Genomic DNA, 56305 nt, shown 5'->3' with positions numbered 1-56305 from the left:
GTATTTCCGCGGTTATAAGCCGGTTCCTGCGGCTGATGTGGCGTTGGCCTACGCCAAGAGTGTCGAAGGCCTACAAACCGGCCAGACTTTTCATGTGGGCTAACCCCCCTTGTGATGAAGGATCAGTCTGAGTAACGTGGCGGCACTTGTCTGGAGACCCAATGATGCGTGCCGCTCGTTCCTTGTTATTTGTCGCCCTTCTTCCACTGTTCGCCGGCTGCCAGTTGCTCGAAGCCCCGCGCCAGAGCGTGTCCCATGCCGGGCAAACGCGTATGCAAGGCGAACTGACGGCAGCGGATGGCAAGCTGGTGTTCCAGCCGTGCCAGGAACAGCGCCGCTACATCGTCAATGACGCTGGCGGCACCAGCGTCCTGCAACAAGCCGCCACCTTGGCGGATGATAGCGGCAAGGTGTTCGCCGACTTGCGCGGTCGCATCGTTTCCAGCGCGTCGGCCGGTACCGAGAGTCAGTTGGACGTCGAGCAACTGTATCGCCTGGAACCTTCGGCGACCGCTTGCGACAACGCTGACTTCAAGCGCGTGATTCTGCGTGCAGCGGGCCACAGCCCAGAATGGGCCCTCACGGCCAGCGGCAAAGGCCTGGTGCTGGACCGCGCAGGCCAGCCCCCACTGGCGGTGCCTTACGTCGAGGAGCAACTGGGCGACGGCCGTTTCAACCTCGGCACCGAAGCCAACGGCCAGAAAGTCGAGCTCTGGGTCACGCCAGCGCGCTGTGTCGACAGCGCCACCGGCAGCGTGCAACACATGAGTGCGGAGTTGCGGGTCAACGGCCAGGTCCAGCGCGGTTGCGCCTATTTCGGCGGCGCGCGCGACGACTGATCCGACGGGAAGCTGTTTAAACCTCACCGAAAGCGGGTTTGCAGCTTATAATCGCCGGTTTGAAATACGCCCTGGCGCAGTAGTGCGTCCCGCGAACCGGATCCTGCCATGTTACGAATCACCGAACTCAAGCTGCCGATCGACCATCCTGAAGAAGACCTGCGTCCCGCCATCGTGCAACGCCTGGGCATCGCCAGCGATGACCTGCTCGACTTCACCTTGTTCAAGCGCAGCTACGACGCACGCAAGAAATCCTCCGAGCTGTGCTTCATCTACACCATCGACCTGACGGTGCGTGATGAAGCCAGCGTGCTGCGCAAATTTGCCGATGATCGTAACGTCAACGAAGCACCGGACATCAGCTACAAGGTGGTTGGCCACGCACCAGCCGACCTTGGCGAACGGCCGATCGTGGTCGGCTTTGGCCCGTGCGGCATCTTCGCCGCCATGCTGCTGGCGCAGATGGGCTTCAAGCCGATCATCCTCGAGCGCGGCCCGGAAGTACGCCAGCGCACCAAGGACACCTGGGGCCTGTGGCGCAAAAGCGTGCTCAACCCCGAATCCAACGTGCAATTTGGCGAGGGCGGCGCGGGGACATTCTCCGACGGCAAGCTCTACAGCCAGATCAAGGACCCGAAATTCCTCGGGCGCAAGGTCCTGCACGAGTTCGTCAAGGCCGGCGCGCCCGAAGAAATCCTCTACGTCAGCAAGCCACACATTGGTACGTTCCGCCTGACAGGCGTCGTGGAAAACATGCGTGAGCAGATTCGCGCCCTGGGCGGCGAAGTGCGCTTCGGACAGCGGGTCACCGATGTGCTGATCGAGGACGGCCAACTGGTCGGCGTCGAGCTGGCCAGCGGTGAACAGATCCACTCCAAACACGTGATTCTCGCCTTGGGCCACAGCGCCCGGGACACCTTCCGCATGCTCCACAGCCGTGGCGTGTACATGGAAGCCAAGCCGTTCTCGGTGGGTTTCCGTATCGAACACCCGCAATCGTTGATCGACAGCGCGCGCCTGGGCAAATACGCCGGGCACCCGAAACTCGGCGCCGCGGACTACAAGCTGGTGCACCACGCCAAGAATGGCCGTTCGGTATACAGCTTCTGCATGTGCCCGGGCGGCACCGTGGTGGCAGCCACCTCCGAGCCGAATCGGGTCGTGACCAACGGCATGAGCCAGTACTCGCGCAACGAGCGCAACGCCAACTCCGGCATCGTCGTGGGTATCACCCCGGAAGTGGATTACCCGGGTGGTCCGTTGGCAGGGATCGAGTTGCAGGAGCGCCTGGAATCCCACGCCTTCGTGCTCGGCGGCAGCAACTACGAAGCCCCTGCGCAACTGGTGGGCGACTTCATTGCCGGCAAACCGTCCACGGCGCTGGGCAGCGTCGAACCGTCCTACAAACCGGGGGTTGCCTTGGGCGACCTGGCCCTGGCCCTGCCGGAGTTCGCCATCGAAGCCATTCGTGAAGCGTTGCCAGCGTTCGAAAAGCAGATCCGTGGCTACTCGCTGCATGACGCCGTGCTGACCGGGATCGAGACCCGCACGTCGTCGCCGCTGCGCATTACCCGCAACGAAACGCTGCAGAGCCTGAATGTGAAGGGTTTGTTCCCGGCGGGCGAAGGTGCCGGTTATGCGGGCGGGATCCTCTCGGCGGGCGTCGATGGAATCCGGATTGCCGAGGCGGTGGCGCGGGACATGCTCGGCCTCGAGGCCTGACACCGGACCTGTGGGAGCGAGCTTGCTCGCGATGGCGGCCCGGCATTCAACACACTTGTTGACTGATCCACCGCTATCGCGAGCAAGCTCGCTCCCACAAGAGGCCTCAGTGATTCAAATATTGGCCCGCAACACACTCTCCGGCAGCGCTTCGCCTCGCTCCACACATGCCGCCACGGCGCTGATCAACGCGTCCAATTCATACCCTTGCTCCTTGAGCCACGCCGGATCGTAATAAGTCGTGGCGTAACGCTCCCCGCCATCACACAAGATCGCCACGATCGAGCCCGATTCGCTGGCGTCCACCATGCATTTTGCGGCAATCAGCGCGCCGATCAGGTTGGTGCCGCTGGAACCTCCGACCCGTCGTCCCAGGCGTTGGGCCAGGTACTGCATGGCCGCGAGGGACAAGGCGTCCGGCACCTTGACCATCGCATCGATGACTTTGGGCAGGAATGACGCTTCGACCCGTGGCCGGCCGATGCCTTCGATCCGCGAACCGCAATCCAGGCGCAGACTGGCATCGCCACTGCGGTAGTAGTCAAAGAACACCGAACGCTCGGCATCGGCACACAGCACCCGGGTGCAATGCTGGCGGTAGCGTACGTAGCGTCCCAGGGTGGCAGTCGTACCGCCGGTGCCGGGACTGGAAATCAGCCAAGTCGGCTCTGGATGCTGCTCGAAGCGCATCTGCTGAAAGATCGACTCGGCAATGTTGTTATTGGCTCGCCAGTCCGTGGCGCGCTCGGCGTAGGTGAATTGGTCGATGAAATGCCCGTCATGCTCACGGGCCAGGCGCTCGGACTCGGCGTAAATCTGCGTAGGATCATCGACCAAATGGCTCTGGCCGCCATAAAAAGCGATCTGTGCAATTTTTTCCCGCGAAGTGCTCGCAGGCATCACCGCGATGAATGGCAGGCCCAGCAATCTCGCGAAGTAAGCCTCGGAGATCGCCGTCGATCCGCTGGACGCCTCGATCACCGGCGCACCGGGCTTGAGCCAGCCGTTGCACAACGCGTAGAGAAACAGGGATCGGGCCAGTCGATGCTTGAGGCTGCCGGTGGGATGACTCGACTCATCCTTGAAATACAGCTCGATGCCCGGTAATCCAGGCAACGGCAGCGGGATCAGGTGCGTATCGGCGCTGCGCTGGAAATCGGCCTCGATGATGCGAATGGCTTCGCGCGCCCACTGGCGGTGGTCGTTCATGGTGTGTGTTCTCATTGGCTCGGTACGACACAGGCAGACCGAGGGCCGTGGGGCACGATCTGGTTCGGAAATACGAGACGCAAGCTTAGGAAAAAACCGACATCGCGCACAGGTACAGCTAAGGTCCAATATGGCACGGAACTGCCTGACCACCTGGGACGGTGCTTTGTAACGATATATAACAAAAAAGAATATAACTTTTGTTTTAGCAACCAACCGTACGGGTTAGGGTGTGCCATCTTTTTGAAATTGATGAATGGAGAGCAACCTTGGCTCTACGTAATTCTTTGTCACGGTTTTTCCAACTCGAAGCGGCCAGTGGCCTGTTGCTGATCGCCGCCGCTGTGCTGGCCCTGGTCATCAACAATTCGCCATTATCCTGGCTTTATGCCGGCTTGCTGGACACGCCCGTGGTTGCCCAAGTCGGTGCGCTGAAAATCGCCAAGCCCCTTCTGCTGTGGATCAACGACGGTTTGATGGCGTTGTTCTTCCTGCTGATTGGCCTGGAGGTCAAGCGCGAGGTACTCGATGGGCAACTGTCGAAGCCTTCGCAAATCGTCTTGCCGGGCGCAGCGGCGATCGGTGGCATGCTGGTGCCCGCACTGATCTATTGGTTCCTGAACCGCGACAATCCCGCCGCTCTTGCCGGCTGGGCCATTCCGACGGCCACCGATATTGCCTTCGCCCTGGGCGTGCTGGCATTGCTCGGCAAACGGGTGCCCGTATCGCTCAAGCTGTTCCTGATGACCCTGGCGATCATCGATGACCTGGGCGCCATTATCATTATCGCGATCTTCTATTCGGGTGCCTTGTCGACCTTGTCGCTGGGACTGGCGGCCGCGTGCATAGCCGGCCTGGTGGCGATGAACCGGATGGGCGTGGTCAAGCTCGGCCCCTATATGGTGGTCGGGCTGATTCTTTGGGTCTGCGTGCTCAAGAGCGGCGTCCACGCCACGCTGGCGGGTGTGACCCTGGCGTTCTGTATTCCGTTGCGCACGAAGAACGCCGAAACCTCTCCGTTGTTGACGCTGGAGCATGCCCTGCATCCCTGGGTGGCCTACGGCATCCTGCCGTTGTTTGCCTTCGCCAACGCCGGTCTGTCGCTGAGTGGCGTCACGGTGGAGAGCTTCACTCACCATGTGCCGATGGGCATTGCGATCGGTCTGTTGCTTGGCAAGACCGTCGGCGTGTTCGGCCTGACCTGGCTGGCCGTCAAGATCGGCATCGCCAGCCTGCCCAGCGGCGCGAACTGGGGCCAGGTGCTGGGGGTGGCGATACTTTGCGGGATCGGCTTTACGATGAGTCTGTTCGTGGGTTCCCTGGCGTTTGAGCCGGGTGTGAGTGAGTACGCGGGCATGGATCGGATGGGGATTCTTACCGGGTCGATCCTGGCGGCGTTGATTGGGTATGGGGTTACGGCTATGGCCAGTCGCAGGCCCCCTGTGACGGCTTCGTGATGGTGTACATATCCGTCTCTGCAGTCACGGCCGCTTAGGGTTCCGCCCTTACGGCGGCTCACTTTTGGAAGAGCGCCAAAAGTAAGCAAAAACGCTCTGCCCCACCACTCGGCACCTCGCCTAGGCTCGGTGTGCCCTCACTCCGGCATTGCTCCGTGGGCCCGCCGCGATGGGCCATCCATGGCCCTGCGCGGCTATCCCGGCATCCATGCCGGGATGCCCACTGCGCAATGCCTGCGTTCGGCCAGCGTGGTTTAACGGGGCATCAAGATCAAGATCAAAAGCAGAGCAACAGCAACAGCAACAGCCGGGCATCAGCCAGATATGTGTAGCTGAGCGACCGCTATCGCGAGCAAGCTCGCTCCCACATTGGATCTTCAGCAGCCACCCGATGCACATACGCCGCAGAACCCTGTGGGAGCGAGTCTGCTCGCGAAGAGGCCAGTGCATCCACATCATCATCGACTGTGACAACGCCTTCGCGAGCAGGCTCGCTCCCACAGGGGAAACGCGGTCCCCACCAAGAACCAGGTCGGCCCGAAGGCCGCCTCGGGATGGACGTAGATTTCGGCGCCCCGTTAACCACGATGGCCGGAGCGAAGCACCGAGTGGTGGGGCAAAAGCGTTTGGGTTACTTTTGACTGGGCCGGCTTCCGGGCTTCTCAAAAGTGACCCGCTGTAAGAGCGGAACCTTAAGTAGGCGTAACCAAAGAAACGGATATGGCCACTGCTCTATAGATACCGGCTCCTACGAAACAAACCAACTTAGTGCGATACGCGACTCGTGCCACCCACGGTGGAAATCCGCACCCGCTCACCTACGCGGAACACTTCATTCTCCTGAACCTGCTGCACATAGGCACGCATGCTGCCGTCATCTTCACGAACGGTAATTTCAACACCCTGCGTACGGGTCAAACCTTCTTCAGTGGCGGAGCCGATCAGGCCGCCGGCCACTGCACCGATGACGGCGGCGACGATGCTGCCGCGGCCACCACCGATGGCGCTGCCACCTACGCCGCCGACCACCGCACCGGCAGCTCCGCCGATCGGGGTCTTGGTGCCTTCGATCTTGACCGGGCGCAGGGATTCGATGGTCCCCATACGAATCGTCTGGACGCGACGCGCTTCGTCACGGGAATAGGAGTCACCGGTCAGGCTCGACTGACAGCCAGTGAGCAACATCGCCATCGTGGAAAAGGAAGCAACCAGCAAAACAGACTTACGCATAGCATCAACTCCAAAAGACAGGGATCCATTAAACTCCCCGGCTTGACGCCTGTCACGGCTTCACCGGGAAAATCTGCTTTCATTCAGGTGGGATACAGGCGCACCCGAAAAAATTCATCACACAGTAGCGCCAATTTCAAAAGTCTGCGTCACCGACCCAGGATTTTTCATGGATTACTTCATCATTATCGCGACCACCTTGGCCGGCCTGTACTTCCACTGGTGGCTGTACGTACGCATCAAACGTTGGGCGGACCGTGACCTGGCGTTGTCACTGGCGGGGCAGGACGAGCAGAAGAAAAGCTACATGTTGGAACAATTGGCTCGCGCCGGTGAACAACGAATCAAGCGGCGGGACCTGCCGCAATGGCTCCAGGCCGCCGCGGCAGGTTATCCGGATGTCACGGCGCCAGGCGCTCACGAATCCAGTCCGCCCCTTGAAGACGGTAGTTGAGACGGTCGTGAAGGCGGCTCGGGCGGCCCTGCCAGAACTCGATACGCTCGGGCAGCAGGCGATAACCGCCCCAATGCTCGGGGCAATGGGGTTGGTTGTCGCTGAAGCGCTGCTCGGTGGCCTTGAGCAGGTCCTCAAGCTCGCCGCGTCCGGCGATTACCCGGCTCTGGGGTGAAGCCCAGGCACCGAGGCGACTGCCCAGCGGCCGAACCTGGTAGTACGCGTCCGATTCCTGCGCAGAGACTTTCACAACCTTGCCTTCGATGCGCACCTGGCGCTCCAGGGTCGGCCAGAAAAACGTCATGGCTGCGAATGGATTCGCGGCGATCTGTTGCCCTTTGGCGCTGTCGTAGTTGGTGAAGAATGTGAAGCCCTGGGCATCCAGTCCCTTGAGCAGCAGGATCCGACAGTGGGGACGACCGTCCGCATCCACGGTCGCCAGGGTCATGGCGTTGGCCTCCACCGGGGCCTGTTCGGTTTTCACCGCGTCGGCGAACCATTGGTGGAAAAGCGCGAACGGCTCGCCCGGGGCTTGAGCCTCGGTCAAGCCATCGCGGGTGTAGTCACGACGCATATCAGCCAGCACTTGGGTCATGGCGCGTTCCTTGTGATCAGCCAATCACTGTTTTGGGGTGTCGGCGGCAGCGACTTTTTTCGCATCGGTCGCAGCCTTGGCCGGCTCTGGTTTCTTCGCCGGGGTGGCCTTCTTGGCCGGGCTTTTCTTCGCAGGTGTCTTCGCAGGAGCCTTCTTGGCCGCAGCTTTCTTGGTGACCGGGGCTGCGGCTTTTTTCGGCGCAACGGCTGGGGCCGGGGTCGCCGGCTTCACATCCTGGGCTGCGACCATCGTCACCGGTGCAGGGGCCGGCATGTTGTATTTGCTCAGCAAGGCAACCATGGTATTTGCCGGGGTGACCAACAGCTCCACACGACGGTTCAAGGCTCGACCTTCAACACTGTCGTTGGCCGCACGTGGCGCCACCGAGCCCATGCCGCGCAGCATCAGCCGATCGCGCTGCAGTCCGCTGAGGCGGAAAATCGCAGCGACGGACTGGGCACGTTCCTGGCTGAGCTTCAGATTGGCTGGCGCCGCGCCGGACGTATCAGCGTGGCCGAGGATCAGCACGGCGGTTTTCGGATCAGCTTCAAGTACCTTGGCGACACGGGTGAACGGGCCGAGTGTCACCGGTAGCAGCATGGCCGGACGGTCAGGGTTGAACGAGCCGTCCACGGGCGCCGTGACCACCAGCACGTTATCGCGACGCTCCAGCTCAAGCTTGCTGTCCTTGATGGCGGTGCGCAGCTTCGGCTCATAGTCGTCGAGCCAGGCCTGGGTGACTTTAGGGTCAGGCATCGGCACCGCCTTGGCGGTTTCCTGATCCTTGCCGCCGAATGGCCACCACCATTTACCGTTGCTCTCGGCTTCGGCTTTCGCCTGAGGTGCAACAGCGGCGGGTTTCACAGGAGTCTCCGGGGCCGGATCCTTGCTCGCAACCTTGTCGGACGACCCGAAAGGCCACCAGCCGCTGCCGCCCTCGGCATCATTTTGTGGATTTTGTGCGCAACCGGTAATAGCGAAGCACAGCGCCAGAGCGAGGGTTTTGTTCGATGACATTGGATAATCCACAAAATGATCTAAATGAAAAAACAAAGGCCATGTTCCGGCCGCATAAACAGACGCTTGGAAACCGAAAGGAACACGAGGTTCCTGTATCCACTCACTTCAGTGGCGCTTTATAGACAAGTGGCAAGCACCTTCGCAAGGTTCTGCGCACGGGGATCCATCAAGACATAGGGCCCGAGTGTATTGGTCACGAAACCGAACGCGACGTCATGTTCCGGGTCGGCAAAACCGAGGGAGCCTCCCGCCCCAGGGTGACCAAACGCTCGCGGGCCCAGGCCAAAGGTCGCGTTTGGCACATCCGGTTGATCGAGCATGCAGCCCAGGCCGAAGCGGGTCTGGGTCAATAAAGTCTTGTCCTCGCCGAAGCTGTGCTGGCGGGTCAGCTCGTCGAGCATTTCACCTTCCAGCAGGCTGCCGTCGAGCAGGCCGGCGTAGAATCCCGCGAGACTGCGGGCGTTGCCATGGCCATTCGCTGCCGGTTGCTGCATGCGGCGCCATTCGGGCTTGTTGGTGCTGGTCATGATCGATGGCGGGTTGGTGAAGGCCCGGGTGGTCATCGCCGTGGGCTCGCGCATCGTCACTTGCAACAGGCGCTGGGCCGCTGCGTCGCCGACGTTGCCTTTGCCCCGGGCGATATGCGCCACGCGATGAAACTCTTCGTCGGCCAGGCCAACGTGAAAATCCAGGCCCAAGGGTTTGGCGACCCGCGCCACGATGGACTCCCCCGGGCCACGCCCATCGGCCCTGCGCAGCAGTTCGCCGACCAACCAGCCGTAGGTGATCGCGGCGTAACCGTGGCCTTCGCCGGGCGTCCACCAAGGTGCTTCAGCGGCCAGGGCATCGACCATGACCTGCCAGTTATAAAGTGCCTCCGGGGCCAGCAGTTCTCTCAGCGCCGGTAGACCTGCCTGGTGGCAGAGCAACTGGCGCAGGGTGACGGACTGCTTGCCGGCCGCGGCGAATTCAGGCCAATAGCGCGCGACCGGGGCATCCAGCTGCAACTTGCCCTCGGCCACCAACTGCAGGGCCGTGACGGCGGTGAATGTCTTGGTGCAGGAGAACAGGTTGGCGATGGTGTCGCTGTGCCAGGCTTCACTGCCATCCTTGTCGGCGGTGCCGGCCCAGATGTCGATAACGGTGCGGCCACCCACCTGGATGCACAACGCAGCGCCACGTTCCTGGGGATCGTCGAACAGCGCGGCGAATGCTTCACGCACCGACTCGAACTGAAGCTCGTAATGACCTTGAATTTGCACCCGCAACTCCGTTGAAACAAAGACTTTTTCAGGTGGCTGGCATTGTTTCAGCCATTGGTGTTTTTGTGAACCTTCCCGAGACGGCTGGTTGTGGCAACGGGATTCAGGAAATCTCCCGCCGAAACGGCGGCAGCGCATTGAGGATTGCCTTGCCGTAGCGTTGGGTCACCAGCCTGCGGTCAAGCAAGGTGATGGTGCCGCGGTCTTCCTCGGTACGCAGCAGGCGACCGCAGGCCTGGACCAGTTTCAGCGAAGCGTCCGGCACGGAAATTTCCATGAACGGATTGCCGCCCCGGGCTTCGATCCATTCGGCCAATGCGGCTTCCACCGGGTCGTCCGGGACCGAGAAAGGAATCTTGGCGATCACCACGTGTTCGCAGTAGGCGCCGGGCAAATCCACCCCTTCGGCGAAGCTGGCCAGGCCAAACAGTACGCTGGAATCGCCGCCATCGACCCGCGCCTTGTGCTTGTTCAAGGTTTCCTGCTTCGACAGGTTGCCCTGGATGAACACTTGCTTGCGCCAATCACGGTCAAGCCCATCGAAGACGTCCTGCATCTGCTTGCGCGAGGAAAACAGCACCAGGGTGCCTCGCGATCCCTCCACCAACTCTGGCAGGTCGCGAATGATCGCGGCCGTATGGGCGGCGGCGTCCCGTGGATCGGCCTTGAGGTCAGGTACCCGCAACACACCGGCATCGGCATGATGGAATGGACTCGGGACCACAGCGGTCACGGCTTTTTTCGGCAGCCCGGCGCGCATGCGGAAGCGGTCGAACGTGCCCAGGGCAGTCAGCGTAGCGGATGTCACCAGCGCGCCGTAGGCCACGTTCCACAGGTTGCGACGCAGCATCTCCGCCGCCAGGATCGGGCTGGCATTGACCTCGATGTCGAACAGCGAACCGCTTTCGGCCAGGGTCAGCCAACGCGCCATCGGCGGATTGTCTTCCGGGTCTTCCGTGGTGAAAGCCGTCCACAGTTCCCAGTTGCCCTGCGAGCGGGACAGCAGGCTGCCAAACAGCGGGTACCACTCCTCGGCCTGGTTGCTGGCGATCCCGATGTTGACCTCGCCATCCATGCCCTCCTTGAGCAGGTCGGTCAGGCGGGTGAACAGGTCGGTCAAGCGGGCAAAGCCTTTCTTGAGTTCGATGCCCATTTCACGCATATGCTCGGGGATCACCCCGCCGACAAACCGATGCCGTGGCCGCTCGCGGCCCTCGACGTCTTCGCCGGGCTTGAAGTCCGCAACCTGTTCACAGGCAGTGAACATGAACTGCTGGTTCGTCTTGATCTCCCGCGCCAGCTCCGGCACCTGCTCGATGAACTTGCCCAGGTCACCCGGCAACGGATGCTGGGCCAGCAGTTTGGTGAGGTTCTTGGCGGTGGTTTCCAGCCAGTCGGCGGTGGAACGCAGCCGGGTGTAATGGGCGAAATGCCCGATCGCCTTGTCCGGCAGGTGATGGCCTTCGTCGAACACGTAGATCGTGTCGCGCGGGTCCGGCAGCACCGCACCGCCGCCAAGGGCCAGGTCGGCCAGGACCATGTCGTGGTTGGTGACGATGACGTCGACCTTGCCCATGCCTTCGCGGGCCTTGTAGAAGGCGCACTGGCCGAAGTTCGGGCAATGGCGGTTGGTGCACTGGCTATGGTCGGTGGTCAGGCGGGACCAGTCGGCATCTTCCAGGGCCGTAGACCAACTGTCGCGGTCGCCGTCCCATTTATTGCCGGCGAGTTTCTCGATCATGCTGGTGAACAGCTTCTGGCTGGCTTCATCAACTTCGATCTTGAAGCCTTCTTCTTCGAACAACTGGGCCGTGGCGGTCTGCGCATGGCCTTCCTGGAGCAACATGTCGAGCTTGGACAGGCACATGTATCGGCCGCGGCCCTTGGCCAGGGCGAAGCTGAAGTTCAGCCCGCTGTTGCGCATCAGGTCAGGCAGGTCCTTGTAGACGATCTGCTCCTGCAGGGCGACAGTGGCCGTGGCGATGACCAGGCGCTTGCCGGCAGCCTTGGCGGTAGGAATGGCCGCCAGGCTGTAGGCCACGGTCTTGCCAGTACCGGTGCCGGCCTCCACCGCCACGACGGCCGGTTCGCCACTGCGCCGGCCTTCGTCGTCGGTGTCGATGTCACCCAGGACTTTTGCCACTTCGGCAATCATCAGGCGCTGGCCATATCGCGGTTTGAGGCTCTTGGCTTCGAGAAAACGCGAATAGGCGCCCTGGATCGTGGTTTTGAGTTCGGTGCTGATCATGAATGGTCGGGCGCAAAAAACGCTGGATAAATTTTCAGTGGTTCGGATCGGCGGCTATCATACCCCGCTAATGAATCCTGCGCAGAACGGAGTGACCCAATGACACCCTTTGCCCTTGTCTACACCCTGCATTTACTGGCGGCCCTGGTCTGGGTCGGCGGCATGTTTTTCGCCTGGATGGTCCTGCGTCCCGCCGCAATCACGGCGCTTGAAGGCCCTGCCCGGCTGAAATTGTGGGTAGAAGTGTTTCAGCGTTTTTTTGTCTGGGTCTGGATCGCCGTGGTGCTGCTGCCGATCAGCGGCGTGGGCCTGATCCACATGCGCTTCGCCGGTTTCGAAACCGCGCCACGTTATGTCCAGGTGATGATGGGCTTGTACGTGGTGATGACGGCGCTGTTCATTCGTATCCAGGGCTTGCAACTGCCCGCATTGCGTAACGCGGTGACGGCGCAGGACTGGCCAACGGGTGCGGCGGTACTGGGGAAGATTCGGCGATTGGTGGGGATCAATTTGTTGATTGGCTTGCTGGTGGTGGCGATTGGCGCGGCGCGGCCAATGTTCTGAAAATCACATATAGCCCTGTGGGAGCGAGCTTGCTCGCGATGACGGTGTATCAGGGGATACTTCATCGACTTAAACAACGCTATCGCGAGCAAGCTCGCTCCCACAGGTCTTTCACAGGTCTGAATCAGGATGTTTCTTTAGAACCGCTGCACCGTCACCGCGCCTTCCGCTCCGGCAGGCCCAGGCTGGCCATCGGCGCCAGGACGGCCGCTCTTGCCGCCGTCGGCGGTATAGACCAGGCAACCCTTGGCCTTGCCGCCTGCGCCGGGTTTGCCACCGTGACCGGCCGGGCCACCGGCGCCACCGTCCACCGTCACCTTGATTTGCTCGTCCGGGTAGGCCCGGGGCAACTCAAGTCGAACCAGCGCGCCGGCCGCGCCCGGCTGGCCATCACCGCCATTGCTGCCGTCGGCACCGCGGCCAGCCGACCCCCAGGTGCACCCTGGCGCCTGTCCGTTGGCGCCGTCCAGGCCCACGTAACCTGGCGCCCCCGTTCCACCCCGCGCGTCCACCGACAGCAGGGGCGCGTTCAACGCATTGAAGCGCAAATTGAGATTGCGCCCCGGCCGCGCCGCCTTCGTATAGGTGCCCGGCGCGCCGCGAGCCGCGATCTGGCTTCCCTCGGCCAATTCGGCCTGGGCCACTTTCAATTCCAACGCCTGTTGCGCCGGCACGATCGCAATCCGCGCCTCGCGCCCCAGGTGCAATTGTCCGACGGACAGTTCCGTAACGTTCGAGGGCACGAGCAACGTGCCGAAATCAGCGACGTCCAAGCGCTCCAGCGTCAGCGAACTGGTGGTGTTGGGCAGGCGCACCAATGAGTTGCTTTCGACCTGGACCACTTGAGCGCTCGCCATTGGGCACACAAATGCTGCAAGCAGACACAATTTACGCATGGGAAGCCTCTGGCGCGGTCGGAAGGGTTTGCAGGTGGAAGATGCCGAACATCAACACTCGGAGGCGATCACGACCAGGGGCGGGACGGCCACGAAAGCTGGCCCTGAACCACAGCAGTTCAAGCACATGGAGAACCAGTAAAAACGCACCGGCGAAATTGACCAACAGATGCAGCGGATGGACGAATGGCATGATCAGGTTAACCAGCACCACCAGCCAGAACAGCAGCGTCAGTAAACGCCCCAGCCCCCAAAACACCTTCATATGGCCCTCCGACGGACATTATTGTTTGGCGCACATTAACGGCTTGCGCGCTGGATAAGCCAGAGGGCGAGACAAATTTAATCCTGGCGTCGACCGGCGTCCGCCGAGTCGCTCGCATCACGACTCGGCGGTGCTGTGTCAACGCAATCCATGGACTCAACGCTGAATATGCAACTCCACGCGACGGTTCTGGGCGCGCCCTTCCTCGGTCTCGTTGTCGGCCACCGGTTCGCTTTCGCCCTTGCCCTCGCTGGTGAGTTTTTCCGGAGCCAGGCCCTGGGTCAGCAAATATTCCACGACGCTGCTGGCCCGACGCTCGGACAGCCCTTCGTTATAGGCATCGGTACCGACGCTGTCGGTATGGCCGACCACGCGGATGCTGGCGACATTGGCATGGCTCAGCTTGCCCATCAGCCCATCGAGCTGACTTCGCGCTGCCGCCGTGAGATCGGATCTATCAAAATCAAACAGCACCTTGCCTGCGTCATTAAGGGTAATGACTTCACTGGCCGGCGCTTGCGGTTCGACCGGTGGGGCGCTGGCCGGATATTGCGGCAGCGGGCAACCATGGTGTTCGACAGGCGTGTCGGCCGGTGTATCGGGACAGCGGTCGCGGCGATCGAATACACCGTCGCCGTCTTCATCGCCATCCTGGGCGTAACAGATCAAGCCGCCGCCGAGCAGACCCAACGCCGCGCCGCCAGCGGCCCAGCCGCTGCTTTCGATGGCGCCCAGCCCGCCGCCGACCAGCCCACCGATCAAACTGCAGATCGGCCAGGTGCGCTGGTTGAGAGGTGCGCTGCCGTCGCTGTGAGTGGCGCAACCGGACAACAGACCGCTGGCCAGCAGTACCGGTAAGGCAACCCTGATGAGAACCTTCATGATGAATGCTCCTGTGTCACCGGCCCATACCGGTCACACAGGAGTAAAGACCCGCATCCGCGACTGTACAAGCCGCGGATGACAAGGGTTTCAGCGGTTTATCTTGATTTCGGTACGGCGGTTCATCGCGCGTCCATCGGCGGTTTTGTTATCCGCGACCGGCTGGCTTTCCCCGGCGCCCGCCACGGAGACGAAACTGGCGCGAGGCACACCGCTGTCGACCAGGTATTGAACCACTGAATTGGCCCGTTTTTCCGACAGCTTCTGGTTGTAGGCATCGCTGCCAACGCTGTCGGTGTGGCCAGTCACGCGCAGTTGCGCGGTGGAGCTTTCCTGCTTCAACCGGGTCGCGATGGTGCTGAGCACGTCCTTGTCGGCCGGCGTCAGCGTGGCCTTGTTGAATTCGAAGTGCACATCGCGAACCACGATGGTTTCTTCCTTGACCACCACAGGCTCCTCGGCCATTGGCGCCGGAGCGGGCGGTGGGCAGCCGTCGGCATCGACTTGCACGCCCTTCGGCGTGCCTGGGCACTTGTCGCGGCTGTCCGGGACACCATCGCCGTCCTCGTCGCCGTCGCCATGCACCCAGCAATAAGCCGCCGCCATGCCGCCTACGTACAAAGCGCCGCCGCCAGCCCACGAAGTGCTTTCTATGGCGCCTAATCCCGCACCAATTGCCCCCCCGACGGCCGCACAGGTCGGCCAGTCGGTTTTCTGCAAACCTGCGCAACCAGTCAACACACTGGTTAGCAGCACCAGGGGTAACGCTGTCCGAACTATGCTCATCGGGTTTTCTCCTTGAAGGATCGGCTTTTGCGCCGATTCAGGGGAGTAAAGACCCGACTGCCGATCTGCGCCAGCAACCGGCCATATCCGGTTTGGGTCCGTGTTTGCGGCGCTTCGATGAGTTTTAATGACAACCGCTCTAGGCCGTGATCCCAGCGCACGCTATCGTGGCGGTTCTGATTGAGGAACTTCGATGACCGTAGCCATCTCTTCGCGCACGCCCCAGCAAGCACTGGCCTCCGTGCTTGACCGTTACGCCCCGCAAAGGCTGTTGTTGATCGGCGCCAGCAGTTTTCCTGCCCTGGAGGCGTTCCAGCAGGCCCATCCCACAACCGAAGTGGTCCACGCCGGCCCCGGCGCATTGCCGCAGCGGACGTGGCGGCGCAGCGTTTTGACCTGGCCTTGGCGCTCGATTGTCTGGAGCATTTGCCCAAGCGCGACGGTCTGAACCTGCTGGGCGGCATTCGCAATCTCAACGCCAGCCGGATCGCGGTGCTGGCAGATCTCAACGCCTGTGGCTGGCAAGAGACGGATTTTTTTTCCCTGGCCCTGCAGGCCAGCGAGCGCTTTCAGCGCGAGGACCAGGTGCTGACCCTGTTCACCTACGATCTGCTTGAATACAAACAGGTGCCCGACTGGCTCAACTCACGCTTCTGGGCCAACCCTGAAAATTTTGGAAAATACTGGTGGTAGCTGTGGATACAAGCCTGCACACAACCATTTGCCCCTGCGGCAGCGGCAACGCGCTGGACGCCTGCTGTGGCCATTACCACGACGGTCATCCGGCGCCTTGTGCCGAAGCCTTGATGCGCTCGCGCTACAGCGCCTATGTGTTGGGCCTGGTGGATTACCTTGTCGGCACCACGCTCCCGGCCCAGCAGGATGGCCTCGATCGCCAAGCTATCGGCGAATGGAGTGCCAGCAGCACCTGGCTGGGGCTGGAAGTGGAAAGCAGCGAGGTGTTCGGTGGTCAACCGGAACATGCCTTCGTCACGTTTACCGCTCGCTGGCACGACAGCCAGGGCGAGCACAGCCATCGGGAGCAGTCTTCGTTCGTGCAGAACGGCGGGCGATGGTACTTCATCGACCCCACCGTGCCGGTCAAGACTGGCCGCAACGACAGTTGCCCGTGCGGCAGCGGGCATAAATTCAAGAAGTGCTGCGCCGGCTATTTCAATCGCTGATTTCGGAAACGTCCGACGCTCGTCCTCGGGTCAGGAGGACTAGACTGGGGATAAACCCGAGGTACGGACATGACCCAGACATCACGCTTGCTCCGCATCACTTGCCTGCTGTTGTTGGTCGGGCTCGGCGGTTGCGCGTCCTGGCGAGGTGAGGAGGCGCCTGAACCGCAAGTGCATCTGGTCAAGGTCGAGGTGGTGCGGGCACGACTGTTGGAGCAGAAGTTCATGCTGCACTTTCGCGTCGACAATCCCGGCGACAGCGACCTCACCGTGCGCGGCCTGACTTATCGGATCCACCTGGGCGATCTCTTGCTGACCGAAGGAGAGCATGAGCATTGGTTCACCGTGACTCCGCGGCACAGCGCCTATTTCAAGGTGCCGATCCGTACCAACCTGTGGCCGCAAGTCCGGGAAGTGGTGAAATTGTTGGAAAAACCACGACAACAGATCCCCTATCGCCTGGAGGGGGAGCTGGAAACCGGTTTATTCATCGCCGACTACGTGCACCTGGAGCGCAATGGCGTGATAATCGCCGCCGATTTTATTGCGGAGTAACCCCGATGACCCAACAACCCCACGTCCACGGCCCTGATTGCAATCACGATCACGACCATGACCACCATCACGACCATGGCCACGTCCACGGCCCGAACTGCGGCCACGCCCACCAGGAACCCGTGCGCAACGCCCTGAAGGACGTCGGCCGCAACGACCCTTGCCCATGTGGCAATGGCAAGAAATTCAAGAAGTGCCACGGGGCTTGATGCTCCGAACTGAAGATTTTTAGTCTGTCAGACCGCCATCGCGAGCAAGCTCGCTCCCACAGGGATTTGTGAACGTCACAGAACCAGTGGGAGCGAGCTTGCTCGCGATGAGGCCGGAACATCCAATACCCGCGTTTCAGCCCGCCCGCAAGATCCGCTCCACACTTACCACCGTCGCGTATTCCCCGTGCAGATTCGCCAATGACATTGCGTGCACCTCGGCAGCCGAACGGGCAATGCCAAAGTAATCGGCCTTGTCGAAAGTGAAACAGGCATCTTCGGCCACCCAGGTGTCGAATCCCAGATTGCCCGCCGTGCGAGCGGTGGACTCCACCGAGTTGTTCGTCGCCACGCCAACGATCACTAACTGTCCGATTCCGGCACCGCGCAAATCTGCCTCCAGGGTCGTGCCGCAAAAGGAATCCGGCACTTGCTTCTGAATCAATCGCTCCCCAGCTATCGGCTCGAACCGCTCCTGGACCTCCACGCCAGATTGCCCAGGCCAGAAAACCGAATCCTCGGAGCGGGAAAGGTGATGGACGTGGACGACTGGCCGCGCCGAATCTCGCCAGCGGGCAAGCAATTCCAACATACGCAACTCCGCTTCGGGATTGTTGCGAGGGCCGAGCTTGGGGTGGAGGATGCCTTTTTGTTGGTCAATGAGGACAAGCGCTGCGTTTTCTCTTAGCTCCATGCCGGTTTTCTCATGCTCAATCGTTGGGTTTTCCAACACTTGAACATCACCTTTTCATACAAGCAAGTCATCAATCGTCCCGTGAAGTCACAGGCCATTCCGGGCTTTCATCGCCAAATCAACAAATAACCCCACCACCGGCTTGCGCGCCCTCCTCCTGCTCACTAACGTAGCGCCTTTATTGTGCCACCCCCTCCCGCAGGAGCTTTGCCATGGCCTCGCCAGCCTCGATTTCCTTCATCCCCAAGCTCGGCGTTGCCGCAGCAGTGGCCAGCGTGCTCGGCTTGAGCGGTTGCCAGGCCTGGAATACCCAGGACACTGTCCCGCCCACCACCGGCGTACAACCGCTCAAGGGGCTGGCGCAAAATGTCTCGGTTCGGCGCAACGCCACGGGCATGCCGCTGATCGAGAGCAACAGCTTCCACGACGCCCTGTTCGCCCTCGGCTATGTCCATGCCAGCGACCGGATCACGCAAATGGCCACCCTGCGCCTGCTTGCCCAGGGCCGATTGGCGGAAATGTCCGGTGCCGAACGGTTGGATATCGACCGCTACATGCGTGCGGTGAACCTGAAGAAAAGTGCCGACGAGCTGTACAAGGCATCATCGCCACGCATCAAGCGTTTCTTTGAAGTCTATGCGCGGGGCGTCAACGCCTACCTGTTCCGCTATCGCGACAAGCTGCCCTCGGACCTGGCTGCCACTGGCTACAAGCCTGAATACTGGAAACCGGAAGACTCGGCGCTGCTGTTCTGCCTGCTGAATTTCAGCCAATCGGCCAACTTGCCGGAAGAAATCTCGACCTTGGTGCTGGCCCAGGGCGTGACCAACGACAAACTGGCCTGGCTGAGCCCGTCCTACCCGGATGAACCCTTGCCGCAGGCGGAAGGCGAGAAGCTTCAAGGTGTCCGGCTCAACGGCCAGGTTCCAGGCCTGGCTGAAATCAGCAAGGCTGGCGCCCAGTTGGCCGATCTGAATCTGATGGGCTCAGCGTTTTCAAGCAACTGGGCCATCGCCCCACAACACAGTCGCAATGGCAAAAGCCTGTTGGCCGGTGACAGTCATGGTCCGCTGGGCGTGCCGTCGCTCTGGAGCCCGGTGCAGATCCGCGCGCCCAAGTATCAGGCGGCCGGGCTATCCATAGCAGGTATTCCGCTCATCCTGGCGGGTTTCAACGGTAACGTGGCGTGGAGCATGAGCAGCGTTCTTGGTGACAACCAGGATCTGTTCCTGGAAAAAATCCGACGCCAAGGTAACGGCCTGTCCTACGAAGTCAATGGCAAATGGCAGCCGGTAGCCGTGCGCAACGAAACCTATTTCATCAAGGGCCAACGGTCTATTCGCGAAGCCGTCTATGAAACCCGCCACGGGTCCCTGCTCAACAGTGCCCAGGGTCCGGCCATGGCCAACGGCCTGGGGCTGGCCTTGCAACTGCCGAGTTTCACCGACGACAAGACCCTGGACGCGCTCTTTGATCTGTCGCGCTCGAAAAACGTCGAGAAAGCCTCGGATGCCAGCCGGGAAATCCGCGCGTTGGCGGTGAACATGGTGTTTGCCGACGCGCGCAACATTGGCTGGCAAGTCACCGGCCGTTATCCGAACCGTCGCGAAGGCGAGGGCCTGCTGCCGTCGCCGGGCTGGGACGGGCGCTATGATTGGGACGGCTATGCCGACCCGATGCTGCACCCGTACGACCAGGATCCAGCCCAGGGGTGGCTTGGCACCGCCAACCAGCGCGTCATCCCTCACGGCTACGGCATGCAGTTGTCCAATTCCTGGGCGACGCCGGAGCGTGGCGAGCGCCTCGCCGAACTGGCCGGTGCGGGCAAGCACGACGTTCGCAGCCTGAGCGCCATGCAATATGACCAGACCACGACCTTCGCGGCCAAACTCAAGAAAACCTTCGAAGCCCCGGGCATGGCCCAGCCGCTGAAACAGGCGATCGAAGCCCTGCCGGTGGCGGACCGGGCCAAGGCTCGCGAGGCCTATACCCGGCTGATGGCGTTCGACGGCAGGCTCAGTCCGGTTTCCACCGACGCGGCGATCTATGAGCTGTTCCTGCAAGAAAGCATGAAGCAGGTTTTCCTCGACGAATTGGGTCCGGAAAGCAGCCCGGCGTGGAAAGCGCTGGTTGCCAACGGCCAGTTGTCCTACTCGGCGCAGGCCGATCATCTGCTCGGTCGCGAGGACAGCCCATTCTGGGACGACGTCCGCACGCCGCAGAAAGAAGACAAGGCGGCGATCCTGGCCCGTAGCCTCGCGGCGGCCATCAGCATCGGCGACAGCCAGTTGGGCAGCGATCACACCGCCTGGCAGTGGGGCAAACTGCATCGTTATGAGTGGACAAATGCCAGCGGCCAGGTCGTACGGGGGCCGCTGGCGGCGGGTGGTGACGCCACCACGCTCAACACTGCCGCGTTCGCCTGGGGCCAGGACTTCAACACGACCGTGGCGCCGGCCACGCGTTTTCTCGTTGACTTCAGCCAACCCGAGCCATTGACGCTCCAGGGCGGCGCAGGCCAGTCGGGCAACCCGGCCAGCCCGAGCTACCTGAACGGTGTTGATCCGTGGATTAAGGGGCAATACCAGAGCGTGCCGTTGCAACCGCAGAACTTCGACCGGGCGTATGGCAAGACACGGTTGACGTTGGTGCCCGGTAAATAGATTTCCCATTGTGGCGAGGGGATTTATCCCCGTTGGGCTGCGGAGCAGCCCTAAAGCCAGACCATTCGGTGTATCAAAAATGGGCTGGGTGTCTCGAGGTCTGCTTCGCAGCCCAACGGGGATGAATCCCCTCGCCACAGTTGCCCATGCTGTCGCTTGATCCCCACCGAAACCCAATCGAACTTCTCCCCCCGCCCCCACCTCTACCAGACAAGCCCATCGCCCCGGTAACCGCATGGATCTTGTCATTGCCCGCCCCGAAGGCCTGTATTGTCCGCCGGGAGATTTCTACATCGATCCCTGGCGCCCAGTGGAACGTTCGGTCATTACCCACGCCCACGGTGACCATGCGCGCGGCGGCAACCAGCACTACCTGGCAGCGGCACCCGGCGAAGGCATCCTGCGCTCCCGACTGGGCCAGGACATCAATCTGCAAATCCTGCCCTACGGCGAGCGCCTGCAACATCACGGCGTCACCTTGAGCTTTCACCCTGCAGGCCATGTGCTGGGCTCAGCCCAGGTGCGGCTGGAGTATCAAGGCGAAGTGTGGGTGGCGTCCGGCGACTACAAGGTCGAGCCCGACGGCACCTGTGCGCCGTTCGAACCAGTGAAATGTCATACGTTCATTACCGAATCCACCTTCGGCCTGCCGATCTATCGCTGGCAACCCCAGGCACAGGTCTTCGATGAGATCAACCAGTGGTGGCGCGAAAACATTGCCGCTGGCCGGGCCAGCGTGTTGCTCTGCTATTCCTTCGGCAAGGCCCAGCGAATTCTCCATGGCATCGACGCAAGCCTCGGGCCGATCCTCGCCCACGGTGCGGTGGAGCCGCTAAACCGGGTCTATCGCGAAGCCGGGGTGCATTTGCCGCCAACGCTCTACGCCGAGCGACGTCAAAAAGAACGATCCGATCATGGGCCAGGCCCTGGTCATCGCCCCGCCCTCCGCCGGCGGCAGCACCTGGATGCGTCGGTTCGGCGATTACAGCGATGCGTTTGCCAGCGGCTGGATGCGCTTGCGCGGTACGCGTCGGCGCCGTGGCGTGGACCGGGGCTTCGTATTGTCCGACCACGCCGACTGGCCAGGCCTGCTCTGGGCGATTGAACAGACCGGTGCGGAGCGGGTCATGGTGACCCATGGGTCGGTTGCCGTGCTGGTGCGCCACCTGCGCGAGCAAGGCCTCGACGCCCAAGGCTTCACCACGGAGTACGGCGACGATGAAGAAGACGCCGCCTCGGCGGTCGGCACAGGTGAGGAGGCTTCATGAAAGCCTTTGCCGAGCTGTACGCCGAACTGGACGCCACCACTTCCAGCAACGCCAAGCTGGCCGCCATGCAGAATTATTTCGCCAAGGCGCCAGCCGAGGACGCCGCCTGGGCGGTGTATTTCCTGTCCGGCGGCCGGCCACGGCAATTGGTGCCAGTGAAAATCCTTCGGGAGGTGGCGGTCCAGGTGTCCGGCTTGTCGTTGTGGCTGTTCGAGGAAAGTTACCAGGCCGTGGGCGACCTGGCCGAAACCATCTCGCTGGTGTTGCCGGAGTCGCCCCACAGTTCCGACGAAGGCCTGGCGCGGTGGATCGAAGAAAAGCTGCTGCCGTTACGCGGCGAGTCGCCTGAAGTACTGGCCGAACGACTGCCGGTGCTATGGTCGCAGCTCGACCGACCAAGCCTGATGCTGTGCATCAAACTCATCACCGGCAGTTTCCGCGTCGGCGTGTCCAAGCTGTTGGTGACCCGGGCGCTCGCCGCCATGGCCGGCCTGGACAGCAAACGGGTGGCTCAGCGGCTGGTGGGCTACACCGATTTGTCCCATCGACCGACAGCGGCCAGCTATCTCAAGCTGATCGCTATCGAATCCGCTGACGAACATGCCCAGCGCGGCGGCCAGCCTTATCCGTTCTTCCTGGCCCATGCGTTGTCTGCGCCAGTGGATCAATTCGACTCACTGCTGGGGCCGGCCAGTGATTGGCAGGTGGAATGGAAATGGGACGGGATCCGCGCCCAGGTGATCAAGCGCGACGGACATTTGTGGGTGTGGTCGCGAGGCGAGGACTTGGTGACTGAACGCTTTCCGGAATTGCATCCCCTGGCCCAGGCGTTGCCCGACGGTACGGTGATCGATGGCGAAATCGTGGTCTGGAAAGCCCCGCAATCAGTCACCGAGGACGCCTTCGACCCGGAGGCGCCGCTACAACCGGCGGTGCAGCCCTTCGCCTTGTTGCAGCAACGTATCGGTCGCAAGACCCTGGGCAAGAAAATCCTTGAAGACGCCCCCGTGGTGGTGATGGCCTACGACCTGCTGGAATGGCAAGGCGAGGACTGGCGCAGCCGGCCCCAGGCCGAGCGCCGCGAGCAGTTGGAAACCCTGGTCGCCCGCTGCCACAGCCCGGTGTTGTTGCCGTCGCCCGTCGTGACCGGCCGGGACTGGCTCGACCTCGCCCACCAGCGCGAAGCCTCCCGTAGCCTGGGCGTCGAAGGCATGATGCTCAAGGCCCGTAACGCCCTGTATGGGGTGGGCCGGACCAAAGACATGGGGGTGTGGTGGAAGTGGAAAATCGACCCGTTCAGCGTCGATGCGGTATTGATCTATGCCCAACGCGGCCATGGCCGACGCGCCAGCCTGTACAGCGACTACACCTTCGCCGTGTGGGACAACCCGCCGGGCAGTCGTGAGCGCACCCTGGTGCCGTTCGCCAAGGCCTATTCAGGGCTGACCGATGCGGAAATGCGCCAGGTCGACAGCATCGTGCGCAAGACCACGGTAGAAAAATTCGGCCCGGTGAGCAGCGTCACGCCGACCCTGGTGTTCGAATTGGGCTTCGAAGGCATCGCCTTGTCCAAGCGCCACAAGAGCGGGATCGCGGTGCGCTTTCCACGGATGTTGCGTTGGCGCCAGGATAAAACCGTCGAAGAGGCCGACACCCTGGCAACACTTCAGGACCTGCTGAAATAACACCGCTCCCTTTGTGGCGAGGGAGCTTGCTCCCGCTGGGCCGGGCTGGCGCTCCAGCGCGAAGCGGCCCTCTGGTTCTGTATGCCACACCGCGTGGGGAGGCTGCGCCTCCAGCGGGAGCAAGCTCCCTCGCCACAAAAGCGCAGAGCCAACGAACAGCACGCTCCATCCCGGTGCGCTTTTTGATGTACGCTCCCCCTCGCGCACCATCGCGTTCCGTCACCCGCCGCCAGTGCTTTTAAAACACTTGTTCGGCACTATGGTTCGGAAATTGCTACCTTTATGCCGTCATACCGTTCAGACCTTCACCGGTAACAATCCAACGCGCCACAAGCGCTCAAATTGGTTTTAGGGACTCGATAATGAAAAAAGCACTGCTGACCCTTTCTGCACTGGCATTGTGCATGGCTGCTGGCGCTGCCTCGGCCAAGGAATACAAGGAACTGCGTTTTGGTGTCGACCCGTCCTACGCCCCGTTCGAATCCAAGGCCGCCGACGGCAGCCTGGTCGGTTTCGACATCGACCTGGGCAACGCGATCTGCGAAGAACTGAAGGTCAAATGCAAATGGGTCGAAAGCGATTTCGACGGCATGATCCCGGGCCTCAAGGCCAATAAATTCGACGGCGTGATCTCGTCCATGACGGTGACCCCAGCCCGCGAAAAAGCCATCGACTTCTCCAGCGAGCTGTTCTCCGGCCCAACGGCTTATGTATTCAAGAAAGGTTCGGGCCTGAGCGAAGATGTTGCCTCGCTCAAGGGCAAGACCGTCGGCTACGAGCAAGGCACCATCCAGGAAGCCTACGCCAAGGCCGTGCTGGACAAGGCCGGCGTCAAGACCCAGGCCTACCAGAACCAGGACCAGGTCTACGCCGACCTGACCTCCGGCCGCCTCGACGCCGCGATCCAGGACATGCTCCAGGCCGAACTGGGCTTCCTGAAATCGCCAAAAGGCGAAGGCTATGAAGTCAGCAAGCCGGTGGACAGCGAACTGCTGCCATCCAAGACCGCTATCGGTATCAAGAAAGGTAACAAAGAGCTGAAGGCACTTTTGGATAAAGGTATCAAAGCGTTACACGACGACGGCAAGTACGCCGAAATCCAGAAAAAACACTTTGGCGATCTGAATCTGTACAGCGGCAAATAATGTGCGGTGCCCACCCGGTTTCGGGTGGGCACTTTTTTTCTGCCAAAGGCACCTTCCATGTTCGAACAACTCCTACAAAATCTGGGGCTCTCGGCCTTCAGCCTGCAGGGCTTCGGCCCGCTGCTGATGCAAGGCACCTGGATGACGATCAAGCTCTCTGCCCTGTCGTTGCTGTTAAGCGTCTTGCTCGGCCTGCTGGGCGCCAGCGCCAAGTTGTCCAGCGTCAAGCTGCTGCGTATTCCAGCCCAGCTCTACACCACGCTGATTCGCGGCGTACCCGACCTGGTGCTGATGCTGCTGATCTTCTACAGCCTGCAAACCTGGCTGACTTCTTTTACTGATTTCATGGAATGGGAATACATCGAGATCAACCCATTCGGCGCTGGGGTCATCACCCTGGGCTTCATTTATGGCGCGTACTTCACCGAAACCTTTCGCGGCGCGATCCTCGCGGTGCCTCGCGGGCAGGTCGAAGCGGCCACGGCTTATGGCCTCAAGCGTGGCCAGCGTTTCCGCTACGTGGTGTTCCCGCAAATGATGCGCTTTGCCCTGCCGGGCATCGGCAACAATTGGATGGTGATGCTCAAGGCCACCGCACTGGTGTCGATCATCGGCCTGGCCGACCTGGTCAAGGCGGCACAGGACGCGGGCAAGAGCACCTACCAGCTGTTCTACTTCCTGGTGCTGGCAGCGTTGATCTACCTGCTGATCACCAGCGCATCCAATGTCATCCTGCGCTGGCTCGAACGCCGCTACGCCGCCGGAGCCCGGGAGGCCGTGCGATGATCGAACTCCTGCAGGAATACTGGCGACCGTTCCTCTACAGCGACGGCGTCCACATCACGGGCCTGGCGATGACCCTGTGGCTGCTCAGCGCTTCGTTGCTGATCGGCTTCGTGGTGTCGATCCCGCTGTCCATCGCCCGGGTTTCATCCAAGTTCTACGTCCGCTGGCCCGTGCAGTTCTATACCTACCTGTTCCGTGGCACGCCGCTCTACATCCAACTGCTGATCTGCTACACCGGCATCTACAGCATCGAGGCGGTACGCGCCCAACCCGTGCTCGACAGTTTCTTTCGCGACGCGATGAACTGCACGATCCTGGCCTTCGCCTTGAACACTTGCGCGTACACCACGGAGATTTTTGCCGGGGCAATCCGCAGCATGAACCATGGCGAGGTCGAAGCGGCCAAGGCTTACGGCTTGACCGGCTGGAAGCTCTACGCCTACGTGATCATGCCGTCGGCCCTGCGTCGTTCACTGCCGTATTACAGCAACGAAGTGATTCTGATGCTGCACTCGACGACCGTGGCGTTCACCGCTACCGTTCCCGATGTGCTGAAGGTCGCGCGGGATGCCAACTCGGCCACGTTCCTGACATTTCAATCGTTCGGGATCGCCGCGCTGATCTACCTGACCGTCACGTTTGCACTGGTGGGCCTCTTCCGTCTCGCCGAACGCCGCTGGCTGGCCTTTCTCGGCCCAACCCACTAAGGCTTCCGTTCCAGGACATACACGTAAATGCGCCACCAGATCCATGACCTGCTGGCCCCGCTGCCGGGGACCGCACGCAAGATCCACAGCTTCCACTTCGGCCCGGAAAAAGCCGAGGGCAAAATCTATATCCAGTCGTCCCTGCACGCCGATGAGTTGCCCGGCATGCTCGTGGCCTGGCACCTCAAGCAGCGCCTGGCCGAACTTGAAAAATCCGGCCATCTGCGACACGAAATTGTGCTGGTGCCGGTCGCCAACCCCATCGGCCTTGAACAGGTCTTGATGGACGTGCCCCTGGGCCGCTACGAACTGGAGAGTGGGCAGAATTTCAATCGCCGCTTCGTCGACCTGAGCGAAGAGATCGGTAACGAAATCGAAGAGCTGCTCACCGACGATCCGCAGCACAACCTGTTGCTCATCCGCACCAGCCTGCGTGATGCCCTGAGTCGGCAGACCGCCGGCACTCAACTGCAATCCCAGCGCCTGGTCCTGCAACGACTGGCCTGCGACGCCGACATGGTGCTCGACTTGCATTGCGACTTCGAAGCCGTGGCCCATCTCTACACCACGCCCGAAGCCTGGCCCCAGGTCGAGCCGCTGGCACGCTACATCGGTGCCGAGGCCAGCCTGTTGGCCACCGACTCGGGCGGCCAATCCTTCGATGAGTGTTTCACACTGCTCTGGTGGCAACTCAAGGAGCGTTTTGGAGAACGATTCGAAATCCCCCTGGGAAGCTTTTCGGTCACCGTCGAATTGCGCGGCCAGGGTGACGTCAACCATGGCCTGGCGAGCCTCGACTGCCAGGCCTTGATCGAATACCTGATCCGCTTCGGCGCCATCGACGGCGAACCGGTGCCGTTGCCCGACCTGCCCTACCCAGCCACGCCGTTGGCCGCCGTCGAACCGGTGGCGACGCCGGTCGGCGGCCTGCTGGTGTACAGCGCCCTGCCCGGCGAGTACATGGAGGCCGGGCAACTGATCGCCGAGATCATCGACCCGGTCAACGACACCGTCACCCCCGTCCATTGCCGTAATGCCGGGCTGCTATACGCCCGCTCGCTGCGTCGCATGGCCACTGCCGGCATGGTCATCGCCCATGTCGCCGGGACCGAAGCCTACCGCAGTGGTTACCTACTTTCGCCTTGAGGATGCCTGCTCCATGTACAAACTGACCATTGAAGGCCTGCACAAGAGCTACGGCCAGCATGAGGTGCTCAAAGGGGTTTCGCTCAAGGCCAGGACCGGCGACGTGATCAGCCTGATCGGCGCCAGCGGCTCGGGCAAAAGTACCTTCCTGCGTTGCATCAATTTCCTCGAACAACCCAACGACGGCGCCATGAGCCTGGACGGCCAGTCGATCCAGATGATCAAGGATCACCACGGCATGCGCGTGGCCGACGCCGACGAGTTGCAGCGCATCCGCACGCGCCTGGCTATGGTGTTCCAGCACTTCAACCTGTGGAGCCACATGACGGTGCTGGAAAACATCACCATGGCGCCGCGCCGGGTACTCGGTGTCAGCAAGCAGGAAGCCGACGACCGCGCCCGCCGCTACCTCGACAAGGTCGGCCTGCCGGCCCGCGTTGCCGAGCAATACCCGGCGTTCCTCTCCGGCGGCCAGCAACAGCGCGTCGCGATTGCCCGCGCATTGGCGATGGAGCCGGAAGTCATGCTGTTCGACGAGCCGACGTCGGCCCTGGACCCGGAACTGGTGGGCGAAGTGTTGAAGGTCATCCAGGGCCTGGCCGAAGAAGGCCGGACCATGATCATGGTGACCCACGAAATGAGCTTCGCTCGCAAGGTGTCCAACCAGGTACTGTTCCTGCACCAGGGCCTGGTGGAAGAAGAAGGCGCGCCGGAAGACGTGCTGGGCAATCCCATCAGCGAACGGCTCAAGCAGTTCCTGAGCGGCAACCTGAAATAACAGACTGCTTTTGTGGCGGGGGAGCTTGCTCCCGCTGGGCTGCTAAGCGGCCCCCTGGCCTTGGCTGACACGCTGCTGGGGAGGCTGCGCCTCCAGCGGGAGCAAGCTCCCTCGCCACAACAGCGCGCCCGCCACAACCAAGTCATAAAACCTTTCACCCGCCGCCGTGGTCTCTGAAGAAGGACTTTCAGGGCATGCACGGCACCCATGGCGACATCCAGCAACTTCGCGAAACATTGGTTCGACGCCCGGGGCTGGAAGCCGTTCGCTTTTCAAAAACACGTGTGGGCCGCCGTCAAGCGCGGCGAGTCGGGGCTGCTGCATGCCAGCACCGGCGCCGGCAAGACCTACGCCGTCTGGTTTGCCGCCCTCAATCGTTTCGCGCGCTCAGTGCCGCCGCCGGATAAGCCGCGCAAACGCAAACCGCCGGCCGAGCCGTTGACGGTCTTGTGGATCACGCCCATGCGGGCCTTGGCCGCCGACACCGCCAAAGCCCTCGAAGCGCCGCTCACGCCGTTGCAAATCCCATGGAGCGTCGGCCTGCGCACTGGCGACACCAGCGCCAGCGAGCGCGCCCGCCAAGGCCGGCGCCTGCCCACTGCGCTGATCACCACACCGGAAAGCCTGACGCTGATGCTGGCCCGTGCCGATGCGCAAACCGCCGTCTCGACCCTGCGCATGGTCGTGGTGGATGAATGGCACGAACTGCTCGGCAACAAGCGTGGCGTCCAGTTGCAATTGGCGTTGGCGCGCCTGCGACGCTGGCATCCCGGGCTGATTGTGTGGGGCGTATCCGCGACCTTGGGTAATCAGGCACACGCCGAGCAAGTCCTTATCCCGCAAGGCAACGGGGTCAGCGTGCAGGGCGCCAACGGCAAAGCCCTACAGGTCGATACGCTGTTGCCACCGACCCTCGAGCGCTTTCCATGGGCCGGGCACATCGGCTTGAAAATGCTGCCTCAGGTTGTCGCCGAAATTGACGCCAGCGGCAGTTGCCTGGTCTTCACCAACACCCGCGCGCAATCGGAAATCTGGTACCAGGCCATTCTCGATGCGCGACCGGATTGGGCCGGGCTGATTGCGCTGCACCACAGCTCGTTGTCCCGTGATACCCGCGACTGGGTGGAGCGAGCGTTGAAGGACGGCCAGCTCAAGGCCGTCGTGTGCACGTCCAGCCTGGACCTCGGCGTGGATTTCCTTCCCGTCGAACGCGTGATGCAGATCGGCTCGGCCAAAGGCGTTGCGCGACTGATGCAACGCGCCGGGCGCTCCGGCCATGCGCCGGGACGGACCTCGCGGATAACCCTGGTGCCCACCCATAGCCTGGAGCTCGTCGAGGCTGCCGCTGCCCAGGACGCCGCGGCACAGCGACGCATCGAACCGCGGGAATCGCCCGACAAACCCTTGGATGTCCTGGTCCAGCACCTGGTCAGCATGGCCCTGGGCGGCGGTTTCACTCCCGATGAGCTGTTCGACGAGGTCCGTAGCGCCTGGGCCTACCGCAACCTGAACCTGGCTGAATGGGCCTGGGCCCTGGCGTTCGTTCGTCACGGCGGGTTGTCGCTGACGGCCTACCCCGACTACCGACGGGTCGAACCGGACGAACACGGCATCTGGCGCGTCCCCGACGCCCGCCTGGCCAGGCGTCATCGCATGAGCATCGGCACCATCGTCAGCGACGCCAGCCTGCAACTGAAGTTCTGGAGCAAGGGCGGTGGCGGCAAGACCCTGGGCAGCGTGGAAGAAGGTTTCATCGCACGCCTGCGGCCCGGCGATGGTTTCCTGTTTGCCGGCCGGCTGCTAGAGCTGGTCCGGGTGGAGGACATGACCGCCTACGTGCGGCGCAGCCAGGCGAAGAAAGCCGCCGTACCGCGCTGGAACGGTGGGCGCATGCCGCTTTCCAGCGAGCTCGCCGCAGCTGTCGTGGCGCGCCTGAGCGAAGCCGCCGCCGGTCATTTCGACGGCCCGGAAATGCAAGCGGCGCAGCCCATGTTGAGCACGCAACTGCGCTGGTCCGGTTTGCCCACGCAAGGCACGTTTCTGGCCGAAACCCTCAAATCCCGGGAAGGTTGGCACTTGTTCCTGTATCCATTCGCCGGACGCCAGGTTCACCTGGGACTCGCCAGCTTGCTGGCCTGGCGCGTCAGCCAACGGCAACCGGTGACGTTTTCCATTGCGGTCAACGACTACGGCCTGGAATTGCTCAGCGCCACCGAGCTGGATTGGTCGGCACACCTGAACCCGACGCTGTTGCGCACCGACCACTTGCTGGACGACGTCCTTGCCAGCCTGAACGGCCGGCGAACTGGCCTTGCGCCGCTTCCGAGAGATCGCCCGGATCGCCGGGCTGGTGTTCGCCGGCTATCCCGGCGCGCCGAAGAGCACTCGGCAAGTCCAGGCGTCCAGCGGCTTGTTCTTCCAGGTGTTCAAGCAATACGACGCCGACAACCTGCTGCTGGCCCAGGCCGGCGAGGAAGTCCTGCGCGAAGAACTGGATATACGCCGATTGGAGCAGACCTTGGAACGCCTCGATACCTTGAAGCTCGACCTGCATGTCATCAAGCGCCCGACCCCGCTGGGTTTCCCATTGCTGGTGGAGCGGTTCCGCGAAAGCATGAGTTCGGAAAAGCTCGCCGACCGCATTCGCCGAATGGTCAGCGAACTGGAAAGAACCGCCGATCGGGGGACCGCCTGATGGCCGCGCCCTATCCCGTCAACCTCGCCGGGGAAGAGCTCTGGCTGCTCCCGCAAAAAGCCCTGTACTGGCCCGCCCAGGAAACGTTGATGGTGGCGGATGTACATTTCGGCAAAGCCGCTGCGTACCGCAGCCTCGGCCAGCCGGTTCCCCATGGCACGACAGCGAGCAACATCGCGGCGCTCGATGCATTGCTGGCGAGCCTGCCCTGCCGACTGCTGATTTTCCTTGGGGATTTTCTCCATGGGCCCGGCTCCCATGCACCGGGAACCTTAAGGGCCTTGGCGGACTGGCGTGCGCGACACCCGTCCCTGGCCATGACGCTCATACGCGGCAATCACGACAAGCGTCGTCGGCGACCCGCCGCCGGGCCTGAATATCCGCGTCGTCCCCGAGCCGCTGCTGCTGGGTCCTTTCGCCGTGCAACACGAACCGCACCCGCATTCGAGCCGGCACGTTCTGGCCGGCCACGTGCACCCGGTCTACCATCTCAGTGGCAAAGGTCGGCAGCGGCTGCGCCTGCCGTGCTTTCGCCTCGGCAGCGACATCAGCCTGCTGCCGGCCTTTGGCGCGTTCACGGGAGGCTATCGGGTCGAGCAAGGGAACGATTGCAAGATCTTTGTCATCGGCGACAACGAAATATGGCCCGTCAGTTGAAGCATTTGCGCTTCATCTGACGGGCCATATTCGGATCAGGCTACGGGAGCAGGAGGTGGCTCGTCCGGAAGCGTCGGCTCACCGGGTTCGGTGGGTTCCGTGGGGTTGGGATCAGGATCGGGGTCACCGGGAATCCCACCCGCCGCTTCGACAGGATGGGCCAGCAGTGACCAAGCCAGGACGCCGATCTGATTGGGCTCAAGCCTTGCCAGTTCGGCACTGATTCGCGGATCGATCTTCATAGAGCTACTCCTGAGCGAAGGCCCATTGGGGCTGACGCAAAAAAACGGGCAGTACACTTCATAGAGTGCCTGCCCGCTCAGGAATTCCAACAGCTCGTCAGAATCAGGTACGCGGCAGTGTCACGCCGCGCTGGCCCTGGTATTTACCACCCCGATCCTTGTAGGACACTTCGCACTCCTCGTCGGATTCGAGGAACAGCATCTGCGCCACACCCTCGTTGGCATAGATCTTCGCCGGCAGGGTGGTGGTGTTGGAGAACTCCAGCGTCACATGGCCTTCCCACTCAGGTTCCAACGGCGTCACGTTGACGATGATGCCACAGCGGGCATAGGTGCTTTTGCCCAGGCAGATAGTCAATACGTTGCGCGGGATGCGGAAGTACTCGACGGTGCGAGCCAGGGCGAAGGAGTTCGGCGGAATGATGCAAACGTCGCTCTTGATGTCGACGAAGCTCTTCTCGTCGAAATTCTTCGGGTCGACGGTGGCGGAGTTGATGTTGGTGAACACCTTGAATTCATCGGCGCAGCGTACGTCGTAGCCGTAGCTGGAAACGCCGAAGGAAATCAGCCGGTCGGCGCCTTCGCCACGCATCTGGCGCTCGACGAAAGGCTCGATCATGCCGTGCTCTTGCGCCATGCGGCGAATCCACTTGTCCGATTTGATGCTCATGGCGGGTTTCCTGAATAGCGAGGTGGAAAAAAACTGTCCGGCATCTTACCGGGGCACGGGTCGGGTTCAAAGTGCGGGACGCAAATCTCGGCGATCCACCTTGATTTCCGGCCCCCGGCGGCCATCGCGCTTGCCGTCAGTCATTAAAACCGAGAAACCTTCGCAAAGACCATTGGCACGTTCCGGAAAAAGGGTTAAGGTGGCGTCACTGTGCTGCTTGTGTCACTGAGAATCTCTACACGATATGTTGAATTTCGATCCAACCATCTACAAGAATTTTTCCTGCTCTTTGCACTCAGTCTCGGCCAGGGTTCTTCCTGAGTCGCAGTTATCTTTGTTCAAGGAGTTACACCATGTCTAATCGCCAAACCGGTACCGTTAAGTGGTTCAACGATGAAAAAGGCTTCGGCTTCATCACTCCACAATCCGGTGACGACCTGTTCGTTCACTTCAAAGCTATCCAATCCGACGGCTTCAAAAGCCTGAAAGAAGGCCAACAGGTTTCTTTCATCGCTACCCGCGGTCAGAAAGGCATGCAAGCTGAAGAAGTTCAAGTTATCTAACTTGTCCTTGCTTTAGTAAGAAGCCCCGCCCTTAAAAGCGGGGCTTTTTTGTGCCTGTCGATTTTTCAGGCACAAAAAAACTGTGGGAGCGAGCTTGCTCGCGATAGCGATCTGTCAGTCAACGTAGATGTTGCTGATCCACCGCTATCGCGAGCGAGCTCGCTCCCACATTGGTTTGTTGGTTAGCCTGGGATTACCAGGTCACGCCAAACCCAGCCGTGTAGCGCGTCTTGCTCAGGTCGCTGTCTTCAGTCCCCTCGATCACATCCTTCTCGGCCTTGAGGTTGAGCGACGCCCAGTCGGTCACTTTGTAGCGCAACCCGACTTCGGCGTCGTAGGCGTAGTCAGCAACGTCGGACAGCGGCTTGCCCACCTCGCCATTGGTGAAGAACTCAACGCGCTTGCCAATCAGGTAGCGGTTGTAATCCCACTTCATGGCGACGGAATAGAAGTTGTCCTTGCCCCCATCGCGATATTCGTAATCCGTGCGGTTGAGCAACGAACCCAGGGAGAACGCTCCCAGCTCGTCATCCCAGAATTGGTAGCCCGGACCGGTACCGACTACGCGCTGGCGGGCCAGGTCTTCGACTTTGTCGCGCTTGTAATTGAGGCGACCTTGCCAGAACCATTTGTCGGTGATAAACCGGTCGAGGGAGTATTCCAGCCGCCAATTGTCCGCCGACACCACGTCGTCCTGGAATTCGCGGTTGTACTCACCTTCAGCGGTGTGTCGCCATCTGCCGTGACGTGCCGAGGTCTTGAAGTCGATATCGTAGTCATCGGTATCGTTTTCCGCCCGCTGGTAATCCAGCGCGGCGTCGATATTGCCCTTCCAGACAAGGTCTTCGACGACCGGCTTGGGCTTGAGGATCTGCTGGATACTGGCCAGTTCGACGGTCTTGGGCGCTTCGCCGTTGGCCAGGATTACCTTGCCATCGTCGGCGGCCTGCAGCGACTTAGCCTTCTCGCCAGTGTAAGCATCCTGCTTGACCAGCAATTGCTGGTCGCTTTCCAGGGTCTTGACCTGTTTCCAGTCAATCGGGACCGCGCTAGGCGTAATCGGTCTGGATCAACAGTTTGCCGCCATCGAAAACGGTAATCTTGCCGCTGAGCTTGTCGCCGTTCTTCAACCAGACGGTATCGGCAAGCAATGGCATGGAGGCGCTCGTAACAGCTAGGCACAGCAGGGTTCTGGACAACATAAGCGATAATGGGCTCAAGTTTTCGGTGAAAAGGCGGCATTATCCCCCAGGATGACACCTCAGCAACGACTGACCCGCGTACGGGTGATGAGTTCACTTATCAACACGATCCGTAGGAATTAATCTACAGACGGACCTATTTCCAGGAACAACCCCCGTGACTGACACCCCAGCGCCTCCCGAAAATCCAGCCCAAGTCCGACGAACCACGCTCTACCTGACCCTGGCGCAGGTACCGGAAGGCAAAGTCGTCACTTATGGTCAGCTTGCCGATATGGCCGGCCTGGGCCGCGCGGCCCGCTGGGTCGGACGCACGCTCAGCCAATTGCCGAACGACACCAAGCTGCCCTGGCATCGAGTGCTGGCGGCCGGCGGTCGGATCAGCCTGCCGGCGGGCAGCGCCTCGGGGGATGAACAACGCGCACGCTTGCGCATGGAAGGGATCAGTGTCCTGAATAATCGTGTTGATATTCAGCGCCATGGCTGGCGCCCGGTAGAGCACAGCGGTTAGAGTGCGCGCTTTGTTTTCGCAATTTTTGAGGCAGACTCCAGCCCATGCCCCGTAAAACCTGGCGCGCCGCCCTCGCCGCCTATGCCAGTCCTTCGACGCTCGTGCTGTTGCTGCTTGGCTTCGCCGCCGGCTTGCCGTACATGCTGGTGTTTTCCACACTCTCGGTCTGGTTGCGCGAGGCCGGCGTGGCCCGCGAGACCATCGGTTACGCGAGCCTGATCGGCCTGGCCTATGCCTTCAAATGGGTGTGGTCGCCGTTGCTCGACCAATGGCGCCTTCCGTTGCTGGGCAAACTGGGGCGTCGGCGCTCATGGTTGGTGCTTTCCCAAGGCCTGGTGATCCTCGGCCTGGTCGGGATGAGCTTCTGCGACCCGCAAAAGCACCTGTCCTGGTTGATCGCGATTGCCGTCATAGTCGCCTTTGCCTCAGCCACCCAGGACATCGCCGTCGATGCCTATCGCCTGGAAATCGTCGAAGACACCCGCCAGGCCGCGTTGGCCGCCAGCTATATGTCTGGCTATCGGGTCGCCGCACTGCTCGCCACGGCCGGCGCGCTGTTCTTCGCCGAAGGGTTTGGCTCCACCGGGTTCAGCTACAAGCATTCGGCCTGGGCCGGAACGTACCTTCTGTTTGGCGTGCTGATGGTGCCAGCCTTGCTGACGTCACTCTTGATGCGCGAACCCCCCGTACCGCTGCGCACCCAGTTACAGGCCGGGCGCTATACCTTCGTTCACCAACTGGCCTCGGTCTTCGTGCTGATCGTGCTGCTGGTTTCGGTTCCGGCGATGTTCACCCAGCTCTACAACACTGACTTCGCCAGCGTATTGTTCGAAGGCGTCAGCCTGCTCGACCTGCTGCTCGAAGATCGCGCGTTCCTGCGGGCCATCCTCTACATCCTCCTGACCGCCCTGTGCCTGTCGTCCATGGGGCGTCGAGGCCTGGCGCCGGTACTGACGCCCGTCAACGACTTCATCCTGCGCTACCGCTGGCAGGCGCTCCTGCTGCTGGGACTGATCGCCACCTACCGGATGTCCGACACGGTCATGGGCGTCATGGCCAATGTGTTCTACATCGACCAAGGCTTTACCAAGGACCAGATCGCCAGCGTCAGCAAGATCTTCGGGCTGATCATGACACTGGTCGGCGCCGGCATGGGCGGCCTGCTGATCGTGCGTTTCGGAATCCTGCCGATCCTGTTCATCGGCGGTGTTTCCTCGGCCGCCACCAACATCCTGTTCCTGATGCTCACCGACATGGGCCCGAACCTGAAGATGCTGATTGTCACGATTTCCCTCGACAACTTCAGCTCAGGCCTGGCCACCTCGGCATTCGTCGCCTACCTGTCGAGCCTGACCAACCTGAAATTCTCGGCCACCCAATATGCCCTGCTCAGCTCGATCATGCTGCTGCTGCCACGCCTGATTGGCGGCTACTCAGGGGTGATGGTGGAGAAATTCGGCTATCACGATTTCTTCCTGATCACCGCCCTGCTCGGCGTGCCGACCTTGCTCCTGATCGCCTTGCATTGGTACCAGGAAAATAGTCGCCAAGGCCCGACGCCAGAATCGGAGTCGGAGCCGGAATCAACGCCAACCCGGCCCGCCCAAGAGTCGTAGGAAAGCTCAGCAGGCGCCGAAGAAACCGGCGCCTGGATCCGGCAACAGGCCACGCGCCTGTACGCCAGGGCATCTCGCCCGTACAATGCTGCGTCACTTCTCGTCATCAGCAACCGACAACGGCCAACCATGCGCACCAGTCAATTTTTGCTCGCCACACAGAAAGAAACGCCTTCCGACGCCGTCGTGATCAGCCATCAGCTGATGCTGCGTGCCGGCATGATCCGCAAACTCGCCTCCGGCCTGTACACCTGGCTGCCGATGGGCCTGCGGGTGATGCGCAAGGTCGAAGCCATCGTTCGCGAAGAGATGGACGCCGCCGGCTCCCTGGAAGTGTTGATGCCGAGCACCCAACCGGCCGAGCTGTGGCAGGAGTCGGGGCGCTGGGAGGAATACGGCCCCGAGCTGCTGCGCATCAAGGACCGTCATGGTCGCGACTTCTGTGCAGGCCCGACCCACGAAGAAGTGATCACCGACCTGATGCGCAACGAGTTGAGCAGCTACAAGCAGCTGCCGATCAACCTGTACCAGATCCAGACCAAGTTCCGTGACGAGATCCGTCCGCGTTTCGGCCTGATGCGCGGTCGCGAGTTCATCATGAAGGACTCCTACTCGTTCCATGCCGACCTGGCGTCGTTGCAGGTCACTTACGACCGCATGCACCAGGCGTATTGCAACGTGTTCACTCGCCTGGGCCTGAAGTTCCGTCCTGTAGAAGCCGACAACGGCTCCATCGGCGGTGCCGGCTCGCATGAATTCCATGTCCTGGCCGAATCCGGCGAAGACGACATTGTCTTCAGCAACGGCTCCGATTACGCCGCAAACATCGAGAAAGCCGAAGCCGTGCCACGGGAAACATCCCGCGCCGCGCCGGCCGAAGAATTGCGCCTGGTGGACACGCCGAACACCAAGACCATTGCCCAATTGGTGGAAGGCTACAACCTGCCCATCGAGCGCACCATCAAGACACTGATCGTGCGTGCGGAAGAAGAAGGCAAGCTGATTGCCCTGATCATCCGTGGCGATCATGAGCTGAATGAAATCAAGGCCGCCAACCAGCCTGGCGTCGCCAGCCCGCTGGTCATGGCCACCGATGCCGAGCTGCGCGACGCCATCGGCGCTGGCGCCGGCTCCCTCGGCCCGCTGAACCTGCCGCTGCCGATCATCATCGACCGCTCCGTGGAATTGATGAGCGACTTCGCCATCGGTGCCAACATCGATGACAAGCATTATTTCGGCGTGAACTGGGAGCGCGACCTGCCGGTTCCAACCGTCGCGGACCTGCGCAACGTCGTGGCCGGCGATCCAAGCCCGGACGGCAAGGGCACCCTGGAAATCAAGCGCGGCATCGAAGTCGGTCACATCTTCCAGCTGGGCGACAAGTACAGCAAGGCGATGAAATGCGAAGTGCTGGGCGAGAACGGCAAGCCAGTCACCCTGCAGATGGGTTGCTATGGCATTGGCGTGTCCCGCGTGGTGGCCGCCGCCATCGAGCAGAACAACGACGAGAACGGGATCATCTGGAGCGACACACTCGCGCCGTTCCAGATCGCCCTGGTGCCGCTGCGTTATGAAACCGAACAGGTTCGCGAAGCCACCGACAAGCTCTACGCCGAATTGACGGCCGCCGGCTTCGAGGTGCTGCTGGACGATCGCGACAAGAAAACCAGCCCCGGCATCAAGTTCGCCGACATGGAGCTGATCGGCATCCCGCACCGGATCGTGGTCAGCGACCGAGGCCTGGCCGAAGGCAACCTGGAATACAAGAGCCGTACCGAGGCCGAGCCGCAAGCGCTGCCGGTCGCCGACGTGCTGTCCTTCCTCCAGGCCCGTATCCGCCGCTGAGACCAGATAGAGACGTCATGTTCAAGCGAAACACCTTAGGCCTCGGGGGCGCCGCACTGTGCGGCGCCCTGCTGGTCAGCGGCTGCGCCAACCAGATGTCGCAACGCAACGAGCACGAAGAACGGATCGAGCGAAAGCTGCTCGACCATAGCCTGCAGATCGATGTGGGCGAACCCAAGGTGCTCGATCTGCCGCAGCGTCGGGTACGGATCAATGAGCAGAAGACTTTCGAAGTCACCGAATTCGAAGTCACCCGCCACTACGATCGCTACACGCCCTACCAGCCTTGGCGGGAGATCTACGAGATCCCGCTGGGCGCGGTAGCGGTGGTCGCTGGCGTCGGCGCGAACGTGGTCAACGTATTCGCCTTGGGCAGCCTCCCCGACTCCGCGACCCGCGACTGGATCAGCTACGGTTTCGCCGGGCTGAACCCGTTCATGAACGTACCTTCCAACGGTCGGGCGCAACAGAACCTTGCCGGTATCGACGAAGTCCAGCGTGACAAGCGCACGGAACACTCGAGCCTGCCCTGGAGCGAGCGCCCGGTCGAAGTGAAAGCCGCTCGCCAGACGTTCGAGATGAGCACAGACCGCAATGGCGTGTTGCGCTTGAACTTGCTGGAAAGCCCCTTCGCCGAACATGACCTGAGCCAATTCGGGAAATTGCAGATCAGCGTGACCGATGCCCAGGACGAGGTGCACACCGATTCATCCCTGAGCATCAGCAGCACGCTGCGCAGCAAGTTGGTGGAGGCCCATGGGCTGATCTACGACGATTTGGAAGATGACGAAGTGAGCCAGTGGGTCCACCGGGTCAAACGCCTGTCGGAACTGGGGCTTGAAGAAGAAGCCAGCGAGCTGGAACAGAGCCTGATCGAGCTGACCCGCAACGATCCGGAGCTGCAGACCGAGTTCATGAAAGCCTTGACCAAGGATGGCGGGCGGTTGGTGGCGGATCCTGGCGCCAATTGACTCCAGTTCGGATGCTCCCCCCGTGGCGAGGGAGCTTGCTCCCGCTGGGCCGCGAAGCGACCCCCAAAAAACTGCCGAATGCGGAGCTCCAGATACACCGCACTCGCCGGTTCACGACTGCTTCGCAGCCGAGCGGGAGCAAGCTCCCTCGCCACAAGGGTCCAGAGGACCTTAATGAACAGCGTTACCCTTTGGCGAGCGCTCAACGCTCGAACAACTCCAACTGCTCAAACCCGCCCCGCAAATCCTCCAACCGTACCCCTATCCCCAATAACCTCACCGGCTTGCCGCCCCGGTTGAATGCCTGGGTCAACAGCAACTGGTAACTGCCCAAGTCCCGCCCTGCCCCGGCCTGCTCCAGGGTGGTCTGGGTAAAGTCATGGAATTTCACCTTAACAAACGGCTTGCCCGGCCGGTAACTGCTGTCGATCCGCGCCATCCGCCCACTGAGGGTCTGCATCAGCTCCGGCAGCTTGTCGAGACAGCTTTTCAAGTCGGGCAAATCGACGTCGTAAGTGTTTTCCACACTGATGGACTGTCGCCGGCTGTCGTTCTGCACCAGGCGCTCGTCGATCCCACGGGCAAGACTCCAGAGCCTCTCACCGAAACTGCCGAATTCGCGCACCAGCGCGAGCTTGTCCCATTGGCGCAAGTGCAGGCAATCAACGATACCCAGCCTGTTCAGTTTATCGGCGGTGACCTTGCCGACCCCGTGGAGCTTGCTCACTGGTAGCGCCGAGACGAAATCGTCCACCTGATCGGGGGTTATGACGAACAAGCCGTTGGGTTTCTTCCAGTCGCTGGCGATCTTGGCGAGAAACTTGTTCGGCGCGACGCCTGCGGAGACGGTGATGTGCAGTTGATTGGACACACGCCGACGAATGTCCTGGGCGATACGCGTGGCGCTGCCGCCAAAATGCGCGCTGGCGGAGACGTCCAGGTACGCCTCGTCCAGGGACAGCGGCTCGATCAGGTCAGTGTAATCGCTGAAGATTGTGTGGATTTCCTTCGACGCTTCCCGATAGGCCTCCATCCTCGGCTTGACGATGGTCAGGTCAGGGCAGAGTTTCAGGGCATGGCCGGAAGACATGGCCGAACGCACGCCGTAGGCCCGCGCTTCGTAGTTGCAAGTAGCGATCACGCCTCGCCGGTCCGCCGAACCGCCAACCGCCAGGGGCTTGCCGGCCAGCCGTGGATCATCGCGCATTTCGATAGCGGCATAGAAGCAGTCGCAGTCGACGTGGATGATTTTGCGTTGCGTCATAAAAGAAGCGGCATATGGGACCAATCGGAGCGCCAGTATCGCATTCGGACCTGTATATAGCACCAGTAGTTTGAAATATCCTGCAGCGGACCTGGAAAATGCCCAGGTAAATTTATTTCCTTAATCGCACCGAGCCCCGCAATAGAGCGCGAACCCTTGCCAGGCGTGCGTCGCAGCGCTGTCACATTACCTTTCGGAAGGCTAACCAATTGAAGCGGAACAGGTTTTTCCGGATAAGGGATTGACAGTGCGCCAATCCTCTGTAGAATGCCGCCACACAGACGCGGGATGGAGCAGTCTGGTAGCTCGTCGGGCTCATAACCCGAAGGTCGTCGGTTCAAATCCGGCTCCCGCAACCAAACATCAAGAAAGGCTACTCGAAAGAGTGGCCTTTTTTGTGGGCGCCAGTTTTATACCAACCGACAGACGTCGCCGCTAGGCGCCCTGAGTTGTAGGACAATTTCCTTTTGTTTTTCGAGCATTTAGGCGAACGACCGTTAATTTGCCCCTTTGCCTTATTAACGGTTGACACTCTGGCGTTCGCCTGTAGAATGCCGCCACACAGACGCGGGATGGAGCAGTCTGGTAGCTCGTCGGGCTCATAACCCGAAGGTCGTCGGTTCAAATCCGGCTCCCGCAACCAAATATCAAGAAAGGCTGCTCGAAAGAGTGGCCTTTTTTGTGTCTGTCGAAAAAGCCGCATTACAAATATTTTGTAATTATTTTCCGCCGCAGGGATTGGTAACTTGGCTGGATACCCCCATCCTGTCGCGCATAGCTCAAGAGGTGATTGATGCGCGCCCACTCGTCTGACCCGCAAGACCCCGTTACTGCGACACAACCGATCAAGGCCGAGCGACTGCGTTGGCTGGATCGGATCAGCCAGTACCGCCAACCTATCGGTCTCGCCGTCACGCTGCTGCTGTTTGCGATCGCGTTGATCGCCTGTCGCCACCTCCTGAGCGAGCTCGATCTTTACGCGTTGCATGACTCGATCCTCGACGTGCCGAGGCCGGCGCTGCTCGGCGCAATTGTCGCCACCGTCGCCGGCTTCGTGATTCTGCTGGGTTATGAATGGTCCGCCACCCGCTACGCGGGCGTAACGCTGCCGCCTCAAACCATGGTCCTCGGCGGTTTCACTGCGTTTGCCATTGGCAATGCCATCGGCCTCTCATTGCTGTCGGGCGGCTCGGTTCGTTATCGCTTGTATGCGCGGCATGGCCTGGGAGCAGCCGACGTCGCCCATATGACCTTGTTCGCCAGCCTGTCCCTGGGCTGCGCGCTGCCCCCCTTGGCCGCGCTGGCAACCCTGAGCAACCTGCCCGCCGCGTCTGCCGCCTTGCACCTTCCCGCCGTCTTGCTGGGTTCGATCGCCGTGGCGGTCCTGTTGCTCACCAGCGTGCTGGCCGTTGGCATCTATCGTCGTCGGTTGCCTGAGCAACCCTACCGGGACAGCCTGCTGGTCAAGGCCGGTCGCCGCACGCTGCGCCTGCCGGGCCGGCGCCTGACATTCCTGCAATTGGTCATCACGGCGCTGGATGTCGCAGCGGCCGCCACTGTGCTTTATCTGCTGTTGCCGGAAGCGCCACCGTTCGGCCCATTCCTGCTGGTGTATCTGCTCGCGCTGGCCGCCGGCGTGCTCAGCCATGTGCCGGGTGGCGTCGGGGTGTTCGAAGCGATCCTGCTGGCCGCGTTTGCCGATAAACTGGGCGCCGCGCCGCTTGCCGCCGCCCTGTTGCTGTATCGCTTGATCTACGTACTGCTGCCGATGCTGGTGGCCTGCGTGCTGCTGCTGATCAACGAGGCGCAACGGCTGTTCCAGACGCGCCAGACCCTGCGTGCGGCGTCAGGTTTTGCCGCGCCGATCCTGGCCGTACTGGTATTCCTGTCTGGCGTGGTGCTGCTGTTTTCCGGTGTCACCCCCGAGATCGACACACGCCTGGAGCACATCGGCTTCCTGATTCCCCATCGACTGGTGGACGCCTCGCACTTCGGCGCGAGCCTGGTGGGCGTGCTCTGCCTGTTGCTGGCCCAAGGCCTGCGCCGGCGCCTGTCCGCCGCCTGGATGCTGACCACGGTTTTGCTGCTGGTGGGCGCCCTGCTCTCGCTGCTCAAGGGCTTTGACTGGGAAGAAGCCACGCTGCTGACCCTGACCGCTGCCCTGCTGGCAGTGTTCCGGCGCTCTTTCTACCGTCCGAGTCGCCTGACCGAACTGCCGTTTTCGCCTTTGTTCCTTATCGCCAGCCTCTGCGTGCTGGGCGCATCGATCTGGCTGTTGCTGTTTGCCTATCAGGACGTGCCCTACAGTCACCAATTGTGGTGGCAGTTTACCCTGGATGCCGATGCCCCCCGAGGCCTGCGCTCGTTGTTGGGCGCCGCCGTCCTGCTGGTGGTGGTTTCCCTGACCTGGCTGCTGCGCACGGCGCGCCCCGTGATCCATCAGCCCACGGCGGAAGAGCTGGAGCGTGCCAAGACCATTCTCATGGCGTCCTCGCAACCGGACGGTGGCTTGGCCCTGACCGGTGACAAGGCGCTGCTGTTTCACCCTAACGACGAAGCGTTCCTGATGTACGCGCGTCGCGGCCGCAGCCTGGTGGCACTGTATGATCCGATCGGACCGACCCAGCAACGGGCGGAAATGATCTGGCAGTTCCGCGACCTTTGCGACATTCATCATGCTCGCCCGGTGTTTTATCAGGTACGTGCCGAAAACCTGCCGTACTACATGGACATCGGCCTGACCGCGATCAAGCTGGGCGAAGAAGCGCGGGTCAACCTCAAGCGTTTCGACCTCGAGGCCAAGGGCAAGGAGATGAAGGACCTGCGTTACACCTGGAACCGCGGCACCCGGGATGGCCTGTCGCTGGAGTTCCACGAGCCGGGGCAGGCGCCGATGGATGAGCTCAAGGTCATTTCCGATGCCTGGCTGACCGGCAAGAACGTACGGGAAAAGGGGTTTTCCCTGGGCCGCTTCAGCGACGACTACCTCAAGCATTTCCGCATCGCGGTGATTCGTTTCGAGGGCAAGCCAGTCGCGTTCGCCAACTTGTTGGAAACCCACAGCCATGAACTGGCCAGCCTCGACCTGATGCGCGCCCACCCCGAAGCCCCGAAACTGACCATGGAGTTCATGATGGTCGGCCTGATCCAACATTATAAGAACCATGACTACGCCCGCTTCAGCCTCGGCATGGTCCCGCTCTCGGGCCTGCAACCGCGTCGTGGCGCACCGCTGACCCAGCGCCTGGGTTCGATGGTGTTCCGCCGTGGCGAGCAGCTCTACAATTTCCAGGGACTGCGCCGCTTCAAGGACAAATTCCAGCCTGACTGGGAACCTCGTTACATGGCCGTGCCCGCCGGACTCGATCCGCTGGTCGCGCTGGCCGATACCGCCGCCCTGATTGCAGGCGGCCTGACTGGATTGGTGAAACGCTGATGACGCAACGCTTTTGGCGATACCTGGTAGCCAGCCTGCTGGTGCTGGCGGTGATTCTTGGTGGCGGCTACTGGTACTGGAACCGCCCCGCCCCGCAACCGACCCTGGAACAACTGGAGCCCGCCGACGGCGTGGCGATGACCCGGGTCATTCCTGGCACCAAGTCGCGTGCCCATGTGCTGGTGGCGGTCAATGAAGACCAGAAGCTCAGCGACACCCAACTGACGACCCTCAGCCGCAGCGGCTCGGCAGAGATCGTCCAGGTGATCTTGCCCAAGGACTGCATGTTGCAAGGCCGCGCCTTGCAGGCTGGCCTGAGACAGCTTCATGGGCCGGCCACGCTGGTCAGCGGCATCGGCCCTGGCGCCGTGCTGGCCTGGCGCTGGTTGGCGGAACAGAAGGACGACAAGGCCCAGGCCGTTTCGGTGGACCTGGCCCTGGAAAAACCCGGCTGCACGCACCTGCTGCCGAAAAGCGCCGCCCACGGTCGCTGGCTGGTGGCCTGGAACGACAACCCCGACGACACCAGTGCCGGTTTCGTGCGGGACCAGCACAACGCCGAAACCAGCATCAGCGACTACGACATCAACCTGCCGCAGGTGCTGAACAACGAGTTGCGCAAGATTCTGGTCGGTACCGAAAAGGGCAAGGGTGGCTTGAGCATCCCGGTGGTGGAAGTGCCTGCCAGCCAAACGCGGGATACCGTGACGCTGTTCCTTTCCGGTGACGGTGGCTGGCGCGACCTGGACCGCGACGTGGCCGACGAAATGGCCAAGCTCGGCTACCCGGTGGTCGGCATCGACACCCTGCGCTACTACTGGCAGCACAAGAGCCCCGAACAGAGCGCGACCGACCTGACCGAACTGATGCAGCACTACCGGCAGATCTGGGGCACGAAGCGCTTCATCCTGACCGGCTACTCCTTCGGCGCCGATGTGCTGCCAGCGATCTACAACCGCCTGCCCGCTACCGAACAACAGCGGGTCGATGCGATTATCCTGCTCGCCTTCGCCCGTACCGGCAGCTTCGAGATCGAGGTCGAGGGCTGGCTCGGCAACGCCGGCACCGAAGCCGCCACGGGCCCGGAAATGGCCAAGCTGCCCGCCGAGAAAGTGGTGTGCATCTATGGCGGCGAAGAAGCCGACGAAAGCGGCTGCACCGACAAGACGGCCGTGGGTGAGGCGATCAAATTGCCGGGCGGCCACCACTTCGATGAAAACTACCCGGCCCTGGCCAAGCGGTTGATCGATGAGATCAACAAGCGGCAGAGCAAGCCTGCCGAGCAGTAAGCGGGTGCGAGCCTGACAAAGCCCCGGCAGCCTTACGGTTGCCGGGGCTTTTTTGTGCCAGCTCGACCTGCACAACACCCTGTGGGAGCGGGCTTGCTCGCGAAGGCGGCGTGTCAGTCGACATAATCGCTAACTGGCACGCCGCCTTCGCGAGCAAGCCCGCTCCCACAGGGGTTTTGGTTTGGCATCAGCATTTGTGTCGCCTACAAAAAAGCCCCCGCCGCCGCAAGGCAACGAGGGCTTTTTTATTTGCAGAAGTTACATCTCCACTTGAGTCCCCAACTCGATCACCCGGTTCAAAGGCAGGTTGAAGAACCGCAGGTTACCGTTGGCATTCTTCAGCATGAAGGCGAACAGCGACTCGCGCCAACGCGCCATGCCTTCGAGCTTGGAGGCGATGACGGTCTCGCGGCTGAGGAAATATGTCGTGCGCATCGGACTGAAATCCAAGTCATCCAGGTGGCAGAGCTTGAGCGCCTCGGGCACGTCCGGTTCGTCGGTGAAACCGAAGTGCAGGATCACCCGGAAGAATCCATCGCCGTAGGCATCGACCTCGAAACGCCGCTGCGGCGGCACGCGTGGAATGTCTTCGTACACCACCGTCAGCAACACCACTTGCTCATGCAGCACCTGGTTGTGCAACAGGTTGTGCAGCAGCGCATGAGGCACGGCGTCCGAACGCGCGGTCAGGAATACCGCAGTGCCCTTGACCCGATGGGGGGGCTGGACGCGGATGCTGCTGATGAAGATCGGCAACGGCAACGCGCCCTCGTCGAGACGGTCCACCAGCAATTGCTTGCCGCGCTTCCAAGTGGTCATCAGCACGAACAGGGCAATCCCGGCAATGACAGGGAATGCGCCGCCCTGGATGATTTTCGGTACGTTGGCGGCGAAATACAGCCCGTCCACCACCAGGAAACCAACCAGAACCGGGACCGCCAGCAACGGCGGCCACTTCCACAACAGCAGTATCACGGCCGAAACCAGAATCGTGGTCATCAGCATCGTCCCGGTCACCGCCACGCCATAGGCCGAAGCCAGCGCACCGGACGACTCGAAACCGAGCACCAGCAACACCACGCCGACCATCAGCGACCAGTTCACCGCGCCGATATAGATCTGGCCCTGTTCGGCGCTGGAGGTGTGCTGGATGTACATGCGCGGAATGTAACCGAGTTGGATGGCCTGGCGCGTCAGCGAAAACGCGCCGGAGATCACTGCCTGGGAGGCAATCACCGTGGCCAGCGTCGACAGGCCTACCAGCGGCAGCAATGCCCAACTCGGCGCCAGCAGATAGAACGGGTTGCGCGCCGCTTCCGGATCGCCGAGCAGCAAGGCGCCCTGGCCGAAATAGTTGAGCATCAAGCCCGGCAACACCAGGAGGAACCAGGCGCGGGCAATCGGCTTGCGACCAAAGTGCCCCATGTCGGCGTAGAGCGCTTCGGCGCCGGTCAACGCCAACACCACTGCACCGAGGATCGACACGCCCATGCCCGGATGCACAACGAAGAACCGGACGGCCCAGGCCGGATTCACCGCCTGCAACACTTCCGGGTGCTGGCTGATGCCATACACACCCAGGGCGCCCAGCACCAGGAACCAAGTCACCATGATCGGGCCGAACAGGATGCCGATGCGCGCAGTGCCGTGGCGCTGGATCAGGAACAGGGCAACCAGCACCACCAAGGACAGCGGCACCACCCAATGATCGATACCGTCAAACGCCAGGCCGAGCCCTTCGATCGCCGAAAGCACCGAGATCGCCGGGGTGATCATGCTGTCGCCGTAGAACAGCGCCGCACCGATCAGGCCGCAGACCACCAGCAACATGCGCAACCGCGCCCTGCCCGCCGCCGCCCGCCGCGCCAGGGCGGTGAGCGCCATGATGCCGCCCTCGCCCTGGTTGTCTGCGCGCAGGACAAACATCATGTACTTGAGCGAAACGACCCAGAGCAGCGACCAGAAAATCAGTGAGAGAATCCCCAGCACCCCGTCGTGGTTGACCGGTACGCCGTAACCACCGGAAAACACTTCCTTCAGGGTGTACAACGGGCTCGTGCCGATGTCGCCATAAACCACCCCGACCGCCGCGACCAGCATGCTCAGCGGTTTCGCTGCCGAATGCTCGGCACCCACCGCCTGACTACTTGCATGACCCATCCAACACTCCCGATTTCCAGACCTTTCTTCTATTAGCGAAGCCGAACGCTTTGCGGCGCAGCATGCGCCGTTTTACGCTTTGTTACAGACGTTTTGTTGACTGTAGCAATAGCCAGAAGGCAAAGGCGCGAAGCATAGCGCAGCACTCGTCGCATTTCCCGGTATAAAGCTGGTCAAGTGCGTCGACCACGGATAGAATTGCGCACTTTTTGATCAGAGGCGCGTCAGGCGCCCTGTCTCGGCAAGAGACGATCCCCCTACACCGAGGTTAGACATGTCCACCACTCCTGCGCCAGCCAACCCGAAGGTTGGCTTCGTATCCCTGGGTTGCCCGAAGGCTCTGGTCGACTCCGAGCGCATCCTGACCCAGCTACGCATGGAAGGTTATGACGTCGTGTCCACCTACCAGGACGCTGACGTGGTAGTGGTCAACACCTGTGGCTTCATCGACTCGGCCAAGGCCGAATCCCTTGAAGTGATCGGCGAGGCCATCAAGGAAAACGGCAAGGTCATCGTGACCGGCTGCATGGGCGTGGAAGAAGGCAACATCCGCGACGTGCACCCGAGCGTGTTGTCGGTGACCGGGCCGCAGCAGTACGAACAAGTGGTCAATGCCGTGCACGAAGTCGTGCCGCCGCGCCAGGACCACAATCCGCTGATCGACCTGGTGCCGCCGCAAGGCATCAAGCTGACCCCGCGTCACTACGCCTACCTGAAGATTTCCGAAGGCTGCAACCACAGCTGCAGTTTCTGCATCATCCCGTCGATGCGCGGCAAGCTGGTGAGCCGTCCGGTGGGTGATGTGCTCGACGAGGCACAGCGCCTGGTCAAGGCCGGCGTCAAGGAACTGCTGGTGATTTCCCAGGACACCAGCGCCTACGGCGTCGACGTCAAGTACCGTACCGGCTTCTGGAACGGCGCGCCGGTGAAAACCCGCATGACCGAGCTGTGCGAAGCACTGAGCACACTTGGCGTCTGGGTCCGCTTGCATTACGTCTACCCGTACCCGCACGTCGATGAGCTGATCCCGCTGATGGCCGCCGGCAAGATCCTGCCGTACCTGGACATCCCGTTCCAGCACGCCAGCCCGAAGGTGCTCAAGGCCATGAAACGTCCGGCCTTCGAAGACAAGACCCTGGCGCGCATCAAGAACTGGCGCGAAATCTGCCCGGACCTGATCATCCGCTCGACCTTCATCGTCGGCTTCCCGGGCGAAACCGAAGAAGATTTCCAGTACCTGCTGGACTGGCTGACCGAAGCCCAGCTCGACCGCGTCGGCTGCTTCCAGTATTCCCCCGTCGAAGGCGCACCGGCCAATGACCTGGACCTGGACGTGGTACCGGACGACGTCAAGCAAGACCGTTGGGAGCGCTTCATGGCGCACCAGCAGGCCATCAGCTCGGCACGCCTGCAGATGCGCATCGGCCGTGAAATCGAAGTGCTGGTGGACGAAGTCGACGAACAAGGCGCCGTGGGCCGCTGCTTCTTCGACGCTCCGGAAATCGACGGCAACGTGTTCATCGACAACGGCAGCAACCTGAAGCCGGGCGACAAGGTCTGGTGCAAGGTCACCGACGCCGATGAGTATGATTTGTGGGCTGAGCAGATCGGTTGATCCGCACAAAGCGGGACCGCTGTTGTGGCGAGGGAGCTTGCTCCCGCTGGGCTACGAAGTAGCCCCATCTTTGCGATTGCTAAGCAATCGAGCGGGAGCAAGCTCCCTCGCCACGGATTGTTTGCAAGCCACTCGCCGGCTCACGAAAAAACTTGATGAAGCCCTGCTCTGTAACAAGATGCAGGGCTTTTTTACGGCTATCGTATGCAGACAGGAAACCTCCATCACAAGGAACAGGCGGACATGCGCCAGCATTCGGTCATCCACACACCGAAACCGAGCGACTACCAGGAATTGACCCGGGTCTGGGAGGCCTCGGTACGGGCCACCCATGACTTCTTGCCAGACAGTTACATCGAGCTGCTGAAAAACCTCGTGCTCACCCGCTATCTGGACGCGGTGATGCTCATCTGCACCCGCGACAATCGTCAACGCATCACCGGTTTTGCGGGGGTGGCGGCTGGCAAGATTGAAATGCTGTTCATCGACCCGGAACATCGCGGCCAGGGCCTGGGTAAACAATTGCTGCGCTACGCCATGGAAAACTTGAACGCCGACCAGTTGGACGTCAATGAACAGAACCCACAGGCCCTGGGTTTCTATCTCAAGCAAGGCTTCGAAGTCGTCGGCCGTTCGGCACGGGATGGAATGGACCAGCCCTACCCGCTGCTGCACATGCGCTACAAACAACCCGACCTGAAGGCAGGACGCGGCTAAAAACGGCATGAGGCAAATGGACCCGCGATTAACCGGCGCCACACAGGTACAATGCCCACCCTCTTTTTGTTACGGCCCCGTCATGACTGACCCGATTCGTCTCTCCAAACGCCTCATCGAACTCGTCGGCTGTTCCCGTCGGGAAGCGGAGCTGTTCATCGAGGGCGGCTGGGTCACCGTCGACGGCGAAGTGATCGACGAGCCGCAGTTCAAGGTGACCACCCAAAAGGTCGCACTCGATCCCGAGGCCAAGGCCACCGCGCCGGAGCCCGTGACGCTGCTGCTGAACGTCCCGGCGGGCATGGATGTCGACACCGCCATGGCAACCCTCGGGCCACAGACCTTGAGCGAGGAGCATCGCTTCGGCAAGCGCCCACTCAAGGGCCATTTCCTGCGCCTGACCGCCAGTGCCGACCTGCAGGCCAACGCCAGCGGGCTGCTGGTGTTCACCCAGGATTGGAAGATCTTGCGCAAGCTCACCGCCGACGCCGCCAAGATCGAGCAGGAATATGTAGTGGAAGTCGAAGGCGAGATGGTCGCCCACGGCCTCAATCGCTTGAACCACGGGCTGACCTACAAAGGCAAGGAGTTGCCGGCGGTCAAGGCCAGCTGGCAGAACGAAAACCGCCTGCGCTTCGCCATGAAGAACCCGCAACCCGGTGTCATCGCGCTGTTTTGCCAGGCGGTCGGCCTGAAGGTCGTCGCCATTCGCCGCATCCGCATCGGCGGCGTGTCCATCGGCAAGGTGCCCTTGGGCCAGTGGCGCTACCTGTCTGCCAAAGAGAAATTCTAATTTTCCGGCGCCGCATCGAACCGGGGCGCCCACTGCCGATTCATCAGGATTGCACACATGATTCACAACGACGTACTGCGCAGCGTGCGCTACATGCTCGACATCAGCGACAAGAAAGTCATCGAGATCATCAAGTTGGGCGGGCTGGAAGTGTCCCTGGCGGACCTCACCGGCTATCTCAAGAAGGACGAGGAAGAAGGCTTCGTGTTCTGCCCGGACCTGGTTATGGCGCATTTTCTCGATGGCCTGGTGATTTTCAAGCGTGGCAAGGACGAAAGCCGTCCGCCGCAACCGATCGAAGTGCCGGTAACCAACAACATCATTTTGAAAAAACTGCGCGTGGCGTTCGAGCTGAAGGAGGACGACATGCACGCCATCCTCAAGGCCGCCGAATTCCCTGTGTCCAAGCCGGAACTGAGCGCGTTGTTTCGCAAATTCGGCCACACCAACTATCGCCCGTGCGGCGACCAATTGCTGCGCAACTTTCTCAAGGGGCTGACGCTGCGCGTTCGCGGCTGATAAGAAGGGCTGCTAACGCTTGAAACTCTGCTGATGCTTGCAGAGCTGTTGTGGCGAGGGAGCTTGCTCCCGCTGGACGCGCAGCGTCCCCTCGCGATGTGTCAGACAAAACCAGGGGGCCGCTTCGCGGCCCAGCGGGAGCAAGCTCCCTCGCCACAAAAACGCTCCCGCTATAGAGAACAGTGTCAATCTTGGCCCCCGCGCTATGATGCCCATTCAATCCTGCGTCGATCCCAGCCCATGACCTACAGCGTCTCCCCCATCGGCTTCGTCCGCTCCTGCTTCAAGGAGAAATTCGCCATCCCCCGCCAACCGCAACTGGCCCCCGCCGCACGCGGCGTGCTGGAACTGGTGGCGCCGTTCGACCAGGGCGAGGCGGTGCAGGGCCTCGAACAGGTCAGCCATGTCTGGTTGCTGTTCCTGTTCCACCAGGCCCTGGAAGACAAGCCTCGGTTGAAAGTCCGCCCGCCACGCCTGGGGGGCAACAAATCCATGGGGGTTTTCGCCACCCGTGCGACTCACCGCCCCAACGGCATCGGCCAGTCGGTGGTGAAGCTGGAACGGGTCGAAGCCGGACGCCTGTGGATCTCAGGCATCGACTTGCTGGACGGCACTCCGGTGCTGGACATCAAGCCCTACGTGCCCTATGCGGACAGCATCGACTCGGCCACCAACAGCATGGCCAACGCAGCACCTGGGTTGATTCCGGTGCAATGGGCGGAAGCTGCCCTGCTTCAAGCGCGCGAGCATGCCACGCGCCTGGAAGAGCCTTTGGTGGAGCTGATTGAACAATGCCTGGCCCAAGACCCACGCCCGGCGTACCAGGTTCCTACAGCGGAACGGGAATATGGCGCTCAGTTCTGGGATCTGGATGTGCGTTGGCATTACCCGGAGGCGGGGGTAATTCGGGTGTTGGAAGTCATTCCTGCGGTTGGATAAAACCCGGAAACGAAAAAGCCCGCGCGGCCTTCATCAGGCGGCGCGGGCTTTTTTTGGGGCATCTGCTGGATCGAGTCGCTGCCATCGCGAGCAAGCTCGCTCCCACAGGTTTTTTGAACACAGGCCCCATGTGGGAGCGAGCTTGCTCGCGATGGCGGTCGGTCAGCCACCGCAAATGCCGAAGTTTATTTCTCTACAAACGCCCGCTCGATCAGGTAGTCACCCGGCTCGCGCATACGCGGCGAAACGGTCAGGCCGAAGCTGTTGAGCACTTCGCTGGTCTCGTCGAGCATGCTTGGGCTGCCGCACAGCATCGCGCGGTCGTCCTGTGGATTGATCGGCGGCAGGCCGATGTCGCGGAACAGCTTGCCGCTGCGCATCAGGTCGGTCAGGCGGCCTTCGTTCTCGAATGGCTCGCGGGTCACGGTCGGGTAGTAGATCAGCTTGTCACGCAGCGCTTCACCGAAGAACTCGTTCTGTGGCAGGTGCTCGGTGATGAACTCGCGGTAGGCGACTTCATTGACGTAACGCACGCCGTGGCACAGGATCACCTTCTCGAAACGCTCGTAGGTTTCCGGATCCTGGATGACGCTCATGAACGGCGCCAGGCCGGTGCCGGTGCTGAGCAGGTAAAGATGCTTGCCAGGCTTGAGGTCGTCCAGCACCAGCGTACCGGTAGGCTTCTTGCTGATGATGATCTCGTCGCCTTCCTTCAAGTGCTGCAACTGCGAAGTCAGCGGACCGTCTGGCACCTTGATGCTGAAGAATTCGAGATGTTCTTCCCAGTTCGGGCTGGCAATCGAGTAAGCGCGCATAAGCGGGCGGCCGTTGGGCTGCTGCAGGCCGATCATCACGAACTGACCGTTCTCGAAGCGCAGGCCCGGATCGCGGGTGCACTTGAAGCTGAACAGAGTGTCGTTCCAGTGATGAACACTGAGGACACGCTCGTGGTTCATGTTGCTCATGTACGGGGGACTCCTGGAAATGATGCCTACGCCGATAATCTGCGCAATTGCATCGCATTCTAATGGCGGCGACAATATCTGTTAAATGGATTATTAAGATAAGGGTTATCGGTTATATAGATATGCGATTTACTCTACGTCAACTTCAAGTCTTCGTCGCCGTCGCCCAGCAGGAAAGCGTGTCCCGCGCCGCGGGCCTGCTCAATCTGTCACAGTCGGCCGCCAGTACCTCCATCACTGAATTGGAGCGCCAATCCAGCTGCCAATTGTTCGATCGCGCCGGCAAGCGACTGAGCCTCAACGCCTTGGGCAAGCAGTTGCTGCCCCAAGCCGTGGCATTGCTCGACCAGGCCAAGGAAATCGAAGACCTGCTCAACGGCAAGTCCGGCTTCGGCTCGCTGGCGGTCGGCGCCACGCTGACCATTGGCAATTACCTGGCGACGCTGCTGATCGGCGGTTTCATGCAGCGCCATCCGGAAAGCCAGGTGAAGCTGCATGTGCAAAACACTGCCAATATCGTGCACCAGGTCGCCCATTATGAAATTGATCTGGGTCTAATCGAAGGCGACTGCAGTCATCCGGACATCGAGGTGCAGAGCTGGGTCGAGGATGAACTGGTGGTGTTCTGCGCGCCCCAGCACCCGTTGGCCAAGCGTGGGCAGGCGACGATGGAGGAATTGACCCATGAGGCCTGGATCCTGCGTGAACAGGGCTCCGGTACGCGACTGACCTTCGACCAGGCCATGCGTCACCACCGCAGCGCGTTGAACATTCGCCTGGAGCTGGAACACACCGAAGCGATCAAGCGTGCCGTGGAGTCCGGCCTGGGGATTGGCTGCATCTCACGGTTGGCACTGCGTGACGCATTCCGCCGCGGCAGCCTCGTGGCCGTGGAAACCCCGGACATGGACTTGGCGCGGCAATTTTATTTCATCTGGCACAAGCAGAAATACCAGACTTCGGCCATGCGTGAATTCCTCGATCTATGCCGGGCATTCACCGCAGGGGTGCAGCGCAGCGATGAGATCGTCCTGCCGGCCATTGCCTGAGCCATCAGAGCAGCACGAGGCCCCAGACCAGGGCAATCATCGTCAGGGCGACAAGCTGGGCGGCGCTGCCCATGTCCTTGGCGTTTTTCGACAGCGGGTGCAGCTCGAGGGAAATGCGGTCGATCGCCGCCTCTACCGCCGAGTTGAGCAACTCCACGATCAAGGCCAGCAGGCATACCGCGACCAGCAATGCCTGCTCGACGCGGCTGACATTCAGGAAGAATGACAACGGAATCAGGATAACGTTGAGCAGCACCAGTTGACGGAACGCGGCTTCACCGACAAAAGCTGCACGCAGCCCGTCCAGGGAATAGCCGGAAGCGTTGAGGATGCGTTTCAGGCCGGTTTGGCCTTTAAAAGGAGACATAGAATTGGCAACTGGTCGAAAGGAGTGGGGACGCTAATGCAAATGCGGTCAAAAAAGCGTGAATTCACAGGCTACGATTGCGGAGAAATTGACTCAAGTTGTTGCAGCAGCAGTGCCGCCTGAGTTCGCGTACGCACGTTGAGCTTACGAAAGATCGCCGTGACGTGAGCCTTGATGGTGGCCTCCGAGACGTTCAACTCATAGGCGATCTGCTTGTTGAGGAGGCCTTCGCACACCATGGTCAACACCCGAAACTGCTGCGGTGTCAGGCTGGCCAATCCCTCACTGGCAGCCTTGGCTTCCTCGGACACACTCACCGCCTCGAATGCCTGCGGCGGCCAGGATACGTCGCCATCGAGGACGGCCTTGACCGCGTGCTGGATCATTTCCAGGGAACTGGATTTGGGGATGAACCCACTGGCGCCAAACTCCCGGGCCTTCACCATCACCGAGGCCTCTTCCTGCGCCGAGACCATCACCACGGGAATCTGTGGGTACTGCCCACGCAACAGCACCAGGCCGGAAAAGCCATATGCACCGGGCATGTTCAAGTCCAGCAGCACCAGGTCCCAGTCAGCCTTCTCGGCCAATCGGGTTTCCAGTTCCGCAATGCTGGCCACCTCCGTCAACCGGACGTCCGAGCCGAGGCCCAGGGTCACTGCCTGATGCAACGCGCTGCGAAAGAGCGGATGGTCATCGGCAATCAGGATTTCGTATGTGGCCATTTTTCAAATGATCCTGTTTTTAATGGCAGGCCCGATGCATTCGCGCCTCGCCAAACAACTCAAGACGCCGCCGACAGCGGCATCCACAGGGGCACGTTCAACGCCAATCACAGCGTTTCAAACTCTGGCCGCACCCTGGTCGGCGCCAAGCATGCCCAGCGAAGCCGGGGTGGTCAAGCAGCACGGCCGCCGCTGTGTCCAGTATGGGCCACTATTAGGCCAATACCGCTTGGCCGGCACGGACAAAGGGCTGCAATTCGGCATGGGCCGGGGTCGATACGTCCACTTCCTGCTGGCGCTTGGCGCCCAGGTAATGTTGGCTGAACACATCGAAATAGGCATCCAGCGCCGACGCGGCGTCGCTGTCCCCTGCCAGTTCAAGGCACAGGGCCGCCACTTCGGCGGTGCACAGGTGTTCACTGCGCGTCGAGCGCCGCAGGCGATAACGCGACAGTTTGTCCGGCAGCAGGCTCAGGATCGGTAAACGGTCGAAATAAGGGCTCTTGCGGAATATTTTCCGCGCCTCCGTCCAGGTGGCGTCCAGCAGGATGAACAATGGACGCTTGCCCGGGTCGACCTCGACCGTATGGGTGACCCGCGACGGTTCGACATACTCACCTGGAAAAACCAGGTATGGCTGCCATTGCGGGTCGTTCAGCAATGCAAGCAGTTGCTCATCGACGTCGGTGCGCGACCAGATGAACGCATGGTTGTCACGCACCACATCGGCAATCAGCCAACCGGTGTTGCTTGGCTTAAAGACTTCTTTATTGGTCATGATCAGGCAGACCCCGGAGTGGGTCTCGACGCTAGGGCGCCAGGCGCACAGGCAATGACTCTCGATGACCCGGCAAGCGCCACAGCGGGGCGCGCGCCAGCCCCGGGCCTGGAGCGGCTTGATGCCTTCATCGACACGCTGGTCGCGCAGGCGGGCTACGGCGTTAGGGGCATGGTTCATCGCGGGCAATGCCCGTAGACAGGAGAACTCGACACGAACAGGACTCGGCAGAACAGTGAAGGCCGGCAGTCTACCAGAGCGCGCAAGCCTGTACCGTCCACCTGGGCTCCCCTATAATCGCCGCCACTGAACGCACAGTCACGTGGCCGGTCGAACCACCAGTCACTGAACCAGGAGAGTTTCATGCTGCGCCTTATCGTCCCTACCGTTGCCGTTCTGCTGGCGACGTCCATCAGCGCTCAGGCTGCGTCGCTGAAAGAACTCGAACTGAACAAGATGCTGCAGAAC

General features: G+C 61.4%; 49 protein-coding genes, 2 tRNA genes and 5 pseudogenes (2 of these 56 running past the window's edge). 36 read left to right on the top strand and 20 right to left on the bottom strand.

What is annotated here, in order from left to right:
* From AB4N42_RS09890 to AB4N42_RS09880, 3 genes are all read left to right on the top strand, one after another.
* Positions 1–103 carry the 3' end of a short chain dehydrogenase gene (locus AB4N42_RS09890; RefSeq protein ID WP_030139388.1) on the top strand. The gene continues 497 nt to the left of window position 1, outside the view, so only the last 103 of its 600 coding nucleotides appear in the window; its start codon lies beyond the left edge, outside the window; the stop codon is at positions 101–103.
* 61 nt (positions 104–164) lie between these two features.
* Positions 165–839: a COG3650 family protein gene (locus tag AB4N42_RS09885; protein WP_217860202.1), complete on the top strand. Its 675-nt coding sequence runs from the start codon at positions 165–167 to the stop codon at positions 837–839.
* Between the two features lie 108 nt (positions 840–947).
* Entirely contained in the window at positions 948–2561 is a 1614-nt protein-coding gene (locus AB4N42_RS09880) for an NAD(P)/FAD-dependent oxidoreductase (protein WP_030139390.1), read from the top strand.
* Between the two features lie 114 nt (positions 2562–2675).
* Here the strand turns inward: AB4N42_RS09880 and AB4N42_RS09875 are convergent, their stop codons facing one another.
* Positions 2676–3770 carry a PLP-dependent cysteine synthase family protein gene (locus tag AB4N42_RS09875; RefSeq protein ID WP_030139391.1) on the bottom strand — a complete coding sequence of 365 codons (1095 nt, stop codon included), beginning with the start codon at positions 3768–3770 and terminating at the stop codon, positions 2676–2678.
* A gap of 269 nt (positions 3771–4039) precedes the next feature.
* Between AB4N42_RS09875 and nhaA the strand changes: the two genes are divergently transcribed.
* Positions 4040–5227 (top strand): Na+/H+ antiporter NhaA, encoded by a 1188-nt coding sequence (gene nhaA / locus AB4N42_RS09870; protein WP_030139392.1) that lies wholly within the window; start codon positions 4040–4042, stop codon positions 5225–5227.
* Positions 5228–5992: 765 nt separating this feature from the next.
* Here the strand turns inward: nhaA and AB4N42_RS09865 are convergent.
* Complete coding sequence (locus AB4N42_RS09865) at positions 5993–6457, bottom strand: outer membrane lipoprotein (protein WP_024776354.1); 465 nt, start codon at positions 6455–6457, stop codon at positions 5993–5995.
* 169 nt (positions 6458–6626) lie between these two features.
* Here AB4N42_RS09865 and AB4N42_RS09860 point away from each other — a divergent pair, with 169 nt between their 5' ends.
* Positions 6627–6911, top strand: coding sequence for a hypothetical protein (locus tag AB4N42_RS09860; RefSeq protein WP_051065943.1), 285 nt, complete (start codon positions 6627–6629; stop codon positions 6909–6911).
* Here AB4N42_RS09860 and pdxH read toward each other — a convergent pair.
* From pdxH to dinG, 4 genes are all read right to left on the bottom strand, one after another.
* Complete coding sequence (gene pdxH / locus AB4N42_RS09855; protein ID WP_030139394.1) at positions 6859–7506, bottom strand: pyridoxamine 5'-phosphate oxidase; 648 nt, start codon at positions 7504–7506, stop codon at positions 6859–6861. The genes AB4N42_RS09860 and pdxH overlap by 53 nt on opposite strands.
* Before the next feature lie 24 nt (positions 7507–7530).
* Positions 7531–8523, bottom strand: a complete 993-nt coding sequence (locus AB4N42_RS09850) for an OmpA family protein (RefSeq protein WP_258648171.1) — start codon at positions 8521–8523, stop codon at positions 7531–7533.
* Positions 8524–8642: 119 nt separating this feature from the next.
* A complete protein-coding gene (locus AB4N42_RS09845) occupies positions 8643–9788 on the bottom strand; it encodes an EstA family serine hydrolase (RefSeq protein ID WP_030139396.1) in 1146 nt (381 codons plus the stop codon).
* A gap of 103 nt (positions 9789–9891) precedes the next feature.
* On the bottom strand, positions 9892–12036 hold the full coding sequence (dinG, locus tag AB4N42_RS09840) for an ATP-dependent DNA helicase DinG (protein ID WP_030139397.1): 2145 nt from the start codon (positions 12034–12036) through the stop codon (positions 9892–9894).
* Between the two features lie 99 nt (positions 12037–12135).
* Between dinG and AB4N42_RS09835 the strand changes: the two genes are divergently transcribed.
* Positions 12136–12600: a CopD family protein gene (locus AB4N42_RS09835; RefSeq protein WP_030139398.1), complete on the top strand. Its 465-nt coding sequence runs from the start codon at positions 12136–12138 to the stop codon at positions 12598–12600.
* Positions 12601–12737: 137 nt separating this feature from the next.
* Here AB4N42_RS09835 and AB4N42_RS09830 read toward each other — a convergent pair whose 3' ends face one another.
* From AB4N42_RS09830 to AB4N42_RS09815, 4 genes are all read right to left on the bottom strand, one after another.
* Positions 12738–13496, bottom strand: coding sequence for a hypothetical protein (locus AB4N42_RS09830; RefSeq protein WP_030139399.1), 759 nt, complete (start codon positions 13494–13496; stop codon positions 12738–12740).
* Entirely contained in the window at positions 13489–13761 is a 273-nt protein-coding gene (locus AB4N42_RS09825; RefSeq protein WP_030139400.1) for a DUF1145 domain-containing protein, read from the bottom strand. Before AB4N42_RS09825 ends, AB4N42_RS09830 begins: the two co-directional genes overlap by 8 nt.
* A 156-nt stretch (positions 13762–13917) precedes the next feature.
* A complete protein-coding gene (locus AB4N42_RS09820; RefSeq protein ID WP_030139401.1) occupies positions 13918–14643 on the bottom strand; it encodes an OmpA family protein in 726 nt (241 codons plus the stop codon).
* A 90-nt stretch (positions 14644–14733) separates the two neighbouring features.
* The gene (locus tag AB4N42_RS09815; protein ID WP_030139402.1) at positions 14734–15429 is read right to left on the bottom strand and encodes an OmpA family protein; all 696 of its coding nucleotides are present in this window, start codon (positions 15427–15429) and stop codon (positions 14734–14736) included.
* Between the two features lie 193 nt (positions 15430–15622).
* Between AB4N42_RS09815 and AB4N42_RS09810 the strand changes: the two are divergent.
* The 4 genes and pseudogenes from AB4N42_RS09810 to AB4N42_RS09795 all read left to right on the top strand — a co-directional run bounded on the left by AB4N42_RS09810 (position 15623) and on the right by AB4N42_RS09795 (position 17377).
* Positions 15623–16122 (top strand): annotated as a pseudogene (locus AB4N42_RS09810) (DUF6231 family protein).
* Between the two features lie 14 nt (positions 16123–16136).
* Entirely contained in the window at positions 16137–16613 is a 477-nt protein-coding gene (locus AB4N42_RS09805; protein WP_217862087.1) for a YchJ family protein, read from the top strand.
* Between the two features lie 69 nt (positions 16614–16682).
* A complete protein-coding gene (locus AB4N42_RS09800; protein ID WP_460116135.1) occupies positions 16683–17168 on the top strand; it encodes an LEA/WHy family protein in 486 nt (161 codons plus the stop codon).
* A gap of 5 nt (positions 17169–17173) precedes the next feature.
* Positions 17174–17377: an SEC-C metal-binding domain-containing protein gene (locus AB4N42_RS09795; protein WP_030139406.1), complete on the top strand. Its 204-nt coding sequence runs from the start codon at positions 17174–17176 to the stop codon at positions 17375–17377.
* Between the two features lie 136 nt (positions 17378–17513).
* On the opposite strand, the gene AB4N42_RS09790 is transcribed toward AB4N42_RS09795, so the two are convergent.
* A complete protein-coding gene (locus AB4N42_RS09790) occupies positions 17514–18071 on the bottom strand; it encodes a cysteine hydrolase family protein (RefSeq protein ID WP_030139407.1) in 558 nt (185 codons plus the stop codon).
* 212 nt (positions 18072–18283) lie between these two features.
* Here AB4N42_RS09790 and AB4N42_RS09785 point away from each other — a divergent pair, with 212 nt between their 5' ends.
* From AB4N42_RS09785 to pdeM, 10 genes and pseudogenes are all read left to right on the top strand, one after another.
* Positions 18284–20734, top strand: a complete 2451-nt coding sequence (locus tag AB4N42_RS09785; RefSeq protein WP_460116134.1) for a penicillin acylase family protein — start codon at positions 18284–18286, stop codon at positions 20732–20734.
* A gap of 235 nt (positions 20735–20969) precedes the next feature.
* A pseudogene (locus AB4N42_RS09780) lies at positions 20970–22002 on the top strand (ligase-associated DNA damage response exonuclease).
* On the top strand, positions 21999–23687 hold the full coding sequence (locus tag AB4N42_RS09775) for an ATP-dependent DNA ligase (RefSeq protein WP_030139410.1): 1689 nt from the start codon (positions 21999–22001) through the stop codon (positions 23685–23687). The pseudogene AB4N42_RS09780 and the gene AB4N42_RS09775 overlap by 4 nt, the downstream one beginning before the upstream one ends.
* Positions 23688–24049: 362 nt before the next feature.
* Positions 24050–24832 carry a transporter substrate-binding domain-containing protein gene (locus tag AB4N42_RS09770; protein ID WP_460116133.1) on the top strand — a complete coding sequence of 261 codons (783 nt, stop codon included), beginning with the start codon at positions 24050–24052 and terminating at the stop codon, positions 24830–24832.
* A gap of 57 nt (positions 24833–24889) precedes the next feature.
* Complete coding sequence (locus tag AB4N42_RS09765; RefSeq protein WP_198797662.1) at positions 24890–25618, top strand: ABC transporter permease; 729 nt, start codon at positions 24890–24892, stop codon at positions 25616–25618.
* Positions 25615–26325: an ABC transporter permease gene (locus AB4N42_RS09760; RefSeq protein ID WP_198797661.1), complete on the top strand. Its 711-nt coding sequence runs from the start codon at positions 25615–25617 to the stop codon at positions 26323–26325. Before AB4N42_RS09765 ends, AB4N42_RS09760 begins: the two co-directional genes overlap by 4 nt.
* Positions 26326–26352: 27 nt before the next feature.
* Positions 26353–27471: a succinylglutamate desuccinylase/aspartoacylase family protein gene (locus AB4N42_RS09755; RefSeq protein ID WP_460116132.1), complete on the top strand. Its 1119-nt coding sequence runs from the start codon at positions 26353–26355 to the stop codon at positions 27469–27471.
* 13 nt (positions 27472–27484) lie between these two features.
* Positions 27485–28249 carry an ABC transporter ATP-binding protein gene (locus AB4N42_RS09750; RefSeq protein WP_030139415.1) on the top strand — a complete coding sequence of 255 codons (765 nt, stop codon included), beginning with the start codon at positions 27485–27487 and terminating at the stop codon, positions 28247–28249.
* A gap of 207 nt (positions 28250–28456) precedes the next feature.
* A pseudogene (locus AB4N42_RS09745) lies at positions 28457–30944 on the top strand (ligase-associated DNA damage response DEXH box helicase).
* A pseudogene (pdeM, locus tag AB4N42_RS09740) lies at positions 30944–31601 on the top strand (ligase-associated DNA damage response endonuclease PdeM). The pseudogenes AB4N42_RS09745 and pdeM overlap by 1 nt, the downstream one beginning before the upstream one ends.
* A 35-nt stretch (positions 31602–31636) precedes the next feature.
* Here the strand turns inward: pdeM and AB4N42_RS09735 are convergent.
* Positions 31637–31843, bottom strand: coding sequence for a hypothetical protein (locus AB4N42_RS09735; protein WP_030139418.1), 207 nt, complete (start codon positions 31841–31843; stop codon positions 31637–31639).
* Positions 31844–31946: 103 nt separating this feature from the next.
* Positions 31947–32513, bottom strand: a complete 567-nt coding sequence (gene dcd / locus AB4N42_RS09730) for a dCTP deaminase (RefSeq protein WP_017126297.1) — start codon at positions 32511–32513, stop codon at positions 31947–31949.
* A gap of 353 nt (positions 32514–32866) precedes the next feature.
* On the opposite strand from dcd, the gene AB4N42_RS09725 reads away from it, so the two are divergent.
* Positions 32867–33076 carry a cold-shock protein gene (locus tag AB4N42_RS09725; protein ID WP_002554837.1) on the top strand — a complete coding sequence of 70 codons (210 nt, stop codon included), beginning with the start codon at positions 32867–32869 and terminating at the stop codon, positions 33074–33076.
* A gap of 193 nt (positions 33077–33269) precedes the next feature.
* Here the strand turns inward: AB4N42_RS09725 and AB4N42_RS09720 are convergent.
* Positions 33270–34278 (bottom strand): annotated as a pseudogene (locus AB4N42_RS09720) (DUF481 domain-containing protein).
* Positions 34279–34435: 157 nt separating this feature from the next.
* On the opposite strand from AB4N42_RS09720, the gene AB4N42_RS09715 reads away from it, so the two are divergent.
* From AB4N42_RS09715 to AB4N42_RS09700, 4 genes are all read left to right on the top strand, one after another.
* Entirely contained in the window at positions 34436–34789 is a 354-nt protein-coding gene (locus tag AB4N42_RS09715) for an MGMT family protein (RefSeq protein ID WP_198797658.1), read from the top strand.
* 44 nt (positions 34790–34833) lie between these two features.
* Positions 34834–36405 carry an AmpG family muropeptide MFS transporter gene (locus AB4N42_RS09710; RefSeq protein WP_030139421.1) on the top strand — a complete coding sequence of 524 codons (1572 nt, stop codon included), beginning with the start codon at positions 34834–34836 and terminating at the stop codon, positions 36403–36405.
* Between the two features lie 129 nt (positions 36406–36534).
* Positions 36535–38250, top strand: coding sequence for a proline--tRNA ligase (locus AB4N42_RS09705; RefSeq protein ID WP_030139422.1), 1716 nt, complete (start codon positions 36535–36537; stop codon positions 38248–38250).
* Between the two features lie 17 nt (positions 38251–38267).
* The gene (locus tag AB4N42_RS09700) at positions 38268–39221 is read left to right on the top strand and encodes a hypothetical protein (protein WP_030139423.1); all 954 of its coding nucleotides are present in this window, start codon (positions 38268–38270) and stop codon (positions 39219–39221) included.
* 202 nt (positions 39222–39423) lie between these two features.
* On the opposite strand, the gene dinB is transcribed toward AB4N42_RS09700, so the two are convergent.
* Entirely contained in the window at positions 39424–40485 is a 1062-nt protein-coding gene (gene dinB, locus AB4N42_RS09695) for a DNA polymerase IV (RefSeq protein ID WP_258648177.1), read from the bottom strand.
* A 282-nt stretch (positions 40486–40767) separates the two neighbouring features.
* Here dinB and AB4N42_RS09690 point away from each other — a divergent pair.
* The 4 genes from AB4N42_RS09690 (at position 40768) to AB4N42_RS09675 (ending at position 45210) form a co-directional block, all read left to right on the top strand.
* Positions 40768–40844, top strand: a tRNA-Met gene (locus AB4N42_RS09690).
* A gap of 207 nt (positions 40845–41051) precedes the next feature.
* Positions 41052–41128: transfer RNA gene (locus AB4N42_RS09685), tRNA-Met, on the top strand.
* Positions 41129–41278: 150 nt separating this feature from the next.
* A complete protein-coding gene (gene mprF / locus AB4N42_RS09680) occupies positions 41279–43921 on the top strand; it encodes a bifunctional lysylphosphatidylglycerol flippase/synthetase MprF (RefSeq protein WP_460116131.1) in 2643 nt (880 codons plus the stop codon).
* Positions 43921–45210: a virulence factor family protein gene (locus AB4N42_RS09675; protein ID WP_030139426.1), complete on the top strand. Its 1290-nt coding sequence runs from the start codon at positions 43921–43923 to the stop codon at positions 45208–45210. The genes mprF and AB4N42_RS09675 overlap by 1 nt, the downstream gene beginning before the upstream one ends.
* A gap of 258 nt (positions 45211–45468) precedes the next feature.
* On the opposite strand, the gene AB4N42_RS09670 is transcribed toward AB4N42_RS09675, so the two are convergent.
* Positions 45469–47310 carry a potassium transporter Kup gene (locus tag AB4N42_RS09670; RefSeq protein ID WP_431147469.1) on the bottom strand — a complete coding sequence of 614 codons (1842 nt, stop codon included), beginning with the start codon at positions 47308–47310 and terminating at the stop codon, positions 45469–45471.
* A gap of 334 nt (positions 47311–47644) precedes the next feature.
* Between AB4N42_RS09670 and rimO the strand changes: the two genes are divergently transcribed.
* The 5 genes from rimO to tsaA all read left to right on the top strand — a co-directional run bounded on the left by rimO (position 47645) and on the right by tsaA (position 51953).
* Positions 47645–48985: a 30S ribosomal protein S12 methylthiotransferase RimO gene (gene rimO, locus AB4N42_RS09665; protein ID WP_431144618.1), complete on the top strand. Its 1341-nt coding sequence runs from the start codon at positions 47645–47647 to the stop codon at positions 48983–48985.
* A 243-nt stretch (positions 48986–49228) separates the two neighbouring features.
* A complete protein-coding gene (locus tag AB4N42_RS09660) occupies positions 49229–49702 on the top strand; it encodes a GNAT family N-acetyltransferase (protein ID WP_030139429.1) in 474 nt (157 codons plus the stop codon).
* Between the two features lie 82 nt (positions 49703–49784).
* Positions 49785–50495, top strand: a complete 711-nt coding sequence (locus AB4N42_RS09655; protein WP_030139430.1) for an rRNA pseudouridine synthase — start codon at positions 49785–49787, stop codon at positions 50493–50495.
* A 57-nt stretch (positions 50496–50552) separates the two neighbouring features.
* On the top strand, positions 50553–51014 hold the full coding sequence (locus AB4N42_RS09650) for a YehS family protein (protein ID WP_030139431.1): 462 nt from the start codon (positions 50553–50555) through the stop codon (positions 51012–51014).
* Positions 51015–51254: 240 nt separating this feature from the next.
* A complete protein-coding gene (gene tsaA / locus AB4N42_RS09645; RefSeq protein WP_334598232.1) occupies positions 51255–51953 on the top strand; it encodes a tRNA (N6-threonylcarbamoyladenosine(37)-N6)-methyltransferase TrmO in 699 nt (232 codons plus the stop codon).
* 185 nt (positions 51954–52138) lie between these two features.
* On the opposite strand, the gene fpr is transcribed toward tsaA, so the two are convergent.
* Positions 52139–52918, bottom strand: coding sequence for a ferredoxin-NADP reductase (gene fpr / locus AB4N42_RS09640; RefSeq protein ID WP_003184787.1), 780 nt, complete (start codon positions 52916–52918; stop codon positions 52139–52141).
* Between the two features lie 122 nt (positions 52919–53040).
* On the opposite strand from fpr, the gene AB4N42_RS09635 reads away from it, so the two are divergent.
* Positions 53041–53967 carry a LysR family transcriptional regulator gene (locus AB4N42_RS09635; RefSeq protein WP_039594356.1) on the top strand — a complete coding sequence of 309 codons (927 nt, stop codon included), beginning with the start codon at positions 53041–53043 and terminating at the stop codon, positions 53965–53967.
* Between the two features lie 4 nt (positions 53968–53971).
* Here AB4N42_RS09635 and AB4N42_RS09630 read toward each other — a convergent pair whose 3' ends face one another.
* From AB4N42_RS09630 to AB4N42_RS09620, 3 genes are all read right to left on the bottom strand, one after another.
* Entirely contained in the window at positions 53972–54334 is a 363-nt protein-coding gene (locus AB4N42_RS09630) for a diacylglycerol kinase (RefSeq protein ID WP_030139434.1), read from the bottom strand.
* Between the two features lie 71 nt (positions 54335–54405).
* Complete coding sequence (gene erdR, locus AB4N42_RS09625; RefSeq protein ID WP_030139435.1) at positions 54406–55059, bottom strand: response regulator transcription factor ErdR; 654 nt, start codon at positions 55057–55059, stop codon at positions 54406–54408.
* Between the two features lie 214 nt (positions 55060–55273).
* A complete protein-coding gene (locus tag AB4N42_RS09620) occupies positions 55274–56017 on the bottom strand; it encodes a tRNA-uridine aminocarboxypropyltransferase (RefSeq protein WP_460116130.1) in 744 nt (247 codons plus the stop codon).
* Between the two features lie 183 nt (positions 56018–56200).
* Between AB4N42_RS09620 and AB4N42_RS09615 the strand changes: the two genes are divergently transcribed.
* On the top strand, positions 56201–56305 hold the 5' end (the start) of the coding sequence (locus AB4N42_RS09615) for a quorum-sensing-regulated virulence factor family protein (protein WP_030139437.1). It continues 318 nt past the right edge of the window; the window shows 105 of its 423 coding nt (coding positions 1–105); the start codon lies at positions 56201–56203; the stop codon falls past the right edge of the window.

It is taken from the genome of Pseudomonas sp. H2_D02 (assembly GCF_054677635.1).
The sequence above is the reverse complement of the archived record's forward strand: the minus strand, read 5'-3'. Positions and strand labels throughout refer to the sequence as shown.

Bases quoted from the DNA above. Each gene is read 5' to 3' on its own strand.
- AB4N42_RS09885 (WP_217860202.1), top strand. From the start codon at position 165: ATGCGTGCCGCTCGTTCCTTGTTATTTGTCGCCCTTCTTCCACTGTTC.
- AB4N42_RS09880 (WP_030139390.1), top strand. From the start codon at position 948: ATGTTACGAATCACCGAACTCAAGCTGCCGATCGACCATCCTGAAGAA.
- AB4N42_RS09875 (WP_030139391.1), bottom strand. From the start codon at position 3,770: ATGAACGACCACCGCCAGTGGGCGCGCGAAGCCATTCGCATCATCGAG.
- AB4N42_RS09865 (WP_024776354.1), bottom strand. From the start codon at position 6,457: ATGCGTAAGTCTGTTTTGCTGGTTGCTTCCTTTTCCACGATGGCGATG.
- AB4N42_RS09860 (WP_051065943.1), top strand. From the start codon at position 6,627: ATGGATTACTTCATCATTATCGCGACCACCTTGGCCGGCCTGTACTTC.
- pdxH (WP_030139394.1), bottom strand. From the start codon at position 7,506: ATGACCCAAGTGCTGGCTGATATGCGTCGTGACTACACCCGCGATGGC.
- AB4N42_RS09850 (WP_258648171.1), bottom strand. From the start codon at position 8,523: ATGTCATCGAACAAAACCCTCGCTCTGGCGCTGTGCTTCGCTATTACC.
- dinG (WP_030139397.1), bottom strand. From the start codon at position 12,036: ATGATCAGCACCGAACTCAAAACCACGATCCAGGGCGCCTATTCGCGT.
- AB4N42_RS09835 (WP_030139398.1), top strand. From the start codon at position 12,136: ATGACACCCTTTGCCCTTGTCTACACCCTGCATTTACTGGCGGCCCTG.
- AB4N42_RS09830 (WP_030139399.1), bottom strand. From the start codon at position 13,496: ATGCGTAAATTGTGTCTGCTTGCAGCATTTGTGTGCCCAATGGCGAGC.
- AB4N42_RS09825 (WP_030139400.1), bottom strand. From the start codon at position 13,761: ATGAAGGTGTTTTGGGGGCTGGGGCGTTTACTGACGCTGCTGTTCTGG.
- AB4N42_RS09820 (WP_030139401.1), bottom strand. From the start codon at position 14,643: ATGAAGGTTCTCATCAGGGTTGCCTTACCGGTACTGCTGGCCAGCGGT.
- AB4N42_RS09815 (WP_030139402.1), bottom strand. From the start codon at position 15,429: ATGAGCATAGTTCGGACAGCGTTACCCCTGGTGCTGCTAACCAGTGTG.
- AB4N42_RS09800 (WP_460116135.1), top strand. From the start codon at position 16,683: ATGACCCAGACATCACGCTTGCTCCGCATCACTTGCCTGCTGTTGTTG.
- AB4N42_RS09795 (WP_030139406.1), top strand. From the start codon at position 17,174: ATGACCCAACAACCCCACGTCCACGGCCCTGATTGCAATCACGATCAC.
- AB4N42_RS09790 (WP_030139407.1), bottom strand. From the start codon at position 18,071: ATGGAGCTAAGAGAAAACGCAGCGCTTGTCCTCATTGACCAACAAAAA.
- AB4N42_RS09785 (WP_460116134.1), top strand. From the start codon at position 18,284: ATGGCCTCGCCAGCCTCGATTTCCTTCATCCCCAAGCTCGGCGTTGCC.
- AB4N42_RS09775 (WP_030139410.1), top strand. From the start codon at position 21,999: ATGAAAGCCTTTGCCGAGCTGTACGCCGAACTGGACGCCACCACTTCC.
- AB4N42_RS09770 (WP_460116133.1), top strand. From the start codon at position 24,050: ATGAAAAAAGCACTGCTGACCCTTTCTGCACTGGCATTGTGCATGGCT.
- AB4N42_RS09765 (WP_198797662.1), top strand. From the start codon at position 24,890: ATGTTCGAACAACTCCTACAAAATCTGGGGCTCTCGGCCTTCAGCCTG.
- AB4N42_RS09760 (WP_198797661.1), top strand. From the start codon at position 25,615: ATGATCGAACTCCTGCAGGAATACTGGCGACCGTTCCTCTACAGCGAC.
- AB4N42_RS09755 (WP_460116132.1), top strand. From the start codon at position 26,353: ATGCGCCACCAGATCCATGACCTGCTGGCCCCGCTGCCGGGGACCGCA.
- AB4N42_RS09750 (WP_030139415.1), top strand. From the start codon at position 27,485: ATGTACAAACTGACCATTGAAGGCCTGCACAAGAGCTACGGCCAGCAT.
- AB4N42_RS09735 (WP_030139418.1), bottom strand. From the start codon at position 31,843: ATGAAGATCGATCCGCGAATCAGTGCCGAACTGGCAAGGCTTGAGCCC.
- dcd (WP_017126297.1), bottom strand. From the start codon at position 32,513: ATGAGCATCAAATCGGACAAGTGGATTCGCCGCATGGCGCAAGAGCAC.
- AB4N42_RS09725 (WP_002554837.1), top strand. From the start codon at position 32,867: ATGTCTAATCGCCAAACCGGTACCGTTAAGTGGTTCAACGATGAAAAA.
- AB4N42_RS09710 (WP_030139421.1), top strand. From the start codon at position 34,834: ATGCCCCGTAAAACCTGGCGCGCCGCCCTCGCCGCCTATGCCAGTCCT.
- AB4N42_RS09705 (WP_030139422.1), top strand. From the start codon at position 36,535: ATGCGCACCAGTCAATTTTTGCTCGCCACACAGAAAGAAACGCCTTCC.
- AB4N42_RS09700 (WP_030139423.1), top strand. From the start codon at position 38,268: ATGTTCAAGCGAAACACCTTAGGCCTCGGGGGCGCCGCACTGTGCGGC.
- dinB (WP_258648177.1), bottom strand. From the start codon at position 40,485: ATGACGCAACGCAAAATCATCCACGTCGACTGCGACTGCTTCTATGCC.
- mprF (WP_460116131.1), top strand. From the start codon at position 41,279: ATGCGCGCCCACTCGTCTGACCCGCAAGACCCCGTTACTGCGACACAA.
- AB4N42_RS09675 (WP_030139426.1), top strand. From the start codon at position 43,921: ATGACGCAACGCTTTTGGCGATACCTGGTAGCCAGCCTGCTGGTGCTG.
- AB4N42_RS09670 (WP_431147469.1), bottom strand. From the start codon at position 47,310: ATGCTGGTCGCGGCGGTCGGGGTGGTTTATGGCGACATCGGCACGAGC.
- rimO (WP_431144618.1), top strand. From the start codon at position 47,645: ATGTCCACCACTCCTGCGCCAGCCAACCCGAAGGTTGGCTTCGTATCC.
- AB4N42_RS09660 (WP_030139429.1), top strand. From the start codon at position 49,229: ATGCGCCAGCATTCGGTCATCCACACACCGAAACCGAGCGACTACCAG.
- AB4N42_RS09655 (WP_030139430.1), top strand. From the start codon at position 49,785: ATGACTGACCCGATTCGTCTCTCCAAACGCCTCATCGAACTCGTCGGC.
- AB4N42_RS09650 (WP_030139431.1), top strand. From the start codon at position 50,553: ATGATTCACAACGACGTACTGCGCAGCGTGCGCTACATGCTCGACATC.
- tsaA (WP_334598232.1), top strand. From the start codon at position 51,255: ATGACCTACAGCGTCTCCCCCATCGGCTTCGTCCGCTCCTGCTTCAAG.
- fpr (WP_003184787.1), bottom strand. From the start codon at position 52,918: ATGAGCAACATGAACCACGAGCGTGTCCTCAGTGTTCATCACTGGAAC.
- AB4N42_RS09635 (WP_039594356.1), top strand. From the start codon at position 53,041: ATGCGATTTACTCTACGTCAACTTCAAGTCTTCGTCGCCGTCGCCCAG.
- AB4N42_RS09630 (WP_030139434.1), bottom strand. From the start codon at position 54,334: ATGTCTCCTTTTAAAGGCCAAACCGGCCTGAAACGCATCCTCAACGCT.
- erdR (WP_030139435.1), bottom strand. From the start codon at position 55,059: ATGGCCACATACGAAATCCTGATTGCCGATGACCATCCGCTCTTTCGC.
- AB4N42_RS09620 (WP_460116130.1), bottom strand. From the start codon at position 56,017: ATGAACCATGCCCCTAACGCCGTAGCCCGCCTGCGCGACCAGCGTGTC.